General features: G+C 65.1%; 48 protein-coding genes, 1 tRNA gene, 1 other RNA gene and 2 pseudogenes (1 of these 52 running past the window's edge). 15 read left to right on the forward strand and 37 right to left on the reverse strand.

The genetic code is table 11. The features are described from left to right. Nucleotides 1-273: the 5' end (the start) of an NCS2 family permease gene (locus EWM63_RS04595; protein WP_207221311.1), read on the reverse strand. It extends 1098 nt beyond the left edge of the window; the window shows 273 of its 1371 coding nt (coding positions 1-273); it begins with the start codon at nt 271-273; its stop codon lies beyond the left edge, outside the window. A 684-nt stretch (nt 274-957) separates the two neighbouring features. Here EWM63_RS04595 and soxC point away from each other — a divergent pair. Both soxC and EWM63_RS04605 read left to right on the forward strand, forming a co-directional pair. Continuing rightward, the gene (soxC, locus tag EWM63_RS04600) at nt 958-2250 is read left to right on the forward strand and encodes a sulfite dehydrogenase (protein ID WP_130185485.1); all 1293 of its coding nucleotides are present in this window, start codon (nt 958-960) and stop codon (nt 2248-2250) included. After that, nucleotides 2237-2776 (forward strand): c-type cytochrome, encoded by a 540-nt coding sequence (locus tag EWM63_RS04605; protein ID WP_229487729.1) that lies wholly within the window; start codon nt 2237-2239, stop codon nt 2774-2776. The genes soxC and EWM63_RS04605 overlap by 14 nt, the downstream gene beginning before the upstream one ends. A 32-nt stretch (nt 2777-2808) precedes the next feature. Here EWM63_RS04605 and EWM63_RS04610 read toward each other — a convergent pair. Next, a pseudogene (locus tag EWM63_RS04610) lies at nt 2809-3713 on the reverse strand (NAD(P)/FAD-dependent oxidoreductase). Nucleotides 3714-3813: 100 nt separating this feature from the next. Between EWM63_RS04610 and EWM63_RS04615 the strand changes: the two are divergent. Together EWM63_RS04615 and EWM63_RS04620 are read left to right on the forward strand one after the other, a co-directional pair. Then, on the forward strand, nt 3814-4254 hold the full coding sequence (locus tag EWM63_RS04615; RefSeq protein WP_130185487.1) for an Rrf2 family transcriptional regulator: 441 nt from the start codon (nt 3814-3816) through the stop codon (nt 4252-4254). Nucleotides 4255-4372: 118 nt separating this feature from the next. Continuing rightward, nucleotides 4373-5194, forward strand: a complete 822-nt coding sequence (locus tag EWM63_RS04620) for a hypothetical protein (RefSeq protein WP_130185488.1) — start codon at nt 4373-4375, stop codon at nt 5192-5194. A gap of 36 nt (nt 5195-5230) precedes the next feature. Here EWM63_RS04620 and EWM63_RS04625 read toward each other — a convergent pair whose 3' ends face one another. Next, complete coding sequence (locus EWM63_RS04625) at nt 5231-6004, reverse strand: LytR/AlgR family response regulator transcription factor (protein WP_130185489.1); 774 nt, start codon at nt 6002-6004, stop codon at nt 5231-5233. Next, nucleotides 6001-6291: an ATP-binding protein gene (locus EWM63_RS04630; RefSeq protein WP_130185490.1), complete on the reverse strand. Its 291-nt coding sequence runs from the start codon at nt 6289-6291 to the stop codon at nt 6001-6003. The genes EWM63_RS04625 and EWM63_RS04630 overlap by 4 nt, the downstream gene beginning before the upstream one ends. A gap of 60 nt (nt 6292-6351) precedes the next feature. On the opposite strand from EWM63_RS04630, the gene EWM63_RS04635 reads away from it, so the two are divergent. After that, nucleotides 6352-6609, forward strand: a complete 258-nt coding sequence (locus EWM63_RS04635) for a hypothetical protein (RefSeq protein WP_130185491.1) — start codon at nt 6352-6354, stop codon at nt 6607-6609. A 608-nt stretch (nt 6610-7217) separates the two neighbouring features. Here EWM63_RS04635 and EWM63_RS04640 read toward each other — a convergent pair. From EWM63_RS04640 to EWM63_RS04685, 10 genes are all read right to left on the reverse strand, one after another. Next, nucleotides 7218-7592, reverse strand: coding sequence for a hypothetical protein (locus EWM63_RS04640; RefSeq protein WP_130185492.1), 375 nt, complete (start codon nt 7590-7592; stop codon nt 7218-7220). Between the two features lie 81 nt (nt 7593-7673). Next, a complete protein-coding gene (locus EWM63_RS04645) occupies nt 7674-10769 on the reverse strand; it encodes an efflux RND transporter permease subunit (RefSeq protein ID WP_130185493.1) in 3096 nt (1031 codons plus the stop codon). A 4-nt stretch (nt 10770-10773) separates the two neighbouring features. Continuing rightward, nucleotides 10774-11889, reverse strand: a complete 1116-nt coding sequence (locus EWM63_RS04650; protein WP_130185494.1) for an efflux RND transporter periplasmic adaptor subunit — start codon at nt 11887-11889, stop codon at nt 10774-10776. After that, nucleotides 11886-12443: a hypothetical protein gene (locus tag EWM63_RS04655; RefSeq protein WP_130185495.1), complete on the reverse strand. Its 558-nt coding sequence runs from the start codon at nt 12441-12443 to the stop codon at nt 11886-11888. The genes EWM63_RS04650 and EWM63_RS04655 overlap by 4 nt, the downstream gene beginning before the upstream one ends. Then, a complete protein-coding gene (locus EWM63_RS04660; protein WP_130185496.1) occupies nt 12440-13669 on the reverse strand; it encodes a TolC family protein in 1230 nt (409 codons plus the stop codon). Before EWM63_RS04660 ends, EWM63_RS04655 begins: the two co-directional genes overlap by 4 nt. A 94-nt stretch (nt 13670-13763) precedes the next feature. Further along, nucleotides 13764-14117, reverse strand: coding sequence for a hypothetical protein (locus EWM63_RS04665; protein ID WP_130185497.1), 354 nt, complete (start codon nt 14115-14117; stop codon nt 13764-13766). A gap of 480 nt (nt 14118-14597) precedes the next feature. Continuing rightward, nucleotides 14598-14780, reverse strand: a complete 183-nt coding sequence (locus tag EWM63_RS04670; protein ID WP_130185498.1) for a hypothetical protein — start codon at nt 14778-14780, stop codon at nt 14598-14600. Then, complete coding sequence (locus tag EWM63_RS04675) at nt 14777-15205, reverse strand: hypothetical protein (protein ID WP_130185499.1); 429 nt, start codon at nt 15203-15205, stop codon at nt 14777-14779. Before EWM63_RS04675 ends, EWM63_RS04670 begins: the two co-directional genes overlap by 4 nt. Before the next feature lie 12 nt (nt 15206-15217). Beyond that, nucleotides 15218-15709, reverse strand: a complete 492-nt coding sequence (locus EWM63_RS04680; RefSeq protein WP_130185500.1) for an Hcp family type VI secretion system effector — start codon at nt 15707-15709, stop codon at nt 15218-15220. Between the two features lie 989 nt (nt 15710-16698). Beyond that, nucleotides 16699-17817 carry a hypothetical protein gene (locus EWM63_RS04685; RefSeq protein ID WP_130185501.1) on the reverse strand — a complete coding sequence of 373 codons (1119 nt, stop codon included), beginning with the start codon at nt 17815-17817 and terminating at the stop codon, nt 16699-16701. 409 nt (nt 17818-18226) lie between these two features. Here EWM63_RS04685 and EWM63_RS04690 point away from each other — a divergent pair, with 409 nt between their 5' ends. After that, nucleotides 18227-18427 carry a hypothetical protein gene (locus tag EWM63_RS04690; protein ID WP_130185502.1) on the forward strand — a complete coding sequence of 67 codons (201 nt, stop codon included), beginning with the start codon at nt 18227-18229 and terminating at the stop codon, nt 18425-18427. A 616-nt stretch (nt 18428-19043) separates the two neighbouring features. On the opposite strand, the gene EWM63_RS04695 is transcribed toward EWM63_RS04690, so the two are convergent. From EWM63_RS04695 to EWM63_RS04715, 5 genes and pseudogenes are all read right to left on the reverse strand, one after another. Then, nucleotides 19044-19133 (reverse strand) — tRNA-Ser (locus EWM63_RS04695). Between the two features lie 56 nt (nt 19134-19189). Beyond that, nucleotides 19190-21255 (reverse strand): annotated as a pseudogene (locus EWM63_RS04700) (putative bifunctional diguanylate cyclase/phosphodiesterase). Continuing rightward, nucleotides 21255-22451: an HDOD domain-containing protein gene (locus tag EWM63_RS04705; RefSeq protein ID WP_229487730.1), complete on the reverse strand. Its 1197-nt coding sequence runs from the start codon at nt 22449-22451 to the stop codon at nt 21255-21257. The pseudogene EWM63_RS04700 and the gene EWM63_RS04705 overlap by 1 nt, the downstream one beginning before the upstream one ends. 196 nt (nt 22452-22647) lie before the next feature. Continuing rightward, a complete protein-coding gene (locus tag EWM63_RS04710; protein ID WP_229487731.1) occupies nt 22648-23262 on the reverse strand; it encodes a response regulator in 615 nt (204 codons plus the stop codon). A 1-nt stretch (nt 23263) separates the two neighbouring features. Next, the gene (locus tag EWM63_RS04715; protein WP_130185504.1) at nt 23264-24622 is read right to left on the reverse strand and encodes a cache domain-containing protein; all 1359 of its coding nucleotides are present in this window, start codon (nt 24620-24622) and stop codon (nt 23264-23266) included. A gap of 172 nt (nt 24623-24794) precedes the next feature. Here EWM63_RS04715 and EWM63_RS04720 point away from each other — a divergent pair, with 172 nt between their 5' ends. Continuing rightward, complete coding sequence (locus EWM63_RS04720; protein WP_130185505.1) at nt 24795-26852, forward strand: carbon starvation CstA family protein; 2058 nt, start codon at nt 24795-24797, stop codon at nt 26850-26852. A gap of 11 nt (nt 26853-26863) precedes the next feature. Further along, nucleotides 26864-27064, forward strand: coding sequence for a YbdD/YjiX family protein (locus EWM63_RS04725; RefSeq protein ID WP_130185506.1), 201 nt, complete (start codon nt 26864-26866; stop codon nt 27062-27064). Nucleotides 27065-27404: 340 nt separating this feature from the next. On the opposite strand, the gene EWM63_RS04730 is transcribed toward EWM63_RS04725, so the two are convergent. Further along, nucleotides 27405-27695: a DUF3144 domain-containing protein gene (locus EWM63_RS04730; RefSeq protein WP_130185507.1), complete on the reverse strand. Its 291-nt coding sequence runs from the start codon at nt 27693-27695 to the stop codon at nt 27405-27407. A 129-nt stretch (nt 27696-27824) separates the two neighbouring features. Between EWM63_RS04730 and EWM63_RS04735 the strand changes: the two genes are divergently transcribed. Then, nucleotides 27825-30803 carry a hybrid sensor histidine kinase/response regulator gene (locus EWM63_RS04735; protein ID WP_307720822.1) on the forward strand — a complete coding sequence of 993 codons (2979 nt, stop codon included), beginning with the start codon at nt 27825-27827 and terminating at the stop codon, nt 30801-30803. 1 nt (nt 30804) lies between these two features. Then, on the forward strand, nt 30805-32949 hold the full coding sequence (locus tag EWM63_RS04740) for a putative bifunctional diguanylate cyclase/phosphodiesterase (RefSeq protein ID WP_130185508.1): 2145 nt from the start codon (nt 30805-30807) through the stop codon (nt 32947-32949). A 67-nt stretch (nt 32950-33016) separates the two neighbouring features. Here the strand turns inward: EWM63_RS04740 and recR are convergent, their stop codons facing one another. The 6 genes from recR to ubiD all read right to left on the reverse strand — a co-directional run bounded on the left by recR (nt 33017) and on the right by ubiD (nt 38619). Then, nucleotides 33017-33607: a recombination mediator RecR gene (gene recR / locus EWM63_RS04745; RefSeq protein ID WP_130185509.1), complete on the reverse strand. Its 591-nt coding sequence runs from the start codon at nt 33605-33607 to the stop codon at nt 33017-33019. Between the two features lie 28 nt (nt 33608-33635). Next, complete coding sequence (locus tag EWM63_RS04750) at nt 33636-33935, reverse strand: YciI family protein (RefSeq protein ID WP_130185510.1); 300 nt, start codon at nt 33933-33935, stop codon at nt 33636-33638. Nucleotides 33936-33954: 19 nt separating this feature from the next. Continuing rightward, complete coding sequence (locus EWM63_RS04755; RefSeq protein ID WP_130185511.1) at nt 33955-34281, reverse strand: YbaB/EbfC family nucleoid-associated protein; 327 nt, start codon at nt 34279-34281, stop codon at nt 33955-33957. 78 nt (nt 34282-34359) lie between these two features. Beyond that, nucleotides 34360-36690, reverse strand: a complete 2331-nt coding sequence (gene dnaX / locus EWM63_RS04760) for a DNA polymerase III subunit gamma/tau (protein WP_130185512.1) — start codon at nt 36688-36690, stop codon at nt 34360-34362. A gap of 296 nt (nt 36691-36986) precedes the next feature. Then, nucleotides 36987-37085: signal recognition particle sRNA small type (ffs, locus tag EWM63_RS04765), an RNA gene on the reverse strand. A gap of 49 nt (nt 37086-37134) precedes the next feature. Then, on the reverse strand, nt 37135-38619 hold the full coding sequence (gene ubiD / locus EWM63_RS04770) for a 4-hydroxy-3-polyprenylbenzoate decarboxylase (protein WP_130185513.1): 1485 nt from the start codon (nt 38617-38619) through the stop codon (nt 37135-37137). A 490-nt stretch (nt 38620-39109) separates the two neighbouring features. Between ubiD and EWM63_RS04775 the strand changes: the two genes are divergently transcribed. After that, complete coding sequence (locus EWM63_RS04775) at nt 39110-40045, forward strand: transglycosylase SLT domain-containing protein (RefSeq protein WP_130185514.1); 936 nt, start codon at nt 39110-39112, stop codon at nt 40043-40045. Nucleotides 40046-40412: 367 nt separating this feature from the next. On the opposite strand, the gene nusB is transcribed toward EWM63_RS04775, so the two are convergent. From nusB to ribBA, 3 genes are read right to left on the reverse strand one after another with little or no spacing between them, the layout of a single operon-like run. Continuing rightward, on the reverse strand, nt 40413-40883 hold the full coding sequence (nusB, locus tag EWM63_RS04780) for a transcription antitermination factor NusB (protein WP_130185515.1): 471 nt from the start codon (nt 40881-40883) through the stop codon (nt 40413-40415). A 32-nt stretch (nt 40884-40915) separates the two neighbouring features. Further along, nucleotides 40916-41398, reverse strand: coding sequence for a 6,7-dimethyl-8-ribityllumazine synthase (gene ribH, locus EWM63_RS04785; RefSeq protein ID WP_130185516.1), 483 nt, complete (start codon nt 41396-41398; stop codon nt 40916-40918). Nucleotides 41399-41428: 30 nt separating this feature from the next. Next, on the reverse strand, nt 41429-42538 hold the full coding sequence (ribBA, locus tag EWM63_RS04790) for a bifunctional 3,4-dihydroxy-2-butanone-4-phosphate synthase/GTP cyclohydrolase II (RefSeq protein WP_130185517.1): 1110 nt from the start codon (nt 42536-42538) through the stop codon (nt 41429-41431). A 254-nt stretch (nt 42539-42792) separates the two neighbouring features. Here ribBA and EWM63_RS31995 point away from each other — a divergent pair, with 254 nt between their 5' ends. The 3 genes from EWM63_RS31995 to EWM63_RS04815 all read left to right on the forward strand — a co-directional run bounded on the left by EWM63_RS31995 (nt 42793) and on the right by EWM63_RS04815 (nt 48023). Continuing rightward, on the forward strand, nt 42793-46398 hold the full coding sequence (locus tag EWM63_RS31995) for an EAL domain-containing protein (RefSeq protein WP_207221242.1): 3606 nt from the start codon (nt 42793-42795) through the stop codon (nt 46396-46398). Nucleotides 46399-46551: 153 nt separating this feature from the next. Continuing rightward, a complete protein-coding gene (locus EWM63_RS04810; protein ID WP_130185518.1) occupies nt 46552-47433 on the forward strand; it encodes an SMP-30/gluconolactonase/LRE family protein in 882 nt (293 codons plus the stop codon). A 167-nt stretch (nt 47434-47600) separates the two neighbouring features. Further along, entirely contained in the window at nt 47601-48023 is a 423-nt protein-coding gene (locus EWM63_RS04815) for an OsmC family protein (protein WP_130185519.1), read from the forward strand. Nucleotides 48024-48027: 4 nt separating this feature from the next. Here EWM63_RS04815 and EWM63_RS04820 read toward each other — a convergent pair whose 3' ends face one another. Then, complete coding sequence (locus EWM63_RS04820) at nt 48028-49761, reverse strand: cation:proton antiporter domain-containing protein (RefSeq protein ID WP_130185520.1); 1734 nt, start codon at nt 49759-49761, stop codon at nt 48028-48030. A gap of 82 nt (nt 49762-49843) precedes the next feature. Between EWM63_RS04820 and EWM63_RS04825 the strand changes: the two genes are divergently transcribed. Beyond that, nucleotides 49844-51592 carry a DUF885 domain-containing protein gene (locus EWM63_RS04825; protein ID WP_130185521.1) on the forward strand — a complete coding sequence of 583 codons (1749 nt, stop codon included), beginning with the start codon at nt 49844-49846 and terminating at the stop codon, nt 51590-51592. On the opposite strand, the gene EWM63_RS04830 is transcribed toward EWM63_RS04825, so the two are convergent. The 7 genes from EWM63_RS04830 to EWM63_RS04860 all read right to left on the reverse strand — a co-directional run bounded on the left by EWM63_RS04830 (nt 51567) and on the right by EWM63_RS04860 (nt 57669). Then, nucleotides 51567-52547, reverse strand: a complete 981-nt coding sequence (locus tag EWM63_RS04830) for a hypothetical protein (protein WP_130185522.1) — start codon at nt 52545-52547, stop codon at nt 51567-51569. The genes EWM63_RS04825 and EWM63_RS04830 overlap by 26 nt on opposite strands. Before the next feature lie 4 nt (nt 52548-52551). Continuing rightward, nucleotides 52552-53190, reverse strand: coding sequence for a riboflavin synthase (locus tag EWM63_RS04835; protein ID WP_130185523.1), 639 nt, complete (start codon nt 53188-53190; stop codon nt 52552-52554). Nucleotides 53191-53239: 49 nt separating this feature from the next. After that, complete coding sequence (ribD, locus tag EWM63_RS04840) at nt 53240-54304, reverse strand: bifunctional diaminohydroxyphosphoribosylaminopyrimidine deaminase/5-amino-6-(5-phosphoribosylamino)uracil reductase RibD (RefSeq protein ID WP_130190191.1); 1065 nt, start codon at nt 54302-54304, stop codon at nt 53240-53242. Between the two features lie 74 nt (nt 54305-54378). Continuing rightward, a complete protein-coding gene (locus tag EWM63_RS04845; RefSeq protein ID WP_229487732.1) occupies nt 54379-54981 on the reverse strand; it encodes a GspH/FimT family pseudopilin in 603 nt (200 codons plus the stop codon). Between the two features lie 35 nt (nt 54982-55016). Beyond that, nucleotides 55017-55478: a type IV pilin protein gene (locus tag EWM63_RS04850; RefSeq protein ID WP_130185524.1), complete on the reverse strand. Its 462-nt coding sequence runs from the start codon at nt 55476-55478 to the stop codon at nt 55017-55019. Next, on the reverse strand, nt 55475-55900 hold the full coding sequence (locus EWM63_RS04855; RefSeq protein ID WP_130185525.1) for a hypothetical protein: 426 nt from the start codon (nt 55898-55900) through the stop codon (nt 55475-55477). The genes EWM63_RS04850 and EWM63_RS04855 overlap by 4 nt, the downstream gene beginning before the upstream one ends. Further along, on the reverse strand, nt 55897-57669 hold the full coding sequence (locus EWM63_RS04860) for a pilus assembly protein (RefSeq protein WP_130185526.1): 1773 nt from the start codon (nt 57667-57669) through the stop codon (nt 55897-55899). The genes EWM63_RS04855 and EWM63_RS04860 overlap by 4 nt, the downstream gene beginning before the upstream one ends. Nucleotides 57670-57671 lie beyond the last annotated feature (2 nt).

Here is a 57671-nt window from a genome sequence, read left to right on the forward strand (position 1 = left end):
CGCGATCGGCAGCTTGGCCCAGAAGCCCATCAGCAGCGAGCCGAAGGCGGCGGTCAGGCACACGGCGATGAACACGGCGTTGACGTCGAAGCCGGCCTTGCCCAGCATGCCCGGCACCACGAACACGGAATACACCATGGCCATGAAGGTGGTCACACCGGCAACGACTTCACGCCGTGGCGTGCTGCCGCGCGCCGATATCTGGAAATACTGGTCTAATTTGCCGGTAGCGGCAGGCGGGGGCGTGAGACTGTTGTCGCGCTCGACGCGCATTTGAGGCTGGGACATGGCGGCTGCTCCTGTATATACCCGCCGACTCTGCCGCATGGCGTCGTCGGGGTGTCTCGTCGTTATGAAGTAACTGTCAAAGCTTAGGGCCTGGGCTGCCCACCGTATATGTCTTTCATGCATATCAGTTATATCGATTAACGTATTGCATTTGCGGGCAGGCTGCGTTGTTGCCATAAACTAAAGCCTATTGTTAGCGCCTAACTGCAGTGCATGGCCCCGGTGTTTCTAAACCTTTAAGCATGCTTGCAGGAGCAACAAGCACCCGCACGCCCCTGCCCGGCCACGCCAGCCGATTTTTTCAAGCATCGCCGGGTCATGCGTCGCGCATGCCAACCCGAGTCCGCTGCCCTGCCGTTCATGACAACTATGCATCAGCGCAGGTGCGGCATCGTAATGTGACTGCGTGCGCCGTTCAGTGAGGATTCGTGGTACCCGCGCAACAGCACCGGCGAAAAATTGTGATACCTGCCAGGAATGGCTGGACGTCCAGCACTTCGGCCGGTTTGCGAATCCGCGAAATGCCGTCAGGCGGCGAGGAAGCGCTGCGATGCCGCGGCATGCGCGAAGCGCATGAGCTTATCTGAACTTGGTCTAGCCGATCCATTGACCGGGCCTTTCGCGCCAGCGCAGAATTGCCAGCTCTACCATCGTGATGGAAAGGTTCGGATGGACGACGATCGAGCGGAACCCGGTGCGCTGGCACCAGAATCACTGCGCAGGCGCCGCTTCATGGCGCGTGGCGCCGTGGCCTCGCTGGCCGCCGCCGGCGGTGCGGCCGCCTTGCCTGGCGCCGTGCAGGCGGCAACATCGGACAACCTGCCGCCGAACGTACCTCGGTGGATGCGCGAGCCCGGCGCCGGCTTCCTGAATCCCGCTTATGGCGTGCCGTCGCCGTTTGAACAGCACGTGCTGCGCAAGCTGCCCGACACGCCGCCGCCCTTCCCCACCGCCACCCGCACGCCCTTGCAAAGCCTGTTCGGCACCATTACCCCGAATGGCCTGTTCTTCGAACGCCATCACGCCGGCGTGCCGCCGATCGACCCTGCGCAGCACCGGCTGATGGTGCACGGCCTCGTCGAAAGGCCGCTGTTGCTGGACATGAAGGCGCTGCTGCGCTTTCCCGCCGTGTCGCGCAGCCATTTCATCGAATGTTCCGGCAACAGCATGGCGGAATTCAAGGCGCCCGGCAAAGGCAGCGTGCAGGACATCCACGGCCTGATCAGCGGCGCCGAATGGACCGGCGTGCGGCTGGCCGACGTGCTGGCCGAAGCGGGCCTGCTGCCCTCGGCCCGCTGGGTGCTGGCCGAGGGCGCGGACGCCGCGGCAATGACGCGCAGCGTGCCGCTGGCCAAGGCGCTCGACGATGCGCTGCTGGTCTATGGTCAGAATGGCGAGATGCTGCGCCCGGAACAAGGCTATCCCTTGCGCCTGCTGCTGCCGGGCTTCGAAGGCAACATGAGCATCAAGTGGCTGCGCCGCCTGAAGGTGGGCGATGCGCCGTTCCACACGCGCGAGGAAACCGCGAAATACACGGACCTGATGCCGGACGGCACGGCGCGCCTGTTCACCTTCCCCATGGGCGTGAAATCGGTGATCACCGCGCCATCGGCGCGCCAGGTGCTCGAGGGCCACGGATTCCGTGAAATCACCGGCCTGGCGTGGAGCGGGCATGGCCGCATCACCCGGGTGGACGTCTCGGTGGACGGCGGGCGCCACTGGGGGGCAGCGGCGCTGGACGGACCGGTGCAAAGCCGGGCATTGACGCGCTTTCGCTTCCCGTGGGTGTGGACGGGCCAGGAAGCGATCCTGCAAAGCCGCGGCGTGGACGAAGGCGGGAACGTGCAGCCTACACGTTCCGCGCTGCTCGCAAGCGATGGCCAGAACTCGGCCTACCACTACAACGCCATCCAGAGCTGGCAAGTGGCATCGAATGGCGAGGTCGGCAATGTCCACGTCTAAGGTGTTCACATCGCTTGCCATGGTGGCCGCAGCTGCCATGGCGCTGGCGGCCTGCACGCCGGTGGCGCCGGCGCAGCGGCTGGGGCTCGGCACGACACCCACTGCGGAACAGGTGCGCGCCTGGGACATCGACGTGCGCGCCGATGGCACCGGCTTGCCGGCCGGCTCGGGCACGGTGGCCCGGGGCCAGGCGCTCTACGAATCGCGCTGTCTGGCCTGCCATGGCGCGAAGGGCGAAAAAGGCATCGCACCACGGCTGGCCGGAGGCCAGGGCACGCTGGCAACGAAGGCACCGGTACTGACCGTGGGCAGTTACTGGCCCTATGCGCCCACGCTGTTCGACTACATCCGGCGCGCCATGCCGCCGGACAGCCCGCAATCGCTGACCGCCGACGAGGTGTATGCGGTGACCGCCTATACGCTGCACCTGAACGGGATCGTTGGCGCCGATGCGGTACTCGATGCGACATCGCTGGCCGCGATAAAAATGCCGAACCGGGACGGGTTCCGGGCAGTGGTCAAATAAGCCGGGCCGGCGCCCCCTGCGCCGGCTGCGATCTACCCGAACACCAGCGACTGGTGCGCGTGCACGCCGGCCAGCACGCCGGCGGCCGATGCCAATGTCGCGCTGTGCATCGGCGTTGCCGCGTCGCCGGCCGCGAACACGCCCCGCACCGTCGTTTCCTTGCGCTCGTCGACGCGCACATACGGCCCGAACGGGCCTTCGTCGAACGCGCAGCCCAGTTGTCCGGCGAGCGGGCTGACCGGTGTCGTGCGCGGCGAAACGAACAGCGCGCCCAGTGCGATCACCCGGCCATCGGCCAAGCAAACGCCGTCGAGGGCCGGCGCATTGCCCAGCAGTGCAACGACCGGCGTGCGTTCGATCGCCACGCCCCTTGCCGCCAGCAGTGCGGCCTGCTCCGCTTCCGGTTCCACGCCCTGCGTGAACAGGATCGCCGGCCCCAGTCGGGAATCATGGCCGCCTTGTGCGCGGCCATCGCGTCACCGCCCAGGATACCCAGCGTTTGCCCGGCCACCTCGTAGCCGTGGCAATACGGGCAGTGGATGACGGTGTGGCCCCAGCGTTCCTGCAAACCGGGCACTGCCGGCAACTCGTCGCGCACGCCGGTTGCCAGCACGAGCCGCCTGCCGCTTTCCTGGCGCGTGCCGGCTGCACCGTCGCTGCCGATTTCGATGACGAAGCCGCCGTTCGACTGGATGGCCGCCGTGGCCGATCCGTCCGCAAACGTGACCGTGGGATAGCGCTTCAACTGCTCCCGGGCTTCCGCGCGGATCTGCCGTGGCGGCTTGCCGTCATGCCCCAGGAAGCCGTGCGCCGTGGCGGCGAACCGGTTGCGCGGCTGGTCCGCATCCACCAGCAACACGCTGCGGCGCGCCCGCGCCAGTTGCAGGGCGGCGGACAGGCCGGCAAAGCCGCCGCCAACGATGATCGCATCGAACATGGATTCCTCCTTACGTACTTTATGGAGTTACATGATAACGCAAAATCGACATCATGCAACTGCAATAGTTACGTGTGCAGTGATTTGCTATGATCCGGGCATGAGACACGACAGCCGCCTTTCCCGCATGCTCCACGTGCTGATCCACATGGACAGCCTGGACGCTCCCGCCACATCGGAAACGATCGCCGCGATGCTGAACACGAATCCCGTCGTGGTCCGCCGCACGATGGCCGGCCTGCGCGAACACGGTTACGTCCAGTCGGGCAAGGGGCACGGCGGCGGCTGGGCGCTAGCGCGGCCGCTGGGCGAGATCACGCTGCTCGACATCCACCACGCGCTGGGCGATCCGCCCGTGTTCGCGCTCGGGACCACGGATGAACATGCCGATTGCCTTGTCGAGCGGGCGGTCAATGCGGAGCTGGGCGATGCGATGCGGGAGGCGGAGCGGATGCTGCTGGAGCGGTTCGGGCGGGTGACGCTGGCTGATCTGGCGAAGACGGTCAAGGCGCAAGCGGTAAAGGCGCGGCGCAAGGGCTAGCACGGCCCTGTCACGCGAATATCGCCTGCGGTCGGGTCAAATGCCGACTGCTCAATGCATTATTGACAATGCAATGCGAATACAATGACGGCTGTCGAGATCATCTTTGAAGGGATCTATGAAATCCGTATTTGCCACCGCCCTTGCCGCGTGCATGCTGCTCGCCTGCAGCCCGAAAGCCGACGAAGAGCCTGCCGAGGCGCCACCCGACTCAACGCCGACGCCAGCCTTGCAGCGCCTGGTTGGCACGCTGTCGATCACCGAGGATTATGCGATCGCCGGCAAGTCGGGCGCGCCCTTCCTGACCCGCAAGATGGTCTTGCAGGGGAAGATCGACCAGGTCGTGCAGGTGGAAGAAAGCGGCGATAGTCTCGACGTCACGCCGGAAGGCGGTGCGCCCATGCGGATGAGCGGGACGATCTCGGAAACTGGCCAGCTGTCGATGGACAACCCGGACAGCAATTCCATCGTCAAGACACGCGGCGACAGCACGTGGACCGGCAAACTTGGCGACTACGAGCTGCGGATTGCCCGCTCCAAGCTGGGCGTCGGCGATGAAATCCATTTGCGGTTCAATATGCCGATGGACGGGAACATGGTCGTGAAGTCCACCCATACCAGCGGCGCCGTTACCGAAATGGGCACCGAAGGCAACCTGATGGGGCTCAGCCTGCTCGAGGCGAATCCGTCCGACGGGAAGTTCATGTTCAAGCGGGATTACGATTTGTTCCCGAAGCTGGGGCAGGAGCCCACCGAAGCGTTCGAGAAGCAGCTTTATGACGGCATGAAGAAGTTCCCCGCGGTCGTACACCTGGGGGCGGTGACCAACCCCGGGCGCAATGCCTGGACGTATGCGGGGACCAAGGTGTACAGCAAGCCGGGAAGCGAGACGCAGTGGACGGAGAAGGTCGAGCTGAGTTTCAAGCTCGTGCCGCGCTGACTCCCCTCCTCCGGCCGGCCGGGAACGCCCCATCCATCACATCTGCCGGAACAGGTGCACGAATGTCCGGCTGACCGGCAATGACTCGGCGCGATGCCGCAGGTGGATGGTGGCGGTCTCGCCGCCGCGCGTGACGTGACTGACGGCGCGCAGGTTGACGGCAACCGCACGGTGCACCTGCACGAAATGATCGGCGTCGAGCTGCGCCAGCAGCTCCTTCAGCGGCGTGCGCACGAGCGCCTCGGCCGGCTGGCCGTTGTCGCACCACGCCACCGCCGTGTACTTGGTGTCCGAGCGCAGGTAGTCGATCTGGTCGGCCGGGATCAGGCGCAGGGTCTGGCCCACCTGGGCATGGATCCAGTGCAGCGACCGTGGCGGCGCATCGCGCCGTAATTGCGCGGCCAGTTGCCGCAGCAGCGCTTCCGTTTGCGCGGCGGGTTGCGCGGCCGCCCGGCGTTCCTGCAGGCGCGCCACCGTGTCGGCCAGGCGCGCCATCTCGACCGGCTTGACCAGGTAATCGAGCGCACCCTGCGCGAATGCCTGCACCGCATACTGGTCATACGCCGTCACGAAGACGAGGTGCGCGCGGCGGCCGATCCGGCTGGCCGCTTCGACACCCGAGATGCCCGGCATGTGCACGTCGAGGAAGCAGATATCCGGCGCCAGTGCTTCGAACTGTTCCATCGCCTCGCGGCCGTTGCGCGCCTGCGCCACCACGCGCAGTTCGGGCCAGGCCTGGGCCAGCTGCCGCACCAGTGCATCGCGCAGCAGCGGCTCGTCATCGGCGATGAGGGCGGTCGGATGGTTCATGGCTTGCTTTCCAGTGCGGGAAATTCCACTTCGGCGCACACGCCATGGGGCCGGCGCGGCATCAGGCGCAGTTCCGCGTCGCCGGCGAAGGTCAGCGCGAGGCGTTCCCGCAAGGTGGCCAGCCCGGTCCCGGGGGCGCTCGATGGATGGAAGCCGACGCCGGTATCGGTGACGCGGGCCAAACAGCGCGTGCCGCGCCGCTCGATCGTGATATCGATGCTGCCGCCCTCCTCGCCGGGGTCGATGCCATGGCGCACGGCGTTTTCAACGAGCGTGAGCAAGGCCATCGCGGGGCATCTGGCATGCGATGAAGCACGCTGGGCCGGGATGAAGCACGCTGGGCCGGGATGAAGCACGGCGAGGCGGGATGGAGTGGGCTATCGGTCGCGAGGCACCGCAACATCCTGCAGCAGTCCGATCTGGCGGACGAGGGAACGCTCCCCTGCGCCAGCGTCGGCTTTTTCACTATCCCGCAAGCGCAATGCTTTCGCATCGCCGCAGAAATTATTGTCAGGGCTAAGCTGATTGCCGATGCTTTGGCTCCAGTGCAGCAAGGATGCGCCGCCGCCAATCGGAAATGCCAGATAAAAACAAATATTTCTTGACTATAATATTGCACCGCCATACCCTTGCTGGTCATTGTTGCAATAGCGAACTTAAAATGATTTCCATCAGGTCAATTCTTCATGCTCTTGTGTCAGGAGCGCCCCGGGCAACCAGGCGTGCGACGCCAGTCGCTCATCAGTGGGTGATGTCGACTTTGGAGTGGGACAAGCGCCGCACATGCATTAGCTGCGGTCGCGTTGAGCAATTGGATGTCGGCGGCGGCCATGACAGCTCGAGCTGGTATCGGGTCAGCAAAGGCTCCAGCACAGCGCATTGCGAACGCTAGGCGCCTTCAGCAAACAGTTTCAACAAATCTCCGCTACACGGGCAAAGTACCTGCGCGCTGGAACTTGCGATCTGCCGCCATACGGGCCAGCGCAATCGCCACATTCAGTACACTGCGAAGATAGTCCACCGTGCGTGCCACGCCTTCCCGAAGACGCTTCAATTCGTCGCCACGAACGCCATGCTTTCCAGTCCGCCGTGCACGCTCCTGGATGAGCGGCTGGGAACACCCGGCAAACCTCCGGGCAAGGCGCGCCGTCGAAGGCCGTACGCCTGTGCGGCGAAACGGTGCAGCGCGCCATGAAGGTTGTGTCAAGCGTCCTTACTTGATCGCGAAACGAACGCTGACGGCAGGCTTGTTCGGCAGTGTCACCCGGGTCATGACCTTGTTGCCGGCTTCGAGCTTCACGTCATCCTTTGCCACCAGCGTGTTGCCGGCGCCGGCGACCAGCGTCGTCTCTGACTTCTGCGTGCCCTTCAGCACTGTCAGCGTGCCGGTGGCGCCCGCCGTCGTCACGGGCTGGCCATGGTCGTCCACATGGATCGTGATCTTGCCTTCCTTGTTGACCAGCTCAAACGACAGATCGCCCGCGCTCTTGACGATGCCGCCGTGCTTGGCCGGACTCTCGTGGGCGATTGCCGGTGCGCCGGCGGCCATTGCCAGGCCCAGTACCATCATTGCTGCGATTTTTTTCATTGCATGCTCCATTGCGTTAAGTGATCATCAAGTGATGTAATGCGGCGGCCTTCACAGTGGGCGCCACCGCCGGACCCTGTTTCAATAACTTTCCGCGCCGCTGCGTGCCAGCACGGCTTCCAGCGGCTTCCTGCCGACCAGCCAGAAGATCAGTGGCGTCAGCAGCGAATCGAGCAGCGTCGAGCTGACCAGGCCGCCGAAGATCACCACCGCCACCGGGTGCAGGATTTCCTTGCCCGGCGCATCGGCCGCCAGCAGCAATGGCACCAGCGCGAACGCCGCGACGAGTGCCGTCATCAGCACAGGCGTCAGCCGTTCCAGCGACCCGCGCACGATCATCGGCCAGCCGAAGGACATGCCTTCGAACTTGCACAGGTTGATGTAGTGGCTGATCTTCAAAATGCCGTTGCGCGTGGCGATCCCGGCCAGCGTGATAAAGCCCACCATCGATGCGACCGACAGCGACACCCCGGCCAGCCACATCGCCACCACGCTGCCCACCAGTGCAAAGGGGATGTTGGCCATGATGACGGCCGCCAGAATGGTGGAACGATAGCGCGTGTACAGCACCAGGAACACCAGTGACAGCGAGGCAAGCGACAGGCCGACGATCAGCCGCTGTGCCGCTTCCTGCGCCTGGAACTGGCCTTCGATGCTGATGAAATAGCCGCCTGGCAGTGGCGTGGCCGCAACCGCGTTGCGCACGTCGCCGATGATGCGCGACATGCTGGCGCCATCCGTGTTCGCGTACACCACGATACGGCGCCGGCCATTCTCCCGGCCGATCTGGTTCGGGCCATCGCCTTCTTCGACCGTGGCGATCGACGACAGCGGCAGCCGGCCAGCCGGCGTGTCCAGCATCAGGCGTTCCAGGTCTTGCGGCGTGCGCTGCGCGTCGGCCAGCCGCACGACCAGATCATGGCGACGGGCGCCATCGATCACCTGCGTCGCCTTCGTGCCCTCGGACAGGGCCTCGATCGCAGCGAGCACCTGCCCCGCCGAAAGGCCCACCTGTGCTGCCTTGCGATAGTCGACGCGGATCTTGATCTGCGGGATCAGCACCTGGCGCTCCACGGACAGGTCGACCAGCCCGGGCACACCGGCCAGCCGCGTGCGCAGCGTTTCGGCCAGGCCGCGCAGCGTGTCGATGTCGTCGCCGTAGATCTTCAGCGCGACCTGCGCGCGCACGCCCGACAGCAGGTGATCGAGGCGGTGCGAGATCGGCTGCCCGATGGCCACCGATGCCGGGATGACCGACAGTTGCGAGCGGATCGCCGCCATCACCTGTTCGCGCGAGCGCTCCGAGGGTTTCAGGTCCACGTCGATCTCCGACGAGTGCACGCCTTCGGCATGTTCGTCGAGTTCCGCACGGCCGGTGCGGCGGCCCACCTTGACGACTTCCGGCACCTGCCCGATCAGGGTTTCGGCCAGTGCGCCCATCCGGTTTGCTTCCGCCAGCGACGTGCCGGGCGCGAACGTCATGCCCATCACCAGCGATCCCTCGTTGAACGCAGGCAGGAAGGTGCGCGGGAAAAATGGCACTGACGCCGCAGCGGCGACCACGGCGATGACGGCGATGGCCAGCACGCCGCGCGCGCGCGGCAGCGACCAGTGCAGCAGCCGTTCATCGTGCCGCTTGAGCCAGCGCACCAGCGGGCTGTCGCCATGCCGCAAGCGCTTCATGCGCGGCAGCAGGACCATCGACAGCACTGGCGTGACCGTCATCGATACGAGCATCGACGCCAGGATCGACGTGATATAGGCAATGCCCAGGGGCGCGAACAACCGGCCTTCGATGCCGGGCAGGGCGAACAGCGGCACGAACACCAGTACCACGATCACCGTCGCGTAGACGATGCCGGATCGCACCTCGACCGAGGCGTGCCAGATCGTCTCCAGCACGGACGTGCCTTCCGGCCGCTGCCGCAAGCGGCGCAGGATGTTCTCGACATCGACCACGGCATCATCGACCAGCTCGCCGATCGCGATCGCCAGGCCGCCCAGCGTCATCACATTGATCGATTGCCCCAGCAGGTGAAAGGCCAGCGCCGTGACGGCCAGCGACAGCGGGATCGCGACCAGCGAGATGACAGTGCTGCGGGCGCTCAGCAGGAAAGCGAACAGGATGACCGCGACAAGGATGGCGCCATCGCGCAATGCCTCGACCACGTTGCCGATCGACGATTCGATGAAGCTCGCCTGCCGGAACAGGATCTCGGGCGCCGAGAGCCCGGCGGGCAGGCCCTGGCGCAGCTCGGCTAGCGCGGCTTCGATCTGGCGCGTGAGCTGCACCGTGTCGCCGGCGGGCTGCTTCTGCACGCTGACGATGACGGCCGGGCGCCCGTTCATACCCGCGTCGCCGCGCTTGAAGGCGGGCGCGTAGCGCACCTGCGCCACCTGCTCGAGCAGCACCGGCATGCCATTGCGATAGGCCACCGGCAAGCCGCGCACATCTTCCAGGCGCGTGGTGCGGCCCAGGTTGCGGATCAGGTATTCGCGGCTGTTCAGGTCGATGAAGCCGCCGCTCGTGTTCGATGCGAAGCCCTGCAGCGCACCGGTCAGCTGGCCCAGCGTGATGCCGTATTGGGCCATGCGGGCCGTGTCCGGCTCGATGCGGAGCTGGCGCACGTCGCCGCCGATCGGGATCACCTGGGAGACGCCGGGAATCGACAGCAGGCGTGGCCGCAGCACGAAGTCGGCATACTCGCGCGCCTTCATCGGATCGGTCCTGGCCAGGTCGATCGGCAGCGCGATCAGCATGATCTCGCCCATGATGGAGGACACGGGCCCCATGACCGGATTCACGCCGGCGGGCAATTGCTCGCGCACCAGCGACAGCCGTTCGGCCACCAGCTGGCGGTTGCGGTACACATCGGTATCCCAGTCGAATTCCGCGTAGACGATCGACAGGCCGACGCCGGACACGGAGCGCACGCGCGTCACGCCGGGCATGCCGTTCAGGCTTGTCTCCAGCGGGAACGACACGAGCTGCTCCACTTCCTCGGGCGCCATGCCGCCGGCCTCGGCCAGCACGGTGACGACCGGCTTGTTCAGGTCCGGGAACACGTCGATCGGCGTGCGCTGGGCCGTGAACGCGCCATACACCATGAGCAGCACGGCGGCGGCCAGCACCAGCAGCCGGTTGTGCAGGCTGAAACGGACGATTGCATTGAACATGGCGTTACCGGATCTGGTTGATCAGCGCGGCGCCGGAGACGACCACGCGATTTTCCGCGGAGAGGCCGCGGGTCACGACGATCGTGCCGGCATCGAGCGGGCGCGCTTCCACGGGCTGTGCGATGAAGCGCATCGCCCCCGACTTGATCCACACCACCGTTTCGTTCGCTGGATTGCGCACCAGGGCTGCGGCTGGCAAGACGATGCCCTTGACGGTCGTGTGCAGCTTCGCCAGCACCGATACCGGCTGGCCCACCGCCAGCGGCAAGGCCTTGCCGGTGGCACGGAAGCTGATCGGCAAGGCACCGTCGCGCAGGCTGCGTCCACCACCGACCAGGACCAGCCTGGCGTCGGGCGCCGCCGGCAGCGTCGCCGTGGCGATGCGCGATGCGAGCGTAACGTCAGGTGTGCTCGCCTCGACCAGTGCGCGCGCGGGATCGATGACCTCGAACAGCACGTCGCGGGCGTCAACGATCTGCCCGGCCAGCACCTGGGCGCTGGCGATGATGCCGTCCGCTGGCGACACGATGGCTTCGCTGCCGCGCACCGTGCCCGCTACCGCTTTTTCCCGGCCAAGAATACTGGCGAGCTCGGCGCGCGCCGCGTCGATTTCCTTCGCCGGCACGGTGCCTTCCAGGGACTCGAGCCGGATGACCCGGCGCTCGGCCAGCCCGCGCATCGCCCGCAAGTCGGCCAGAGTGGCTTCCTGGTTGCCGCGTTCGACCGCGCTGGACACCGGTACCAGCCGAGCCAGCACCTGGCCCTTGCGAACGGCCTGGCCAGCGGTCGGCAAGCCTCGTGGTCCCGGTGCGATGCGGCCGGCGAACGGCGCCTGCACGCGACCACCGGCATTCGGGTCGATGGTCACGCGGCCGTTCAGTTCGACCGTCTGCGGATGATCGCCTTCGACCGCCATGATGGTACGGATCACCATGCGGCGCTGGGCCAGTTTGGGCACATTCACGCTGCCATCGGGCAGGCGGGCCAGCCCGATGGCGGACGTCGTCGCCTGCCCGTCCAGGTGTTCCCCGTTCGGGCCGTGGGCGCCGGGCGACGCGTGGACGGATTGCATGCCGAGCAGTCCAAAGGCGATCGCAGTGAACAGTTGACGGACGTTCATGCTTGCACCTCCTTCGTGCCACGGCGCCGTGCGCGCACCATCAGCGCGGCCGGGATGGCGATCACGGGCAAGGCGCCGAGCCACCACCAGCGGCGGTCCTGTTCGTGACCATGTTCATGGGCCGCGGCGACCGGCACGTCCAGCGTGCCTTCCAGCAGATCGCTTTCGCCACCAACCGTGAAGGTGAACAGCAGTGCATGCTTGCCGGGAACGGACAGCGCTTTCAAGAATTTCTCGTCGTCGATGGCATAGTCGCCCACGTCGGCATGGAACCTGGCGCGCGCCTTGAGGTTCTTGTATTCCACCTCGAGCGTACCGCCGAGGACAGGTTCATTGGTCTCGTAGCGGTCGATCATCACGGACAGCTCGCCGCCCGAGAGCTGGCCGACCAGCTCGAACAGCTCGGTGAACGTTTCGACGCGCGGCACGCTGCCCGACGCTGTCGCCGCGGCAGGTCCATCGAGGTGTTCGCCATTGGGGCCATGGGCACCCGGTGCAGCGTGCGCCGGCATGGCGACGGCCAATGCGAGCAGCAGGGAAATAAACAGTTTCATGGGAGGATTCCAGAGGCTTGGTTCATTTGGGCGTGGGCGAGCGCCAGAGCGACGCGCTGCTGGCGGACGGCCACTTCGGCTTCGTGGGTGAGCGCGCGGGATCGCAGCAGGTCGGCCAGCGGCTTTTCGCCCTGGCGGAACGCGTGCGCGAACAACGCGGTATGCTCGCGCAGCGCGGCGGCTCGGTCGGTGGCGGCCTCCAGTGCGGCACGCGCGTTGGCCAGCTGGTCCTGCGCGAGCGCCAGGTCGGTGTCCACGATGGCCTGGGTTTGCGCCAGCTCGGCGGAGGCGGTTGCCAGTTGCGTGCCTGCCAGTGCTTCGGCCGGACGGTTGCGCAGCTTGCCGGACAGCGGGATTTGCAGCGCGATGCCGATGCTGCGGTCGACGCCGAGCACGTTGCCATCGCGCTCGCGGCGCATCGACAGCGCGACAGTCGGTGGTGCCTGCCGGCTGGCCGATGCCAGCGCGACGGCCGCCCGCGCGCGCGTCTCCGCAGCCTGTGCCGCCCGCAGCCGTGCATGGTCCGTTGCGTTGCTGTCGACCGGCAGCGGTTCGGGTGCCATGTCAGGGAGCGTGGCCGCGCCTGTGACAAGGCGAAAACGGGCCAGCGCCTCGCCGGCACGGCCACGCGCCAGGGCGAGATCCGTGGTGGCCGCCAGCACTTCCTGCCTTGCCAGCAAACCATCACTGCGGGCCAGGTCGCCCGCCTTGACACGGCGGTCGACATCGGCCGCCAGTTCTTCCAGATGGTGCAGATGGTCGTTCTTTTCGGCCAGCACTTCGCGGGCAGCCGCCGCTTCCCACAGCCGGTTGCGCACTTCTTCGGCAATAGCGAGCCGGGCCTGCAGCAGCTGGGCGTCGAGCTCGTCGCCAGCCCGTTCGGCCAGCTGGCGGCGCGCGCAGTGCTGTCCAGGCAGCACGATGGGGGCCGACAGGGACAGTTCCGTCTCGCGGGCGTTGCGCTGGTCGGTCCACCGGTCGGAACGGTCCAATACACCGAGCGTCGGGGCGGCGGCCAGCCACGACGCGGCGACCTCGCGTGCAGCGGCGGTTTCCTGCTGGCGGGCGGCCAGGGTACGGGCCAGCGGCGAGCGCTGCCAGGCGGCTTCGACCAGCGCGTGCAACGTTGGCGTGGCGGATGCGGCGAGCGTGTCCTGCGCGCTCGACAGGGGCGGCAGCATGCAGGCAGCGGCCGCCAGATAAAGGGGCAAGCGTGATATACGCATCAAGATTCCTTGGGTGAGTTAACTCATCGCCAAAGGAAGCGCACTGGGCGCGGCTATGCCGCGCTGGATGACTGTGCGATATTCCCCCGGCGGCTCAGCCGAGGGATGCGGAAGGTGGACGTTGTGGACAGTCCAGCAAGGGATCCGGCATCGGGGCCGGACCGTCCGGACGGACGATGGAAATCAGTTGTGTCGGCAGCACGGCCTCCGACGCCAGCGGGATGGCGGCTGGCTGCGGTGAACAGGTGTGGTCCTGCACGTGCTTGGCCGACTCGTCGGAATTGTCGTAATGGACATCGCCGTCGTCATCGTGGTGATGCGGGACGTGTTCGTCGTGCTCGATTTCGTGTGCCAGCGTCGTTTCGCCGGCAAGCACGTGCTCCCACTGCAGCGCGAAGCTTTGCAGAGGCAGGCACAGCATTAGCAGGATACAGAGCAGGTGGCGCACGATCGGGTCCTTGGGAGCTGCCGATTATAGCAGCAGGCGGAGGTGCGATATGTGTCGGTGATGCTTGGACACATGCTTGGGCTCGAAGCTCGGCAGACGATCGCGCGGGATAGCCAAGTTGAGCTTACTAGCGGGCGCCGGGACCTCGTCGGGCTTCAGTCGTTACGGTGATTCTTGCTGCCTTCGCCTTCATTTGCCAGATGATGGCTCAGTTCGGCCGACAGCATGTGGCCGGCCAGCACCTCTTGAGTTCGCCTGGCAAGACGTGTTTGCGAAGGTCCGACTCGGCGCCGTTGTTTTCAACCTGGGCTAGCAACTGGTCGATCAACTCAGGAGCGGGTACGCTGCTTTCTGTTTCCTAAGTATAGCCAAGGTTATTACGTCGGTCATGGAACAGTCCTATCAGGACTATTTCATGACCCCGTTCCAGACAGAAAATCTGACAGACTCCTGCCCTTGCGCTGGTTCGATCAATCGCAACTAGCGACGCCGGCGTCGTAGCCTCAACACCAGTGCTGCAAGAACCGCCGATCCGATGAATGAAAGGACAATGATATTAAACGCCTTTTCAACATTCATTCCAGGATCAAAAAAAAGTATGGAAATATAAACAATCACAACCACCAAGAAAGCAACGCCAAATGAAATGAGTGTTCTTTTCATGCGAATGGTTCCGCAACAGGGCAATTCAGGTAAACGCCGGCCTTATTGCCACCGGCCTGCACAACTTCCTCTACAAAGGATGCGCAGTTATTAGCGATGATGCCCCATAACCATGGCTTCTCTATCAGTTCATGCAATTTATCGTGGGCTCCCTGGGGATTAGGGAGCTTGACAGGCCAGCGGCGAATTTCGCGTTTTCCGTTCTCTTTCAAATAACGCTTGTAGCCGTCTCCGTTCATGAATTTGGGCACCTTGTAAAAACCAGCGATATGGACATACCAACTCCAGTGGCCACCGATGTGCAGCAGCGTATGCCCACATGCGTTGATGCCATCGCCTGACACGACGACAGCGCAAGTGTGCTGGAAGTCTGCCGTTTCGACTGGGCAGACCAACATTTGAGCACCATTATATGGTTGCGTCATGCAGTCCTCCGATTAGCAAACTCGATTGGCTGAGCAATCCCAGCCACCGGACGTGTTACCTTGTGCTCCGCCACTGATGGACTGGCGTATGTAGTTCCACTTTATTTTTGCATATGCTAGCTGAACCCGTTCGCTAATGATTCCGCTCTCTCCACTGTCAGGCGTGATACTCGCAATCATAAGGTTTTCCAGCTCGATCCGAAAATAAGGGATGGGATTGCCATTGCCATCTGCCCTCATGAACTCTAGAATCGCCCTTGGTAGAGTTTTACCGGTTGCGCAAGTCTGTAGTAGAACAGGAGAGGCTAGGTCGGCGAGCTTTTGAAAGGAAATAGGGTAAAGCTCAGCTCTACCACTTGTATGCCCTCCACCAGTCGATTCCACAGTGACTCTCGGCTGATGGATCGCGTAAAGTACGTTACATACCTCTATCCATTCCTTGTGCTTCTGATCCGCAGATTCTCCCTTGATTCCGTCAATCTGCAAGTATGCGTCGTTTGCCATGATGCCTTCCGTTGTATGTTCAACAAGGATTATTTTCCGGCTGAACAGGAGGCGGCTTGGCTTCAGGCAGAATGGTCCACGAGGAAAATCAATGAATAGGACTTATTGAGTGCAAGAGCTTGCGGAATATCGAAGCGACTGCTCGGCCAAGCGATGAATCACGTGAGCTGAGGGCCTTACTGTCTTGAGTTAGCACCTGCTTGAATCCGGCTAGTTGATCGTGTTCAGCGAAGCGATCCGCGGCTCCGCCGCGTCGCTTTCCAGCGGACCGCCGCCGGCTAGCCGGCGTCAACCGGCGCATTGAAACGGAGTGAACGAGCGCGCCCTTGGCGCGCGAGGCCGTTGAGGCGGAATTTCCGCAAAGCGGAAATCCCGTCTCAACGACAAATGGGCGATTCGGACAGGGCTACGCTTGCAAGCGTACGCCCTTCGAATCTCACACGGAGGGCACGCAGGTGCCCTCCTCGCTTCTGCCAGAATTCAAACGAAAAAACCGCCTCGCGGCGGTCTTTTGTTTTTCATTCTGGCGGAAGCGGCGGCAGCTTAACAAACTCTCGAAACCCGCATGAACGCTTGATAACACCCACAACACAACCAACGCACGCCACAAACATGTCCTAAAAAAATCCTTTATCCTGCTTAATCCACCTTAAACGTCCCGCGTCGAGCTTCTTGCAATGCCGCCCTTGTACACCAAGGATCACTTCGTAGTCGCGCGACCGAGATCTCCGTTTCGTCAAGCGGTATCTCAAGAATTGCTAACACGATCCTTTCAACTAGGATACTGAGATGATAGGTAGCGATCACAAGGCTATCCCCATTTACTGCAGTTCCGCCCGAGTGAGACAACTTATCTCGGATGTTCTTGAGTCCAGGCTCAGTGTCGCTACCATGGATTGGCCAAAGATCGTATGTAACAACCTCCCATTTCTTCAATACCTCATCAAGCTGTATTCTCAAGTCAACTTGCGGTCCAGCCTCAACACTTTTTATAAAACCTTGGATGCGCTCTGCAGCAGACCCGTCAGTATTTTTTTTGCTTCCTTCAACGCTGCTAGGACTTCATTTTTTGCCTGAATCACTTCATCAGACGGCTTCTTACCCGCGTATTTTCTGCAACTCTCCAGCCCATAAAACATCGCTCGAAACCGCTCTTCGTAATTGAGGTTTATATAGGGGACCAGACCCATTGAAATCTTCTCTATAGTACCTTTAAGAGATTCGCTCAGCCCAGAAAAATTCAGACATGCTTGCTCCGCAACTTTCATGAGCCGAGGTTTGTCGACAATATGTTTATTCGGCTCAATCGCATACGATTTAGGCGTGATTGGCATGAGGGGCTGCCGGATTACTTCAACCGTGCTGCTTCCCTGCTCCTCCCAACCGTTGACCGCGATTCTCTGGCGTATGAAGATCGATGGCACAACAAGAGCCCGTCTCAGCACCGCTGCCGCTGCCGCTGCGGCTAAGTCTGGCACTTTGGAAGCATCTGCAAGCTCCAAGATGAAACTGCAGCCTCCCTTTGACGTCACGTTATCAGCGTTTCTCCAGAACCGCCATTGCCTTAGAAAATTCGCACTTCCTACTTCAGGCAATGTAAGCGAGAAAAGGTCCTCAACCTGCGTTTCAGGTTTAAAGTCAACAGATGCAGCCTTAGCCATTCTAAGGTAAATTGCATCACTTATGGAAAAATTTACTTTCCTTTCACCTTGCGTCACTCGGACGCCATGAATTACCTCAATTTCACCAATAAGCTGAATGTTCATTTCAGCCAGCCCGGTATGCCGATTTAATTCAAAGTTTATTTCGTGATAGTGTATGTCTGTGATACTTATCTTTCTCCCATATCGGTCTTTACCACTTAATGAAAATGGCGTTTCCAAGTCTACTATTCGACCCGACTGAGAGAGGCTTATCGATATATTAACTGGTTGCCATGTTGCATCGGGCAATACAACTTTACAGGTGGCAGGGGTATGTTGTCCCGTAGCGGTAACTAAGGAACCGTCAAAATCAATAATTTGTTGCAGTGAAGAAATCATGATAGATGTGGTCGTTGCCGTACTGATACTATACTTCACCGCTTCGAAGGGCGTTTCTTGCTGCAAGAGTATGTGCTTAGCTGACGAGTTCCTGCCCTCCTGCTCTATTTAGCATGCCTTCCAAAAACACAAGAGCACTAGGGCAGGCCACTCTGCTCGCATTACCTCGTATAGTTGCAAAAACCTTTGCGTCAATGGCATGACGTCGGCGCATTGCACTTGACCACTATTCCATGATGAGAACGGACCTGATTGCTGCTCAGGAGCGCGAGGCGAAGCTGACGACGCTTAGCAACGCTCTCCAAATACTTGAGTAGCATGTCGAATTGCCAACGATGGCTGCAGCCGTCGTTGAAGCAGTACCAAGGTCCAGTCACGAGCGCGGCGGACGGTCGCGATTCCCAACCGAAGTCATGGTACAGACTCTGCGGATTGAGCCGCTATTAATCTCTCCGGCATGTGGAGGTAATTCCAGTTGCTCGATCGCTTGAGCTTCCAACGCTTTGCAGGCTGTGTGATCGAGCTAAATTCCGAACTTCACCACAATCTGGAATTTAAGGAGCGCCGGATTAAAATCGGCGCGAGCCGGCGCGTCTTTGATGCCGTCAATCGGCAGTATGCACGGCATCGCTATTTCTCCCGTGGCGGCCAAATGGTCAATACTTACATCGTCTAGGTGTCCAAACAGTCCCTGAGCAAGGAATGCGACGGTAGCAGGCGACAACGCCATGCCCGCCGAGTAGTCGTCACCAAAGCAGTGGCAGAATGATCAAGACGCACGCTGGACGAAGAAGCATGGCAAGTCCATTTCGGCTACAAGCTGTCGATAAGCGCAGATTAGTGGCGTAATGCACATCCAGCGCAAAGGCAGCCCGCTTTCAAGAATCAAATGCAACACCCTCATGCATTAAGGTGTTGCCATGCAGAGAAACTATAATCACCTGCTCCCACAAGACCATGATTTGCGGCTGCATGCCTATCTCAGGTCGTAAAGAGAAGCGCTCAGCGGCTCCGCTGCGTCGCTTTTGCGGCAGACCGCCGCCGACTAGCCGGCGTCAACCGGCGCATTGAAACGGAGGGAACGAGCGCGCCCCTGGCGCGCGAGGCCGTTGAGGCGGAATTTCCGCAAAGCGGAAATCCCGTCTCAACGACAAATGGGCGATTCGGACAGGGCTACGCTTGCAAGCGTACGCCCTTCGAATCTCACACGGAGGGCACGCAGGTGCCCTCCTCGCTTCTGCCAGAATTCCAAACGAAAAAACCGCCTCGCGGCGGTCTTTTTTTTTTCATTCTGGCGGAAGCGGTGAGATTCGAACTCACGAACGGCTCACACCGTCGGCAGTTTTCAAGACTGCTGCCTTCAACCACTCGGCCACGCTTCCTTCTGACTTCGGGGTTTCATCAAGCAAACCCCGAAGTGCCCCGCATTATACAGAAATCATTCCCCACCGCCAGAGCACACGGCAGAATCCGCCGCCCACCCCTTCTCCCGCAGCGCCCGCTCGAACTCCACGGGCGGCAGCGGCCGCGAGTACAGATAGCCCTGCACCTCGTCACACCCGGAGCGCTGCAGGAACCCTAACTGATCCGAAGTCTCCACCCCCTCGGCGATCACGCGCAGGGAAAGCTGCCGCGAAATGCTGATGATCGTGCTGGCGATGGCGCAGTCGCTGGCGTCGTGCGGGATGCCGGTGGTGAACGAGCGGTCGATCTTGAGCGTGTGGATCGGGAAGCGCTTCAGGTACGAGAGGCTCGAGTAGCCGGTGCCGAAATCGTCCAGCGACAGCGTGACGCCCAGCGCGGCGATGCGGTCCATGATGGCGATCACGCGGTCGATGTTGTGCATCAGCGTGCTCTCGGTGATTTCCAGTTCCAGCCACGCCGGTTCCAGGCCGTAGCGGCGCAGCGTGTCCTGCACGCGGTGCGGCAATGTCGGGGTGAATTCGCGGGCGGAGACGTTGACGGCGAGGCGGATCGGGCGCATGCCGGCGCGCTTCCAGGCCTGGGCCTGGGCGCACACAGCCTCCAATACCCACTCGCCTACCTGCACGACGAGGCCCGTGGCCTCGGCCAGCGGGATGAATTCGCCGGGGGCACCATGCCGCGCTCGGGGTGCTGCCAGCGCACGAGCGCTTCGGCGCCGATGATGCTGCCGTCCGTGATCGAGAACTTGGGCTGGTAGTGCAGCAGCAGCTCGCTGTTGCCGAGCGCCTGGCGCAGGCCCGATTCGATGCGCATGCGTTCGTGCATGCCCTGGTTCATGTCTTCGCTGTAGAACGCCACGCCATCCACTTCGGCGCCCTGCTTGGCGCGGTACATGGCGATGTCGGCCTGGCGCAGCAGCGTTTCGGCATCCAGGCCGTCTTCCGGGTAGACGCTGATGCCGATCGCGGCCCCCACGCGCAGGTCATGGCCATCGATCGAGAACGGTTGCGCCAGCGCCGCCATCAGCTTCTGGGCCACCGTGGTGGCCTCGTATTCCTGCGAGATCTCGAACAGGGCCACGGCGAATTCATCGCCGTTCAGGCGCGCCACCACGTCCTGGTCGCGCAGCGCCATGCGGAAGCGTTGCGCCACTTCGCGCAGCAACTGGTCGCCGGCCCCGCGGCCCAGCGTGTCGTTGATCAGTTTGAAACGGTTCAGGTCGATGAACAGCACGCAGCCGTGCGACTTGGTGCGCTGCGCAACCGAGAGTGCCTGGTCCACCAGCTTGGTGAGCAGCGTGCGGTTCGGCAGGCCGGTCAGCGCATCGTAGTAAGCCAGGTGGTGGATGCGTTCCTCAGCCTGCTTGCGCTCGGTGATGTCGGTCAGGTAGGCGATCAGGCCGGCGGAGCGCTCGTTCGCGTCGAACAGCGGCGAGAGCGACAGGCTGGCCCAGAACACCTCGCCGGACTTCTTCTTGCGCCGCACTTCCATCAGCCGGCCACCCTGCGCCAGGAACGGGTCGTGGAACGTGGGGTCTTCGTCGTCGTACAGGAACAGGATGTTGCGGCCGATCGCTTCCACGGCCGTGTAGCCGAACAGCCGCTCGGCGCCGCCGTTCCAGCTCGTGATGAAGCCATGCTGGTCCATCGTCACCACCGATTCGTGGATCTGGTCGAGGATCTGCGCCTGGTGCTGCAGCATCGCTTCCACCTGCGCATAGGCGTGGGTGGAGCGCTGGGCCAGCGAATGCACGTGCAGCACGCCGGCGGCCAGGCTGGCCAGGTATTCCAGGTTGCGGCGCTCGCAGGCGCCGTAGGTGCCGCTGGCCACTTCGAAGCGGCCGAAGGCGTGGCCGTCGTGCGCCACTTCCTGCACCAGCGCTTGCGGCGGCGTGGGCGCGGCGGGCGTGGCATCGGCGGGAACGTAGCGGGCCCACGGGCTGCCCGTCACTTCGCCGGCGATGCGGCCAAGTTCCGCGGCCAGCGCCGGGCCGCGCAGGCGCAGCACGGCGTCGCACAGCGCGGCGCTGCTGCCGAGGTAATCCGAGGTGTGGAGGGCTGTAGGCGGATGCAAAGACATCAAATGGTCCTGCTCACCTGGATCGCCCAGCGCCAGCCTTGCAACTGGCTCTGCCAGAACTGTTCGGGCGTCAGGCCGAGGGCCGCGATGGCGGCGGGGTCGGGTACCGGCTGTTCCACCAGCGCCAGCATGGCGCCGAACGGGCCGGCGCGGTCCAGCAGCGCGCCCACCACGTCCAGGTCCAGCGGCAGGGCCGCGACGATGTCCGCCATCGGCATCGCCAGCAGTTCGTCGAGCAGGGCGAATACACCCACCACGAAGGCCAGGTCCTGCCGGTCGCGGTCATGGCCCAGCAGGCTGCACAGCGCTTCCATCTGCGCCGCGCGCCGCGCCGCTTCGGGCAGCAGCAGGTTCGGCGAGCCATCCTGCTGGGGGCGCGCATACAGCAGCAACTGCAGCCAGCGCTGCAACTGGCGCCGGCCCAGCACATTGATCGCCTGGCTGAAATTATGGATCGGTTTCGTGAAGCCGAAGGCTGCCGAGTTGACAAGCTTGAGCAGGTGATACGACAGGGCCGGATCCTGCTTCAGCACGGATTCCAGTTCACGCGAATCGGCATCCTGCGCCAGCAGGCCGAGCAGCGATAACAGGCGCTTGCGGGTTGTGCCATCCCCGGCGCCATCCTTCGGATCGGTCGCCCGGCGGCGCGCATAAGGGCCGCTGAACCAGCCCATGCCCGCATCGCGGCAGGCGGCGAAACGGGCGGTATCGGCCACGCCGTGGGCCCAGTGCGGGCCGGGCAGGCTCAACAGGGAAAGCGCGGAAGGCAAGCCCGAGCCGCCGTGCGCAACGCCCTTGATGCCGGCCTGCGGCGCATGCACGCCCGCTTCACCTTCCACCAGCAGCCGGAAGCCCTGCTCCGCGAGCCCTGCGCAATGCTGGCGCACGGCGGCATCCTGCAGCGCGGCGGCCGGCACCTGGAGCACGATGCGGTCGGCAGGCAGCGATGTCACGAGCGCGGCGTCGATGGCCAGCGGTTCGGCAAGCGGCACGATGCAGTCGAGCGGCGCGAAGGCAGCCTGCGTTTCCGGCTGGCCCAGCAGGGCCAGCACGGCAGCGGTCGCGGTTTTCGGGCTGGATTGCACGGACAAGGCTGTCCACTGATGCCGGGTATCGGCTACGGCTTCCAGTCCCAGCACGGGGAACAGGTCGGGATCGAACATCATTTTCTCGGAGCGGTTGGGCGCAATGGTCATGCAGGGATTAACGGCTGGAAACCCGATTTGCGCAGGGCAACATGCCGATCATTGCCCACTGAATATTTCACGAAAGCAAAAGATGCACTTGGGAATATATCAGAAAACCACCGAAACACGCTCGTGCACCCTACAGAGTGCCCATATGCACCGCCAGATGTTCATTACCAACAACAGAAAAACGCTTATCTGTTGCTTACAAGTTACGGGCGTGTTGTACCGCAAATTTTATCAATTCGGCCTGCCCTTCGATGCCGAGCTTGCGCTTGATGTTCAGGCGGTGCGTTTCTACGGTGCGTACCGACAGGTCGAGTTCACGGGCGATCTGCTTGTTCGATTCGCCATTGGCGATGTGGCGCAGCACTTCCTGTTCACGCGTGGTCAGCTCTTCCTGGGATGGCGCGTGCACCAGCTGGCGGGCCAGCGCCGCGCTGTAATAGATGCCGCCGGAGGTGACGGTGTCGATCGCCACCACGATATCCTTGCCCGGCGCATCCTTCAGCACATAGCCACTGGCGCCTGCGGCCATCGCCTGCGACACATATTCCTGCTTGTCGTGCATCGACAGGATCAGCACCGCGATATCGGGGAACCGCTGCTGGAATGCCGCCGTGGCTTCGATGCCGTTCGTGCCGCGCATGTTGATGTCCATGAGCACCAGGCCCGGCGCATGTACGCGCGCCGCTTCCAGCGCCTCGGCGGCACTGCCGGCCTCCGCCACCACTTCGAAGTGCGGCACTGCTTCGAGCCGGGCGCGCAGGCCATCGCGCACCAGCGGGTGGTCGTCCACCAGCAAGATCCTGATCGTCATGTCATTGTCCATAGTCGATATGCGCCCGCACCGTGGTGCCGGCCGGGGAAGATTCCAGCTCCAGGCGCCCACCGATGGTTTCCATCCGCTCCATCATGTTGCGCAGGCCGATGCCGCGCTGGGGGTGCTGGGCGATGCCGGCCGCGTCGAAGCCCACGCCGTCGTCGCCGATCGACAGCGTCACGCCGCGCGGCGTGCCAGTCAGCGCGATGGCGATCCGGCTTGCCTGCGCGTGGCGCTCGATGTTCGTCAGCGCTTCCTGGGCGATGCGGAACAGCACCGTGTTTGCCGTTTCCGGCAGCCGCGCGGTGCTGCCGTTGGCGGCGAAGCGCACGGGCATGCCGCTGTCGTGCTGGAATTCCTCGGCCAGGTGGGCCAGCGCGGGCGCCAGGCCGATATCGTCCAGCACCGCCGGACGCAGGTTGTGCGAGATGCGGCGCACCTCGCCCAGCACCTTGTTCAGTTGTCCCGCCGTGTGCTCGAACACCGTCAACGCCTTCGCCGTTTGCGCAGGCTGGCCGGACAGGCGCTCGATGCCGGCCTCGATCTGCAGCTTGATCGACACGAGCCACTGGCTGATGCCGTCGTGCAGGTCGCGCGACAGGCGCGCCCTCTCCTCTTCCTGCGATTCGACCACGCGCTGGGCCAGGGCCTTCAGTTTTGCGTCGGCCACGCGCGATTCGGAAACGTTCAGGGCCAGGCCGGAGAACCCCACGGCCAGCGCCGACAGGATGGCGATCGCCGCGATCCACAGCATGGTCTTCTGGATATTGCCGCGCTGCTGCGTATCGATCCTGGCCAGTGCGCGCTCCACATCGTCCAGGTAGATGCCGGTGCCCAGCATCCAGCCCCAGCGCTCCATCGGGATCACGTAGCCCAGCTTCGCCACTTCCTGCCGCGTCGACGGCTTGACCCACTGGTAGCGTTCCAGCCCCCCGCCCGCCCGGGCCCGCGCCAGCAGCCGCACGAGTGTGGGGTTGCCGGCGCTGTCGCGCATCGCGTAGAGGTTGCGGCCCACGAGGTCGGGCTGGCGCGGGTGCATCAGGCTGTTGCCCTGCATATCGTAGACGAAGAAGTAGCCGTCGTCGCCGAAGGACAGCGAGGCGAGGATGCGCTTTGCTTCTGCCATCGTGGCGGCATCCGACCGGCCCGACTCGTACAGGTGCTCGACCGAATGCAAGGCCAGCGCCACGTAGTGCTTCAGCTCCGCTTCCTTGCTGGCGAGGTAGGCTTGCTCGATCGCTGCCTTCTGCTGCGTGGCCAGCAGCGCCGACTGGTGCCACACGGCCAGCGCGATCGCGCACAGGGCCAGGATCAGCGGCGTGATCGCGAGGAAGATGACTTTCTGGCGCAGTTTCATGCCGCGATTGTACGTTGCGCGCGGGGCTGGAATTCTACGTAATACTACGCAGCGCGTCTGCGTAGAAGTGCGCTTGTGGGAGATATACAGGTCGTGAATACTTAATATATAAGCTGCAATAGGGCTGCGCGTGAATCACTCACGGGCAAAGCGGCAAACCACTGGAGGAAACATGAACCCCGTAATGAAGAAATTCGGCTGGGCAGCGCTATCGCTGGCCGGCGCAAGCGCGTTGGGCGTGATCGCCCTGAAGCGCGGCGAGCCGATCAGCGCGATCTGGATCGTCATCGCCGCCGTCTGCGTGTACCTGATCGCCTACCGCTTCTACAGCCTGTTCATCGCGCGCGACGTGATGCAGCTCGACGCAAAGCGCATGACCCCGGCGTACAAGCACAACGACGGCCTCGATTACGTCCCCACCAACAAGAACGTGCTGTTCGGGCACCACTTCGCCGCCATCGCCGGCGCCGGCCCGCTGGTCGGCCCCGTGCTGGCCGCGCAGATGGGCTACCTGCCCGGCATGCTGTGGATCCTGGCCGGCGTGGTGTTCGCTGGCGCCGTGCAGGATTTCATGGTGCTGTTCCTGTCGATGCGCCGCGACGGCCGCTCGCTGGGTGACCTGATCAAGTCCGAGCTGGGGCCGATCCCCGGCAATATCGCGCTGCTGGGCACCTTCATGATCATGGTGATCATCCTGGCCGTGCTGGCGCTGATCGTGGTGAAGGCCCTCACCGGCTCGCCGTGGGGTTCGTTCACCGTGATGGCCACGATCCCGATCGCCATCTTCATGGGCATCTACTCGCGCTACATCCGCGTGGGCCGCATCGGCGAAGTCTCCATCATCGGCTTCGTGCTGCTGATGCTGGCCATCGTCGGCGGCCAGTACGTGCAGGAACACGAGGCGCTGGCGCCGATGTTCATGTTTACCGGCACCGAGCTGACCTGGATGCTGATCGGCTATGGGTTCATCGCCTCCGTGCTGCCCGTGTGGCTGCTGCTGGCGCCGCGCGATTATCTGTCCACGTTCCTGAAGATCGGCACCATCGTCGCGCTGGCACTGGGCATCATCATCGTGGCGCCCACGCTGCAGATGCCGTCGATCACGAAGTTCATCGACGGCACGGGCCCGGTCTGGTCCGGCAACCTGTTCCCGTTCCTGTTCATCACCATTGCCTGCGGCGCCGTCTCCGGCTTCCACGCGCTGATCTCTTCCGGCACCACGCCGAAGATGATCGAGAACGAAACGCATGCCCGCTTCATCGGCTATGGCGCGATGCTGATGGAATCGTTCGTCGCCATCATGGCCTTGATCGCCGCTTCCACCATCGAGCCGGGCATCTACTTCGCGATGAACAGCCCGGCCGCGCTGATCGGCACCACCCCCGAATCGGCTGCCGCGGCGATCTCGCAGTGGGGCTTCTACGTGACGCCGGAAATGCTCACGCAGATGGCCAAGGACGTGGGCGAGCACACCATCATCTCGCGCGCCGGCGGCGCACCGACGCTGGCGGTGGGCATGGCGCATATCCTGTCCAACGTGATCGGCGGCCAGGCCATGATGGCGTTCTGGTACCACTTCGCGATCCTGTTCGAGGCGCTGTTCATCCTGACCGCCGTGGACGCGGGCACGCGCGCCGGCCGCTTCATGCTGCAGGATCTGCTGGGCGCCTTTGCCCCGGCCATGAAAGAGACCGATAACCTGTTCGCCAGCCTCGTGGCGACCGCGCTGTGCGTGGCGGCGTGGGGCTACTTCCTGTACCAGGGCGTGGTCGATCCGCTGGGCGGCATCAACACGCTGTGGCCGCTGTTCGGCATCGCCAACCAGATGCTGGCCGGTATCGCGCTGATCCTCGCCACCGTGGTGCTGTTCAAGATGAAGCGCGCCCGCTATGCGTGGGTGACGATCGTGCCGACGATCTGGCTGCTGATCTGCACGCTGTATGCGGGCTGGCTGAAGGTGTTCGACGCGAATCCGAAGATCGGCTTCCTGTCCCACGCCGACAAGTACTCGGACGCGCTGGACAAGGGTGAGGTACTGGCCCCGGCCAAGTCGCTCGAGCAAATGGGCCAGGTGATCTTCAACGACTACATCAACGCCGGCCTGGCCGCCTTCTTCATGGTGGTCGTATTGTCGGTGCTGGTGTTCGGCGTGCGCATGGCGCTGCGTGCCCATGCCGCGGCCCATCCGAGCCACAAGGAAACGCCGCCGCAGATGATGCCGGCGCAATAAGCGGGAACGCCATGTTCGATGAAATCGTCAAGGCCGGGCGCTATCTCGGCCAGAGCATGCGGCTGATGGTGGGCTTGCCGGAGTACGACACCTACGTGTCGCACTGCCAGGCCACCCATCCGGACCAGCCGGTGATGAGCTACGAGGAGTTCTTCAAGGAGCGCCAGGAGGCCCGCTACGGCGGTGCCGGCAAGCGGGGCGGCTGCTGCTGACGCGGCACGCCGGCCCGTGACAATGAACGGCCCGGACGCGCAAGCGGCCGGGCCGTTTTTATTGTGGCCGGTTCAACCTGTTCCGGGAAACCGCTGCCTGTCAGTAATGCCGTTCAGTTAGTAAGATTCGATGTAGTTCACGGCGCTAACGTATTGGTGTCGGACACCGGCTTCTCGGTGTCCGACACCGGTTTTCGCATGATGTTGCCGATTTGCTGAGCGGAAAACCGGTGTCCGACACATTTTCCGGATAAAGCGCCCGGAAAAAATGTCCGAGACCAGGCACGCTAGTGCCAACTCAAATGGTCATGTCACCTTAACTGAACGGCATTACTGCCTGTCACCGTTTTTCGAGATAGGTCGCGAAGTTGGCGACGTAATCGTCCAGGTTCTGGCTCAGCATCTTCCGGTATTCCTCGGTGAAATAGCGGAGTGCGTCTTCCTTGTCCTTCTGCATCGAGTCAGCGCTGCTGGCCCCGTTGGCCACGATGAAGGCGTTAAAACGCGCAGCGGCGTACAGCAGCGATGCGCTGACGTTGCTGTTGGGCGCCTTCGTGCCCTGCTCGTTGGCCAGCCGGATGATGGCATCCGCCCGTTCCCAGAATGCCGCGTCAATACCGTTTTCGCTCATGGCTTGCTTTTTCCACATGAAAAACCGAGTGTAACTCGACAATTATCAACTTAACAATGGGAAATTTGCGACAGAAAACGTAGATGGGTATCAAGGTGTGATTTTTCTGAACAGTTAGAGTCTTTCCTGATGGAATCTTTCACCGGGGCCGACATGCTGAACTTCGAAAAATCAGGCCTGAGCAGGAAACTGACCCTCATCACCGTTCTCTCGACCGGCAGCGCCTTGCTGCTGGTATTTGCCGCGTTCGCGCTGGCCAGCGTGTTCAGCCACACGAAGAACCAGACTCGCCGGCTGACCTCGCTGGCGGACGTCATCGGCGTCCACAGCGTGGCACCGATGCTCGATGCGAACCGCGCCCGGGCCGAACAGGCACTGGCGGCACTCGTGGTGGATGACGAGATCACGCAGGCCGTGCTGTACGACCGCCACGGCAAGCCGTTCGCCACTTTTCCGGCTGGCGGCGCCGCGCTGGCGCTGGCGCCCGACGTGCTGGCGGCACTCGATATGGCGCAGCCGGGTGGACAGCAGGGTGGACAGGCGGGTGGGCAGCCAGATGCGCAGCCGCTGATGGCGCCGTTTTTCCAGTCGCTGATGCAGTCCTTCATGCAGTCCCTCGGGCACCCCGTCGGCCAGGGCTTTTCCCGCCAGGCGCGGGTCGTTCGCCCGGTCGGGGCCGCCGGCAACCTGGCGGGCGCGGTGATGATCGAAGCCAGTGGCGGCCGCATGTGGTTCGGCATGCTGGAAAGCCTGGGCATCACCGCGCTGGCCACCGGCATCTCGTTCGTGATGGCGCTGGTGCTGGCCAGGCGGTTCAAGGCCGGCATTGCGCAGCCGATCGGCGAATTGATCGCCGCCGCGCAGCGCGTGTCCACCAGCCAGTCCTATGCCCCGGTGCAGCACGAGCGCAGCGACGAGCTGGGCACGCTGATCGACAGCTTCAATGAAATGCTGGCGCAGATCGAATCGCGCGATGCCAGGCTGGCCCAGTATCGCGACCAGCTGGAACGCCAGGTCAGCGTGCGCACCGAACAGCTGGAGAAGGCCAAGAATGCCGCGGAAGCGGCCAGCCAGGCCAAGAGCGCCTTCCTTGCCACCATGAGCCATGAAATCCGTACGCCGATGAACGGCGTGCTGGGGATGACGGAGCTGCTGATGGGCACCGGCCTCACGGAGCGGCAGCGGCACTACACCAGCATGGTCAAGCGCTCCGGCGACCACCTGCTGGTGCTCATCAACGACATCCTCGATTTCTCGAAAGTCGAGGCGGGCAAGCTGACGGTGGAATACATCCACTTCAATTTCCGCGAACTGCTCGACGACATCGATTACGTGTTTTCGCCGCAGGCGCAGGCAAAGGGGCTGGCGCTGGAATTCGCGATCGCGCACGATATCCCCGTGGCCGTGATCGGCGATCCGAACCGGCTGCGCCAGGTGATCGTCAACCTGCTGGGCAATGCGATCAAGTTCACCGACGCGGGCCGCATCACGGTGCGCATCGCCGTCACCGGCGAGGATGCCCAGTCGGTCGGCCTGCGCGTGGAAGTGCACGATACCGGCGTGGGCGTGTCGTGCGATGCCCGCACGCGCATCTTCGATTCGTTCTCGCAGGCCGATGGCTCCACGACCCGCAAGCATGGCGGCACGGGCCTCGGGCTGGCGATCTCCAAGCAGCTGGTGGAACTGATGGGTGGCGCGATCGGCGTCGACAACGCGCTGGTCCGTGGCTCGATCTTCTGGTTCACCGTGCGCTTCGACAAGCGCCTCGTCGATGTGGACGACGCGTCGTTCAACCAGAAAACCACGAAGGGCCTGCGCGCGCTCGTCGTCGATCCCGGCACCGATGCGCGCGCCGCGCTGGAAAGCCAGCTGGCGCGCTGGCACCTGAAACCGGACAGCGCCGGCACTGCCGACGAAGCGTTGCGCATGCTGCGCGCCGGCGTCGACTGCGGCCAGCCCTACGACGTAGCGCTGCTGGACATGGAATTGCCGCAGATCGGCGGCCTGGCGCTGGCGGCGGAGATCAAGGGCGATGCGGCGCTGGCGCCCGTCCGCCTGCTGCTGCTGTCGACCGAGCACAATGCCGCCGACACGGTGCAGCGGCGCGAAGCCGGCGTGGCCTTCCAGCTGATCAAGCCGGCGCGCCCGAGCGACCTGTACGACTGCATCGTGACGCCGTTGCGTGCCAGCGAAGGCATGCGTACCGCTTCGCCGCCACAGCCGGACCTGCTGCCGCAGCTGCTGTCGCAATCGCTGGTGCCGGGGGAGCCGCGGCCGGCCACGCGGCAACGGCACAAGGTGCTGGTGGCCGAGGACAATCCGGTCAACGTGGAAGTGGCCTGCGCCATGCTGGAAGCGATGGGCCTCGACGTGTGCGCCGTCGGCAACGGCGAGGAAGCGCTGGCGGCCGCGAAGGCGGACGACTTCGACCTGGTGCTGATGGATTGCCAGATGCCGGTGATGGATGGCATGGCCGCCACCGCCGAGATCCGCCGCCACGAACAGCAGCAGGGCCGCGTGCTCCAATTGCCCGTCATCGCGATCACCGCCAACGCGCTGCAGGGCGACCGCGAAACGTGCCTTGCCGCGGGCATGGACGACTACCTGTCGAAACCGTTCACCCAGGCAGCGCTGTCCGGCACGCTGGCACGCTGGATCGCATTGCCGCGCGCCACGCTGGTGCATCATGGCGACGCGCCGGGAGCGGCGGACGGCACCGAAGCGCCACCGGGCACGGCGCCGAAACCGGCGGGCTGTTCGATCAACCGCCGAGCCCTCGAAGCCATCCGCGGCCTCAGTGCGGACAAGGGCGAGGTGCTGGTGCAGCGCGTGCTGCACGCGTTCATCGACGATACGCCCATTCGCCTGGCATCGCTGCATGAGGCGATCGCAACCAGCAATGCGGGCGCCCTGCGCAAGGCCGCCCATAGCCTGAAATCGTCGAGCGCCAATGTCGGCGCCGACATGCTGGCCCAGCTGAGCCGGGAGATGGAACAGCTGGGCCGCACCGACACCACCAGTGGCGCCGCCGCCCTGCTCTCGACGATGGAGCGGGAATTCACGGCCGTGCGCGACACGCTTACTTCGATATTCGTCAAGGAGACCTAGAATGGCAGCGCCCTTCCCTCAACGCGGCACCGTGCTGGTGGCGGACGACGACCCCGTCATGCGCCTCCTCATGCAGGAGATGCTGGCCCAGGTCGGACTGGACACGATCGAAGCCGAAGATGGCGAGCAGGCCCTGGCCTGCTTCGACCGGCTTGCGCCCGACCTCGTGCTGCTCGACGTGGAAATGCCGCGGCTGGATGGCTTTGGCGTCTGCCGGGAGATCCGCAGCCGCGAGCAGGCCCGCGGCCAGGCCGCCGCGGTGCCGATCGTGATGGTGACCGGCGACGACGACCTGCAAGCCGTCACGCTGGCCTACGAGGCGGGCGCCACGGATTTCGTGTCGAAGCCGATCAACTGGCCGATCCTGGGCCACCGCGTGCTGTATGTGCTGCGCGCCAGCGACGCCATCGCCCGCCTGCGCATCGCCGATGCGCACAACCGTGCCGTGCTGGCGGCGATCCCGGACACGTTCTTTCGCATGAACCCCGAAGGCTACTACCTCGATTACGAGCAGGGCCATGATGCCGGCGCCGCGTTCACCAAGCAGCAGTGTGTGGGCCGGCACGTGCGCGACGTGCTGCCGCGCGGGATCGCCGACCGCCTGCTCGACCAGCTCAGATCCGTGCTCGATACCCATTCGATCCGCTCGGTCGACTATGCGCTGGAGCGCGACGACACGGTGCACCATTTCGAGGCCCGCCTCGTCAGCACGGGCGCCGGTGAAGTGCTCGGGCTGGTGCGCGACATCAGCGAACGCAAGCGCACCGAGGAACAGATCCGGCGCCTGGCGTATTGCGACAGCCTGACCGGCATCCCGAACCGGCAGGCGTTCCTGGAAATGCTGGAGCGCGAACTGGTGCGCTCGCGCGAGCACGATCGCAAGTTTGCGATCCTGTTCATGGACCTCGATGCATTCAAGCGCATCAACGACACGCTGGGACACAACGTGGGCGACCTGCTGCTGAAGGCGGTGTCGGAGCGGCTGCATGAAACGATCCGCCCCGGCGACGTGGTCGTGCACCAGGCGGCGGGCGAGCCGCCGCGCGGCGGACCGGAACGGCGCGGCAACAACCTTGCCCGGCTCGGCGGCGACGAGTTCACGATCCTGATTCCCGACCTGGAGCGCGTGGAAGACGCGCTGAACGTGGCCCACCGCGTCAAGGAAGCGATGCGGCGGCCGTTCCACCTGGACGGGCACGAGATCTGCGTCACCGCCAGCATCGGCATCTCGCTGTACCCGCATGACGGCGACGATGCCACCTCGCTGCTGAAGTACGCGGACACGGCGATGTACCATGCCAAGAACTGCGGCAAGAACAACGCCAAGCTGTACTGCTCCGCGCTGACGACGCGGATCATGAGCCACGTGAAGCTGGAGACCGGCCTGCGCCGCGCGCTGCAGAACAACGAGCTGTACCTGCACTACCAGCCGCAGATCGACGTGCGCAGCGCGCAGCTGGTGGGCGTCGAGGCGCTGTTGCGGTGGCGCCATCCGGAACTGGGGCTGGTTGCGCCGGATGACTTCATCCCGCTGGCGGAGGAAACGGGGCTGATCGTGCCGATCGGCGCCTGGGTGCTGCGCACCGCATGCATGCAGGTGCGCGCCTGGCAGGAGCAGAGCGGCCGCGCCGTGCGCGTTGCCGTGAACCTGTCGGCACGCCAGTTCAAGGATGAGAACCTGGCGCAGACGGTGCTGTCGGTACTGGACGAAACAGGCCTCGACCCACGCCTGCTGGAACTGGAACTGACCGAGGGCACGCTGATGGACGATGCGCAGGCCACGCTGTCCACGCTCGAACAGTTGCGCGCGATCGGTGTCTACCTGTCGATCGACGATTTCGGCACCGGCTATTCGTCGATGAATTACCTGAAGCGCTTCGACGTGCGCGCGTTGAAGATTGACCGCAGCTTCATCAGCGGCCTGCCGGAAGATTCCGAGAACGCCGCGATCACGCGCGCCATCATCGCGATGGCGCACGGCCTGAAGCTGGCCGTGGTGGCCGAGGGCGTGGAAACCGCCGAGCAGTTGCAGCTGCTGCAGCAGTATGGTTGCGACCTGGCGCAGGGCTACCTGCTCGGGCACCCGTCACCCGAGGAAGCGATCGGCGAGCTGTTGATGGGCGCCTGCGAGACCGTGGTCCGCTAGCAGCTGGTGTCCGACACTATTTCCGCTTCGCGGAAATAGTGTCGGACACCGGTTTTCTTCACTGGAGCTACGTACTGCGCCGGTCCAGCATCGCCCGCGCGATCGTGCCGGCGTCCACGTATTCAAGTTCGCCGCCCACGGGCACGCCGCGTGCCAGCCGGCTCACGGCCAGGCCGCGCGCCTTCAGCATCTCGCTGATGTAGTGCGCGGTGGCCTCGCCTTCGTTCGTGAAGTTCGTGGCCAGCACCACTTCGCCGACGACACCGTCGGCGGCACGGGCCAGCAGCTTTTCCAGGTGGATGTCCTTCGGGCCGATGCCGTCGAGCGGCGACAGGCGGCCCATCAGCACGAAGTACAGGCCCTTGTACGTCAGCGTCTGCTCGATCATCACCTGGTCGGCCGGTGTTTCGACGACGCACAGCAGGCGGCGGTCGCGTGCCTCGTCGGCGCACATGTCGCAGACCTCGGCTTCGGTAAACGTATTGCACAGCGCGCAGTGATTGACCGATTCGACAGCCTGGTACAACGCGCGTGACAGCATTGCCGCGCCTTCGCGGTCATGCTGCAGCAGGTGGAATGCCATCCGCTGCGCCGACTTCGGCCCCACGCCGGGCAGCCGGCGCAGCGCCTCGGTAAGGTATTCCAGCGATTTCGCCATGGATCAGGTCAATTTTCCGGTTCGCGTGTCAAGCCTGGGGCGCGGGCAGGTAGGTTTCCAGCCCGTCCGCCGCCATCGTCGGCACGAATTCGGTGATCGTGTAGCTGGCCGCGCCGGCCTGCTTGAACGGGTCCAGCTCGATCACCGCTTCCACGTCCGCGCGGCTGTCGGCATCGGCGATGATGATGCCGCCGGTGCGCGGCACCATCCGGCCCGACAGCACGAACATGCCGTTCGCATACTGCTCACGCAGGAAAGCGCGGTGCGCGGCGAGGAGACCGTCGATCTCCTCGTTGGGCTTCAGGTAGGTCAGCGTGACGATGAACATGGCGCGCCCCGTGCAGCCGTCAGAACGGCATCTTGAAGCCGGCCGGCAGGTTCATGCCGGAGGTCAGGCCGCTCATTTTCTCGGCGGCGGTGGCTTCGGCCTTGCGCACGGCATCGTTGAAGGCGGCGGCGACCAGGTCTTCCAGCATGTCCTTGTCGTCGGCCAGCAGCGACGGGTCGATCGACACGCGCTTGACGTCGTTCTTGCAGGTCATGACGACCTTCACCAGGCCGGCGCCGGACTGGCCTTCCACCTCGATGGAAGCCAGCGATTCCTGCGCCTTCTTCATATTGTCCTGCATTGCTTGTGCCTGTTTCATCAGGCCGGCGAGCTGGTTCTTCATCATGATGTATTTCTCCGTATCGGTTGATAGATTGGTAGGTCGGCTCGATGCGCCGGTGGGGTTAATCGCTCAGTGCCCGGATCAGTGCGCAGGTGTAACGGGCGCGATGATCGAGCCGGGCACGACGAAGGCGCCGAATTCGCGCACCATCGCCTGCACGAACGGATCGTTGTTCACCGTGTCCTCGGCCTGGCGCTGGCACGCTTCGCGGTGTACCTGCTGCTCGGCGGCGGTGGTATACCACACCGGGCCGAGTTCCGTCTCCACGCGCGCGGGGCGCGCGAAGCGCTCGGCCAGCGCGGCGGTCAGTTTTTCCACGTTCGGCGCCGTGCGCCATGTATCGATCGGGCAGCGCAGGTGGAACACGACGGCATTGCCGTCGATCCTGCATGCGATCAGCTCGGCCTGCGTGGCCAGCTGCTGGGCCACGCCGCGCAGCGGCAGGTGCGCGGCCAGCAGCGGCCAGTTGCCATCCCATGCCAGTTCGGGAACGGGCGTGACCACATAGGCATACGGGGCCTGTGCCGGCGCCTGCTGGCGAGCCGGTGCGGGCGCGGGTGCCGGCGCAGGCGCCTCGGCGCGTGCATTCGTGGACGCCGCCGGATGCGCCGCATACGCCGGTGCCGACGGCGCTTCGGCGCGCAGGCCGGCATGATGCGATGCGGCCGGCGGCGCGCGATGGCCCGGTGCCGCGACGGCGCTGTCATCGGAGAATTCAGTGACCCAGGGCGGCAGGTCATCGTCCGGCGGGGCCGGACGCGCCTGTGGCTGCGCGGGCTGCACCGCGGGCGGCGCTTCCAGCACGGCGGCTTCGCCTTGCGGCTGGGCCTCTTCCCACGGCAGCGGCCTGCCCGGCGCGGACGTTGGCGCCGGTGCCTGTGGCATGGCCGTTTGCGGCGGGGCGGCTTCCGGCTCCGCGGTGCGCATCGGCGGCCGCCCGCCGGTGCGTGCCAGCGTGGCGGCCCGGGCTGCTTCGAGCGCCGCATTGATCGCGGCACGCGCCGGGCTCACGGGGCCGGATGGACGCGCCGCGGCCACGGGTGCCGGTGGCACGGGTGCGGCAGCGGGTGCAGAGACGGGCGCAGTTGCGGGAGCGGATACCGGAACCGATGCTCGAGGCGCGGCGGCTGCCGGCGGCGGCGTGACAGCCGCGTGGCTGCCCGCTGGAGCGCCAGCGGCACGTGGCGCGGCCGACGGTGCCGAGGGTGCCGCGGCGGCGGCGGCCGCGCGGGCCGGTGAGCCACCCGCGGCCGGGCGTGACATTACCGGCGTGTTGGCCGGGGCACCGCCGGGTGCCGCCTCGGCGCCACCGACGCCGGGGCGAAAGGCCAGCATCCGCAGCAGCGTCATCGAGAAGCCGGCATATTCGTCCGGCGCCAGCCCCAGCTCGTTGCGGCCATGGACGGCGATCTGGTAATACAGCTGCACTTCTTCCGCGTCGAACACAGCGGCGAGGCGGATGATGTCCGCGTGTTCGGGCAAGTCTTCCGGCACGGCCGCCGGCACCGTCTGTGCCAGCGCGATGCGGTGCAGCAGCGTGCCCAGGTCCTGCAGCGCGCCGTTGTACGACAGGCTGCGGCTGGCCATTTCATCGGCCACCGCCATCAGGTCGGCGCCATCGCGGTTCGCCAGCGCATCGAGCAGTCGCACGAGATACGACTGGTCGAGCGCGCCCAGCATGCCCTGCACCGCGTCCAGCGTGACGGCGCCGGCCGCGTAGGCGATCGCCTGGTCCGTCAGCGACAGCGCATCGCGCATCGAGCCATGGGCGCCCTGCGCCAGCAGGCGCAAGGCCGGCTGCTCGAAGGTCACCCCTTCCTGGCCGAGGATGTTTTCCAGGTGGCCCACGATATGCCCTGGCGGCATCTGCTTCAGGTTGAATTGCAGGCAGCGCGACAGCACGGTGACGGGGATCTTTTGCGGATCGGTCGTCGCCAGGATGAATTTCACGTGCTCGGGCGGCTCTTCCAGCGTTTTCAGCATGGCGTTGAACGCGTGGTTCGTCAGCATGTGCACCTCGTCGATCATATAGACCTTGAAGCGCGCATTGCTCGGTGCGTAGACGGCCTGTTCGAGCAGCTGCGCCATCTCGTCCACACCGCGGTTCGACGCCGCATCCATCTCTATATAGTCGACGAAGCGGCCGCCATCGATCGCGCGGCAGGCCTCGCACACGCCGCAGGGGGTGGCGGTGATGCCGCCATTGCCGTCCGGCCCCGTGCAGTTCAGCGATTTCGCCAGGATGCGCGACAGCGTGGTCTTGCCCACCCCGCGCGTGCCGGTGAACAGGTAGGCGTGATGCAGGCGCCCCGTGCCCAACGCGTGCGTCAGTGCACGCACGACGTGCTCCTGGCCGACGAGCGTTTCAAAGTTGCGGGGACGGTACTTGCGAGCGAGGACTTGATAGGACATGCCGGGATTTTACCGCAGACCAGGCGCGATGAGGCCAACAATAGCCGGCCCGACCAAGCGGCCGGGCTCGTGTCCACCCTGGGGTCAGGCTTGAAATCGGACACGGGCTCATCCCATGCCGACGGGCCGCGGTCGCCATCAGCGCCGAGCCCGTGTCCACTTTTGGGGTTGACCCCAGGGTGGACACGGGCTGGACTATATAAGAGCAAAAAGATGGGCGTAAAAAAAGCTGCCGGGGCAGTTTTGCCGGGCAGCTTGCTTCTAAAGCTTCGTTTTGAAGCTTCGTTCTGAAATCGGGAGGCGAGCCTGATCTGCGGCACTTGCGGTGAACGGCTTTGGCTGCTTCGTTCCCGACCTGACCAGGTAAACCATGCCGCAATGCGCAGGGGCCCGCCAGACATCATTATAACCGGTCCCGCGCTGAACGGGAACATCCCGGGAAAATTACAGGCCCAGCTGCTGCCAGATATCGTCGACCTTGCGTTTCACCTCGGGCGTCATCTGGATCGTCGTGCCCCATTCCCGGGTCGTTTCGCCCGGCCATTTATTCGTGGCATCGATGCCCATCTTGCTGCCGAGGCCACTGATTGGCGACGCGAAATCGAGGTAGTCGATCGGCGTATTGTCGACCAGCGTCGTGTCGCGCGTGGGGTCGACGCGGGTGGTGATGGCCCAGATGACTTCCTTCCAGTCGCGGATGTCGACATCCTCGTCGACGACGACGATGAACTTCGTATACATGAACTGCCGCAGGAAGCTCCACACGCCGAACATCACCCGCTTCGCATGCCCCGCGTATTGCTTGCGGATCTGCACCACCGCCATGCGGTAGCTGCACCCTTCCGGCGGCAGGTAGAAGTCGGTGATTTCCGTGAACTGCTTTTGCAGCAGCGGCACGAATACCTCGTTCAGCGCCAGGCCCAGCACGGCCGGCTCGTCCGGCGGCTTGCCTGTATACGTGGAGTGGTAGATCGGGTCGCGGCGCATGGTGATGCGGTCGATCGTGAACACGGGGAACGAGTCCTGCTCATTGTAATAACCGGTGTGGTCGCCATACGGCCCTTCCAGTGCGTGCTCATAACCCGATGGATGGTTTTCATCCGGATAGATATGCCCTTCCAGCACGATCTCGGCCGATGCCGGCACGCGCAGCTCGCTGCCGATCGCCTTCACCAGCTCGGTGCGGCTGCCGCGCAGCAGGCCGGCGAACTGGTATTCGGACAGCGTGTCGGGTACCGGCGTGACGGCGCCCAGGATAGTGGCCGGATCGGCGCCCAGCGCCACGGCCACCGGATAGGGCTGGCCGGGATTGCGGATGCAGTGCTCGCGGAAGTCCAGCGCCCCGCCCCGGTGCGCGAGCCAGCGCATGATCACCTTGTTCCGGCCCAGCACCTGCTGGCGGTAGATGCCCAGGTTCTGGCGTTTCTTATTGGGCCCCTTGGTGATGACGAGACCCCAGGTGATCAGCGGCGCCACGTCGCCCGGCCAGCAATGCTGGATCGGCAAGCGGCCGAGGTCGACATCGTTGCCTTCCCAGACGATGTCATGGCACGGTGCGCCGCGCAGCTCCTTCGGCGCCATGTCCCACACGGCTTTCACCAGCGAGCCCATGTCCATGATGTCCTTGAAACCCTTGGGCGGCTCGGGTTCCTTCAGGCGCGCCAGCACGTGGCCGATGCGGCGCAGTTCCTGCATGTTTTCGGCGCCCATGCCCAGCGCCACGCGGCGCGTGGTACCGAACAGGTTGCCCAGCACGGGGATGGTGAAATTTGTAGGATTCTGAAACAGCAGAGCAGGCCCGCCGGCCCGCAACGTGCGATCACAGACTTCCGTCATCTCCAAATGTGGCGAAACTGGCAACGAAACATGCTTAAGTTCGCCAATTTTTTGCAATTGGGCAATAAAATCCCGCAGATCTGAATATTTCATACAAATTTTACGTTTTTTTCTCGGTCGAAGGCCGGCGTCAAGTCGTCCGGACAAGTGCTTGATTCTATTGGTTTTAGCTCAACTACGCTCGACAATGTCATACCTAAAAGTTATAAAGAACGTCCGCGTTAGTATTGACGTGATATAAAACGGCTTCTACAATTCGACCTACTTGAAGAGGACATGGCAAAAATGCCAACTACGTGTCGCTCATTCATTCACGGAGTCGGGGCTCCACAAAACATTTTAGGAGTGTTGTTTCCCAAGGCGTCTGCCTTAAGGCGTTTTTAGCCTTACCCCCGAAAAAAGTTGTATTGCGACTGATTTACCGAACGAATCAGCTCAGGCAAGCAATGAAGACGTTCCGGCTCGCGCGCCTCCCCGGCGGCGACGGACGATAACACATCTGATGCACGGCAATTGCACAGCTAAGGAGTCGCGCGCCTGCGCGCGGCGAAGCCATGCTTTTACGGACATTGCAGGGAGTTCTATGATCAATCGTTTCAATGGGCTGGCAACTGCCGGCCGCTCGCTGGTCTCAGGACCAGCCGCGCGCCTCGGCGCGCAGCGCATCACCCTGCGCAGCGTCTTTACGACTGCGCAACACACGCTCACGATCTTCGGCGTGAGCGCCCTCGTCATCGTGGCCGTGCTGTGGGCACGCCCCGACCTGGCGCATGCATTGACGGCATCGCTGGTGCCGGCACAGCAACAGCAGGCGCCAGCCATGGCCGCCCCGGCCGTCACCGTCACGGCGCCGCCGCTCCATGAACTGATGGAAGCGCCCGCCATCACCGCCGCCGCCACGGATGCCGGCAGGCAGCTGACGCCGGCCGAGGAAAAAGCCCTGGTCGGCACCCGCAAGCAGCAACAATGGGTGACGGACTGGCTGTCCAAGCGCTACCGCGTGGCGAACGATGCTGCCAACATGCTGGTATCGACCGCCTACGTGACGGCACGTGAGATCAAGCTCGATCCGTTGCTGATCCTGGCCGTGATGGCCATCGAGTCGGGGCTGAATCCGTTTGCCGAAAGCCCGATGGGCGCACAGGGCTTGATGCAGGTGATGTCCAAGGTCCACCACGACAAGTTCCAGGATATGGGCGGCGTCCAGGCCGCACTGAACCCGGTAGCGAACATCCGCGTCGGCTCGCTGATCCTGAAGGATTACGTGAAGCGTGGCGGTTCCGTCGAAGCCGGCCTCAAATATTACGTGGGCGCCGCCGCGTTCGAGACCGATGATGGCTACGGCTCGAAAGTATTGGCCGAATACAAGCGCCTGAAGCAAGTCTCCGCCGGCAAGAAAGTGCCGACCTTCACCCGCCCTTCCACCCCGACGCCAACCACGGTAACGGCAAGCGCCGAACCCAAACCCGCCCAGGCCGAAGCACCCAAGACCGAAGCGGAACAACTGGCCGGCCTGTGAACCGCCCCAGTCATCGAAACCAAGCCACCGGACGGTGGCTTTTTTATTGCCTGAAAAATGGGGTACGTCCGTACTGCCGTTCAGTTAACGGAATTCGATGCAGTCCGCGATGCTAGCGTATTGGTGTCGGACACCGGCTTCTCGGTGTCGGACACCGGTTTTTGCATGATGTTGCCGATTTCCTGAGCGGAAAACCGGTGTCCGACACATTTTCCGGATAAAGCGCCCGGAAAAAATGTCCGACACCAGTCACGCTAATAGTAATCAATGGTCACGTCGGCTTAACTAAACAGCATCAGGGTCCGTCCCCATTTTCCAGGCAATAAAAAAGCCACCCGAAGGTGGCTGGATCGTGCGGCGCGGTGGATCAGCGCTTCTTGTCGGCCGCGACTTCGTCGGCGCGCAGTTTCGGCGCCAGCTTGTCGAGCACGCCATTGACGTACTTGTGGCCATCGATGCCGCCGAACGACTTGGTCAGCTCGACCGCTTCGTTGATGACGACGCGGTACGGGATTTCCGGATGGTTCTTCAGCTCGTAGGCGCCCAGCAGCAGCACCGCATGCTCGATCGGCGACAGTTCGCCGATGCCACGGTCGACGAGCGGCGCGAAATCCTCGCGCAGCGCGACCGACTGCTCGATCGTGCCATACAGCAGCGCCGCGAAGAAATCGCCATCGGCCTTGTCGAAGCCGTGGGCGGCGCGGATGTTGTTGACCACCGTTTTCGCCGGCTCGTTGTTCAGCAGCCATTGATACAGGCCCTGCAGCGCGAACTCGCGCGCGCGGTGCCGCGGCGTGCGGTTCTTGCTCGGGTTGGCGTGTACAGCTTTATCGTTCATGATGTTCTTTCAGTATTACTCTTCTTGGCGGCTTATTCTTCGTCGCCCTGCTGCAGCTCTTCCAGCGCGATCGCCAGGTTTGCCATCTCCACGGCCACGCGGGCCGCGTCGGCGCCCTTGCCGGCCATGCGCACTTCGGCCTGCTCGTCATTCTCGGTCGTCAGCACGGCATTGGCGATGGGAATGCCGAAGTCCAGGCCGATGCGGGTGATGCCGGCACCGGATTCGTTCGAGACCAGCTCGAAGTGGTAGGTTTCGCCACGGATCACGGCGCCCAGCGCCACCAGTGCATCGAACTGGCCGGATTCGGCCATCTTCTGCAGGACCAGCGGGATTTCCAGCGCGCCCGGCACGGTCACGTGCAGCACGTCTTCATCCGCCACGCCCAGGTGCTTCAGCTCGGCCAGGCATGCCGACAGCAGGCCGTGGCATACGTCTTCGTTGAAACGCGCCTGGACGATGCCGATGCGCAGGCCTTCGCCGTTCAGATTGGTTTCGTAGGTTCCTACCGTCATGAGAGGCCTCTTATATAGTGGGTGGGTGGATTACGCTTCGGGTTTGGCCAGGTAGCCGGTCACTTCGAGATCGAAGCCCGTCATCGACGGCATCTTGCGCGGGCTGGCCAGCAGTTTCATGCGGCGCACGCCGATGGCGCGCAGGATCTGGGCGCCGATGCCATACGTGCGCAGGTCCATGCTGGCGGCACGGCCTTGCGGTTTCGCTTCCTTGTTCAACGCGGCCAGCTGGCCGAACAGCTGCTCGGCCGTCTCGCCGCAGTTCAGCAGCACCATCACACCGGACCTGGCGCCCTTGATGGCCTTCAGCGATGCCGACACGTTCCAAGAGTGCGTGGTGGCGTCCGTTTCCAGCAGGTCCAGGATCGAGACCGGCTGGTGCACGCGCACCAGGGCTTCCTCGTCGGCGTCCACGTCGCCATGCACCAGCGCCAGGTGGGCGCTGCCGCTTGGCGTGTCGCGGAACGCGATCATGCGGAAATCGCCATGCGCCGTGCGCAGTTCGCGCTCGGCCACGCGTTCGACCATGCATTCCTTGGCGCTGCGGTAGTGGATCAGATCGGCGATCGTGCCGATCTTGATGCCGTGTTCCTTGCCGAATTCGAGCAGGTCAGGCAGGCGCGCCATCGTGCCATCGTCCTTGACGATCTCGCAGATCACGGATGCCGGCGTGAGGCCCGCCATCGCGGTCAGGTCGCAACCCGCCTCGGTGTGGCCGGCGCGCATCAGCACGCCGCCCTTGACGGCACGCAGCGGGAAGATGTGGCCCGGCTGCACGAGATCGGACGGCTGGGCACCCTTGGCCACGGCCACCTGGATCGTGCGCGCACGGTCGGCGGCCGAGATGCCGGTGGTCACGCCTTCGGCGGCCTCGATCGATACCGTGAAGTTAGTGCCGAACGAGGTGCCGTTGCGGGTGGCCATCAGCGGCAGCTCGAGCCGGTCGACGATTTCCTCGGCCAGCGTCAGGCAAACGAGTCCGCGTGCATAACGGATCATGAAGTTGATGGCTTCCGGCGTGACGAAATCGGCCGCCAGCACCAGGTCGCCCTCGTTCTCGCGGTCTTCTTCATCGACCAGGATCACCATGCGGCCGGCGCGCAGCTCGGCGACGATTTCTTCGGTGCTGGAGATAGTCATGTAATAAATCCTTGGCGTGTTTCGCAACCCGCTATTTTAATGGATTTGGCGCGCTTTCACCCGACAATCCACCGCGCCGGCCATTGCGATGGATTTCCATTGGAACAATCTGTCGTGCTTATCTGAAAACCAACATAACCATAGGCAACCTCGACCGTACTGGCTATGATCGGCGAACAGGACAACAGCCGTGCGCCCGCTGCCAGGTCGGCGGGGTAGCATGGAATACAGGACCGACTGGTCGAAAAGGCATTATGTCCACCATTCTGATCGTTGACGACCGCCCCACGAACCGCGACTATCTGCTGACACTGCTCGGTTTCACGTCGCACACGGTGCTCGAAGCCGTGGATGGCGCACAGGCACTGGAGCTGTGCCACCGTCATCGTCCCGACCTGGTAATCACCGACATCCTGATGCCCACGATGGACGGCTACGAGTTCGCGCAACACCTGCGCGCCACGCCGGACCTGGCCGACACGCCCATCATCTTCTTTTCCGCAACGTATTCGCTGCCCGAACTGCGGGCGATGGGCACGGCATGCGGCGTGCGCACCGTATTGCCCAAGCCGGCCGAACCACAGGCGATCCTCGATGCGATCCACCTGGAATTGGGCCTGGATGAAGCGTACCCGAAGTTGTCGGGCGAAGTCGCCCGGGCGGTCACGCCGCCGGCCGCGGCGTATTTCACCTCTCCGCCGGCCGCGGCGTACTTCTCCTCTCCGCCGGCCGCGGCGTATTTCACCTCTCCGCCAGCAGATGCTCATTCTAACGCTCCCACCGCCATGCCACCGCCCGGGCCGGAGCGCACGGTGGAGCGGATGGCTGCCCTGCACGAGCTGTCGCTGCGCCTGAACGGCGAACGCGATGCCGCCGCGATGGCACGCCGTTTTTGCGCCAGCGCCAGCGCGATCCTGCATGCCGACATCGTTGTATTGTGCCTGCTGGACGCGCACGAGAGCGCCGTGCAGCACGTGGAAGCACTGGGCATCGACGCGGCCCTGGTGCAATCGGTGCTCGTCGACCGGGGCGCGTTCCCGGGCGCGATGATGGACCGGCACGACGTGCTGCGCCGCTGCCGTGCCGACGGCGACATGCCGGCCCTGCCCGGCGGCCACCCGGAAGTGGCCAACCTGCTCGGTCTCGCCGTGCGCGACCAGTTCCACCTGTACGGCTGGCTGTATGCGGCCAACCGCCGCGGCGCGCCGTGCTTCGACGATGCCGATGAACAGTTCATCCGCATGCTGGCCGCCCAGCTGGCTGTGGCCTACGAAAACATGAACCTGTACGAGGTGATCCAGCGCCACGCGGCCCAGCTGCAGATGGAAGCCTCGGCACGGCGCAGCGCCGATGCGGCGCTGCGCACCAGCGAAGCGCGCTACCGGGCGATGACGCAATCGGCGCCCGATGCGATCATCGGCACGGACCAGGATGAGCATGTGCTGCATTTCAACCGCGCCGCCGAAGCCATGTTCGGCTACAAGGAACAGGAAATGCTCGGGCAGCCGATCACGCTGCTGATCGCCGAACGTTCGCTGCCCGAGCACCGCGAGCGCGTGCAGCGCTACCGCAAGAGCCGCGAGCGCTCCTACAGCACGCGCCTCGTCGAACTCACGCTCAAGCGCAAGGACGGCGAGGAGTTCACCGGCGAGCTGGCACTGTCGGCCGTCAGCGTGAATGGCGAAGCAATCTTCACCAGCATCCTGCGCGACATCACCGCGCGCCGCGCGCTCGAGGAACGCCTGCGCCTGTCGGCCCAGGTTTTCGACAGCACGCAGGACAGCATCACCATGACCGACGCCCAGGGCCGCATCATCGGCGTCAATCCCGCCTTCGAACAGACCACGGGTTATCTCGAGCGCGAAGTCATGGGCCAGAATCCGCGCCTGCTGCGTTCGGGCCGGCACGACAGCGCCTTCTACCGGGGCATCTGGCATAGCCTGGAGACGCAGGGCCAGTGGGCCGGCGAGATCTGGAACCGCCGCAAGAACGGCCAGGTCTATCCGGAGCGCCTGCGCATCAACGCGGTGCGCGACCAGCGCGAGCAGGTCGTGGCCTATGTTTCCGTATCGAGCGACATCAGCGCGCTGAAGGAAGCGCACACGCAGCTCGATTTCCTCAGCAACCACGATCCATTGACCCTGCTGCCGAACCGCAACCTGCTGAACGACCGGCTGCAGCTGGCGCTCGCGGCGGCGCAGCATGGCGGCAACGAGGTAGCGCTGCTGCTGTTCGACATCGACCGGCTGCAGCGCGTCAACGACGCGCTCGGCCACCCTGTCGGCGACGCGCTGCTGCAGGAGATCGCCCGGCGCGTGGCCGCCATCGTGCCGCCGGGCGACACGCTGGCGCACCTGGGCGCGGACGAATTCGCGCTGGTGCTGACCCGCTGCCAAAATGTGGACGACATCATCGTCACCGTGCGCAAGCTGCGCGAACAGGTGGCCGAGCCGGTGCACCTCGCTGGCAAGGACCTGTACGTGACGGCGTCGGTCGGCATCAGCATCTACCCGCGCGACGGCGCCACGCCGGGTGCGCTGCTGACGGGCGCCGACGTGGCGCTGTCGCACGTGAAGGACAACGGCCGCAACAACTTCCACTTCTACACCGGCGAGATGAATGCGCATGCGCTGCGCTGGATGTCGCTGGAAGTGCACCTGCGCCACGCGATCGAGCGCAACGAACTGCGCCTGCATTACCAGCCGCAGGTGTCGCTGCCGGACGGCCGCGTGTCCGGCGCGGAGGCCCTGCTGCGCTGGCACAGCGCCGAGCTGGGCAACGTGCCGCCGGGCGACTTCATTCCGCTGGCCGAGGACAGTGGCCTGATCCTGGAGATCGGCACATGGGTCATCGAGGAAGCCTGCCGGCAAAGCAAGGCATGGCAGGCGGCCGGGCTGCCGCCGCTGACGGTGGCCGTCAACGTGTCGGCGCGCCAGTTCGCGGCCGGCACGCTGCCCGCCGTGGTGCGCAGCGCCTTGCAGTCCAACGGCCTGGCGCCCCGCTGGCTGGAGGTGGAACTGACCGAAACGGTGATGATGAACGACAGCGACTACACGCAGATGCAGTTGAACGAACTGGCCGCGCTCGGCGTATCGATCTCGCTGGACGACTTCGGTACCGGCTATTCGTCGCTCGGCTACCTGTCGCGCTTTCGCCTCGACAAGCTCAAGATCGACCAGACCTTCGTGAAGAACATCACGACCGAGCCGCGCAGCGCCGCCATCGCGCGCGCCACGACGGCGCTGGCGCACGGCCTGAACCTGGTGGTGGTGGCCGAGGGCGTGGAAACGGAGGGCCAGCTCGCCTTCCTGCGCGACATGGGCTGCGACAAGATCCAGGGCTACCTGTTCAGCCGCCCGCTGCCGGCCGACGACCTGGCGGCGCTGCTGCGCGAGCAGCGCACGCTGGCGCCGGCGGTCACCGCGCCACCGGCCGCGCGCACGCTGCTGCTGGTGGACGACGAGCCGAGCGTGCTGCGGGCGCTGGAACGCGTGTTCCGGCGCGAGGGCTGGCGCATCCTGCTGGCGGACGGCGCGCCGCAGGCACTCGAGCTGCTGGCGGTGAACGACGTGCAGGTCGTCGTGTCCGACCAGCGCATGCCGCAGATGAGCGGCGCCGAACTGCTGGCGCGCATCCGCGAGCTGTACCCGCATACCGTGCGGATGATCCTGTCCGGCTATGCGGACCACGCGTCGATCATGGATGCTGTCAACCGCGGCGCGATCTACAAGTACCTCAGCAAGCCGTGGGACGACGACGAGCTGCGGCAGGCGGTGCGCGAAGCGTTCGACGCGGCGCAGCCACGGCGCCGGGCGGCGCAGGCCGATGCCGGCGGCGCCAGCGACCGCGCCGTCGATTGATCAGATGGGTGCCCGGACCGCTCAGTCGATCGCTCAGTCAATCGATAACCTCCGCGAGCGCTGCGATCACAATTTCGGCAACCCCTCCCCGCGGCGCCCACGTGCCAACTTTTTTCGGGTAAGTTAACGCTTCCCTCCAACTTGCCAGAGCATATGACCCCGCAAAACCTGTGGCCGCTGGGCGCCGAACTGGGCGAAGGCCCCGTGTGGATCCCCGAACAGAACCGCCTGTATTTCGTCAACCTCGTCGGCAACACGCTGCATGCGCTCGATGCCGACGGCACGCGCCATGCATGGCCGCTGCCGGACTACGTGTGCTGGCTGATCCCCCGCAAGGACGGCGACGGCTACATGGCCGGCCTGCGCGACGGCATCGTGCGCCTGTGGCTGCCGTCGGCATCCGCCTCGGCGCCACGTTTCGAGTACCTGCACAAGCTGCCCAGTGCCGACACGGGCATTCGCCTGAACGATGCCAAGGCCGATGCGGCCGGACGCATCTGGGCGGGGTCGATGAACGCGCGCGACGTGAGCCGCCCGGACGGCAAGCTGTTCCGCCTCGATCCCGACGGCAGCCTGCACGTGGCGCTGCCCGAATACCATATCTGCAACGGCCCCACGTTCAGCCTGGACGGGCGCACCATGTACCACAACGACAGCTTCCTGAACCGTACCTACGCGTATGAAGTGAAGGCCGACGGCAGCCTCGGCGCACCGCAACTGTGGCGCCAGTTCCGCGAAGGCGAAGGGTCGCCGGATGGCATGACCGTCGACAGCGAGGATTGCGTGTGGATCGCCCAGTGGGGCGGCGCCCGCGTGTGCCGCTACAGCCCGGGCGGCGAGCTGCTGGCGACGATTCCCATGCCGGTGACGCAGCCTTCGTCGGTGGCGTTCGGTGGCGCGGACCTGAAAACGCTGTACATCACGAGCGCCTGGCAAGGCTTCGACGCGGCGCAGCGGGCCGCCGATCCGCATGCCGGCGCGCTGTTCTCCGTGCGCACCGACGTGGCGGGCGTGCCGGTGGCGCGCTTCGGCTGAAGTCAAGCTGCGACCTGGCTGAATTTTGGCTGAATTTTGGCTGAAGTTCGGCTGAATGCCGGCTGAGCTTCGGTCACATGCCCTCTGCCGCAAGGAAGACGTCAGCATCGCCGTTCCCGGCTTAAGATAGCCGGGCTTCACCGATAAACCCCTGTTGAGGAGTTGATATGAAGACTAACGGTTCGGCTGTCTGGTCCGGCGGCATCAAGGATGGCAAGGGCGCCATCAGCAGCCAGAGTGGCGCATTGAAGGACTATCCGTACGGCTTCGCCAGCCGCTTCGAAGGCAAGCCGGGCACCAACCCGGAAGAACTGATCGGCGCGGCGCATGCCGGCTGCTTCACGATGGCGCTGTCGCTGATCCTGGGCGAAGCGGGCCTGACCGCCGAGAAGATGGAAACGAAAGCCGATGTCACGCTGGAAAAGCAGGATGACGGCTTTGCGATCACGGCCGTGCACCTGACGCTGCAAGCGAAGATCCCCGGTGCCGACGATGCGACCTTCCAGGCACTGGCCGCCAAGGCCAAGGCGGGCTGCCCCGTGTCGAAACTGCTGAAGGCGGACATCACGCTGGACGCCACGCTGCTGTAACGTTTCAGCGGTCTGCCGGCGGCATCGGGTCGCCGGCCGCGCGCGCCAGCCGTTCGGCGCGTTCGACACCGATATGCAAGCCGGCAGCCCCTTCCGGCATGCCGGCCGCGCCAAGCGCGAAATGGGCCAGTTGCAGGCCCGACTCCACCGTCTCCGAGATCACGCCATCGGCGCCTGCATCCTTCAGCAGCCGCGCATGCATTTCGTCGCGCGCCCGCGCGAAGATCGGCAGCGAGGGATAGTGTCGCCGCAGCGCATGCGTTGCCTGCAGCGCTGCCTTCGGATCGTCCATGGTCAGCACCACGCCGGCCGCGCTGCCCGCGCCGAGCCGCGCCATCATGTCCGGCATGGACGCATCGCCCGAATACACGTTCGATGCGCTCGCCCTGCCGGCGGCCGCGAGCTGGTGGTCGCGCTCGACCGCCACGCAGGCGATGCCCTGGCGCGCCAGCACGTCCGCCACCAGCCGCCCCACCCGGCCATAGCCACCGATAATGATGTGCCCGCCCCGCCAGGCGGGTTCCGCCGACGCCGCGGCCGTGTCGCCCGGCCCGCCACGCTGTGCGATGCGCTCGCCCAGCGCCGCGGCACCGGGCGTGGCCAGCATGCTGGCCGTGACCAGCACCAGCATGAACTGGCCGGTCTCGCCATCGAGCAGGCTCGATCCCACCGCATAGCCGAGGATGATGAACGCGAACTCGCCGCCCTGCCCCATCAGCAGCCCGGCGTGCACGGCCCGGCGCCAGCCCAGCCGCCGCAGGACCAGCGCGATCACGCCGCCCTTCACGCACAGCAGGCCGATCACGGACAGCGGCAGCAGCAACGGGTACCGCGCCACGATGCGCAGGTCGAGCTCCATGCCGACCGCCATGAAGAACATGCCCATCAGCAGGCCGCGGAACGGCTCGACGATGATCTCGACCTCGTACTGGAACTCCGTGTCGGCCAGCAGCAGGCCGGCCAGCAGCGCACCCAGCGCCATCGACAGCCCGGCCGCCGCGGTGGCTGCCCCCACGCCCAGCGTGAGCAGCAGGATCAGCGCCACGAAGACCTCGGGCTGGCGCTGCACGGCAAAGGCGGCGAACAGCGGGCGGGCCAGCCGCCGGCCTGCCACGTAGACCAGCGCGATCGTCGCCGCCGCCTTTGCCAGCGCGAGCAGCAGGGTCCACCCCAGCGCCGCACCGGCGCTGCCGGCCAGGCCCTTGACGAGGATCAGCACCGGCACCACGGCCAGGTCCTGCAGCATCAGGATGCCGAAACAGGCCTGGCCAAGCGGCGTGGCCAGTGCGCCGGCGCGGACCAGCAACTGCATGACGACAGCGGTGGACGACATCGCCAGGGTGAGGCCGATCGTCAGCGCCGGCGCGGCGGGGTTGCCAAAGGCGAAGGCGATGGCGCCGATCGCGGCCGCCGTCAACACCAGCTGCAGCACGCCGCTGCCGAATACGTCGCGCCGCAGCGCCCAGATCTTTGCCGGCGACAGCTCCAGGCCGATCATGAACATCAGGAACAGGATGCCCAGTTCGCCGAACATCTTGGCGCCTTCGACATCGTGGAACGTGATATCGGCCAGCCAGGGCGCGGCGCCGGCCCACGTGCCCAGGCCGTGGGGGCCGAAGCACAGGCCCACCAGCAGGAAGCCCGGCATCTGGTTGATGCGCAGCCGCTGCAGCAAGGGCACGGCAAGCCCGGCCAGCAGCAGGAACAGCAGCGTTTCGCGAAGATCGGCAACGGTCATGGCTGCAAGTTTATGACAACGGCCCGGAGCACGGCATACAATCGCGCATTGCCCATCGGGTACCGAACAGAAAGGAAGCACCATGCCACGCGCCGGCCGCCTCGCCACCCTTACCGCCCTGCTCCTGTGCAGCGCGATCGCCACCGCCGCCCCCGCCTGGGTCGCGAAAAGCGACGCCTACGCGCAACCCGTGCTGCAGGACTCGGGCAGGTACCAGCCCGAGAACGCGTCGTCGCTGGGCAGCGAGGAATTCGACACGGCGGTGGCCGACTTCAAGCCGCGCGACTACGAACGCGAGCTGGCGGACACGGAAAAACGCCTGGCATCGCTGCGCCAGCAGCGCACCGCGGAGAAGGATGCAAAGGTGCGCCAGGACCTCGACATCCTGATCGACTCGCGCGAAAAGAAGATCGCCACCATGAAGCTGGAACGCCAGTACCTGCTGAACTACGTGAACGTGGCGGAGCTGGCGTACGGCGGCCTGCAGGCGCTGCTCGACCCGCGCAACAAGCCCGAGCGCCAGAAGACCGCCCTCGTTCGCCTGAAGCGCTACGCCGGCAACGAGAAGGGCTACACGCCGCTGGCCACGCTGGTCCGCCAGCGCGGCGAGGAACGGCTGGCGCGCAAGGGCCTGATCGGCCCCTACATGGGCGAAGTCGAGGATGGCCTGAACAACAACCCGACCTACCTGGCCGGTATCGCCGACCTGTTCAAGGCGGCGAAGCTGACGGGCTGGGAAGCGGATTTCGAGGCCCTGACGACCCAGGTGAAGGCTTATGACGAGTGGACCCGCGCCAGCGTCCTGCCGCGCGCCCGCAAGGAAGTGCGCCTGCCGCCGGCGCTGTACGTGAACCGCCTTGCCAACGTGGGCGTGGACATCACGCCCGAGCAGATGATCGAACGCGCCAGCTTCGATTTCCAGGAAGTACGCGACCAGATGCGCGTGATCGCCGGCACGATCGCCGTGCAGCGCAAGCTGCCCTCCAGCGACTACCGCGACGTGATCCGCGAGCTGAAGAAGACGTCGATCCCGGCCGACCGGCTGCTGCCCTATTACCGCGAGCGCGTGAAGGATATCGAGGAAGTCATCCGCAAGCATGACATCGTCGCCCTGCCCGCGCGCGCGCCGAACATCCGCACCGCCACCGATGCCGAGGCGGCCGCCACGCCGGCGCCATTCATGAGCCCTCCCCGCCTGATCGGCAATACGGGCGAGTACGGCGAATTCGTGATTCCGCTGTCGAATCCGAAATCCAAGGGCAAGATGGACGATTTCGACTACGAGGCCATGGCGTGGACGCTGTCCGCGCACGAAGCGCGCCCGGGCCACGAGCTGCAGTTCGCCTCGATGGTGGAACAGGGCATGTCGATCGCGCGCGCCAATTTTGCCTTCAACAGCACCAACGTGGAAGGCTGGGGCCTGTATTCGGAAGCCATGATGCTGCCCTACATGCCACCGGAGGGCCAGCTGGTGTCGCTGCAGATGCGCATGCTGCGGATGGCACGCGCGATGCTGGACCCGTCGATCAACCTGGGCCGCATGACGCCCGAACAGGCGAAGGCGTTCCTGATGCAGGAAGTGGCGCTGTCCGAGCCGTTTGCCCAATCGGAGGTGGACCGCTACTCGTACCGCTCGCCGGGCCAGGCCACGTCGTACTATTACGGCTACGTGAAGCTGCGCGCGTTGCGCACGCTGGCCGAGATCGAGCTGGGCGAGCGCTTCAAGGCGAGGGAATTCAACGATTTCGTCATCGCCCAGGGCATCCTGCCGCCCGACCTGCTGAAGGCGGCCGTGCAGCAGGACTTCATCGCGCCCCGGAAGGCGCAGTGACGGACTGAGACTGCGCGGCCTTGGCCTGCACGGCCTTGGCTTGAGGCGGGCGGCCGCCGTGCCGGATGCCGGCCGCATCGAGTTCGGCCAGCAGCGCCGGCGCATAGGCCGCGTTCAGCGCCGCCGCCGGAAACTGGTACAGGCCGCCGTGCTCCGGCGCCAGCGGCGCGGCTTTCGCCAGCACGGCTTCGGCGGCCGTCCACAGCCGCTGCACGTGCGCCATCATCTTCTTGCGCGCGACCAGGCGCCGCCACGCGTCCGGGTCGCTGGCGCGCAGCGCCTTCAGGTAGGCCACCGTATAGAGCATGAAGTCGGCCATGCCGCCGATATTGCCGTTGACGGAATTGGCCCGCGCCGCCATCGCACGGTACACCGGCGTGTCGGCGACCGCGACTTCGAATTCGGCGCCGGCCACGTGGGCATTCAGTTCGTCGATGAGCGGGAAGAAATCGCCACGGTTGATCCTGGGGTTGCCGAAGTACGCGTTGTAGCGGCCGTTCGGTTCGGCCTTGATGTCGTCGGGGATCTCGCTGGCCGCCAGCAGGAACTTGGGCGCCTGACCGCGCTCGTAGTCGGTGACGTGGATCTCGCCGCGGAAGTGGAACACGGCGCGCCTGCCGTGGCAATCGGACAGCGCGAAGTCGAGCATGTGGTTCGCCTCGTGGAACGCCGTCAGCAATGATTGCAGGTCCATCGACGCAGCCTTGCGGATCCACCACATCACCTGCGGCTGCGCCGCGTTGAACAGCGGCCGCACGGAAGCGTATTCCGGCGCGGACAACAAGGCCGTCATCGCGGCCGTGTCGCTGCCGGAGGCGGTCGCGAAATCGCTGCTGCACACTTCGCGGCCCGGCATCTTCTGCGGCCCGGCCGGCTTGAAGGCAACGGGAATATTGCTGGCCGCCGCCGCAACGGCGCACCAGGCGCAGAGCAGCAAGGCAGCCAGCGTCTTCATGGGGTCAGTCCTTCGCCGCCTGCGCGACGCGCTGGCCAGCCGTCAGCATGCGCTCGACATAGCGGGCGATCAGGTCGATTTCCAGGTTGACCTTTGAATCCACCTTCAGATGCTTCAGCGTGGTCACCTGGATGGTGTGGGGGATCAGGTTGATCGAGAAGCGGCAGCCCCCTTGCACGTCTTCCACGCGATTGACCGTCAGCGACACGCCGTTGACGACGATCGATCCCTTGAACGCCAGGTACTTGCCCAGCGTGGCCGGTGCTTCGATGACCAACTCCCACGATTCGCCCACCGGCTCGAACTTGCGCACGATGCCGAGGCCATCGACGTGGCCCGAGACGAGGTGGCCGCCGAGGCGTTCGTGCAGCGTCAGTGCCTTTTCCAGGTTCACTTCGCCCACGCTGTCCAGTCCCGCCGTGCAGTTCAGGCTTTCGCGCGACACATCGACAGCGAAGCTGTCCGCCGTTTTTTCGACGACGGTCATGCAGGCGCCGTTGATGGCGATCGAGTCGCCCAGCGCCACGTCGGCCAGCGGCAGGCCGCCCGCACCGATCACGAGACGCACGCCCGCGTCATGGCCGCCGGGCAGCGGGATCACGGTTTCAATATTGCCGACAGCGGCGACGATTCCGGTAAACATGGTCGTTCTTCTCTTTCAATAAATGTTCTTGTCGCTGACGTTGAACTTATTAATAAAAACGGGCCAGGATGCGCAGGTCGTCGCCCACCATCCTCGCCTCGTGGAATTTCAGCGGGTACTTGCCCGCCAGGTTTTCCAGTGCCGGCAGCGCGAACATGCCCTGCGCATCCCCCAGCAGCGTGGGCGCCAGGTACAGCAGCAGCTCGTCGACGCAGCCTTCGCGCACCAGCGAGCCATTGAGTTTCGTGCCCGCCTCGACATGCAGCTCGTTGACCTGGCGCCGCGCCAGTTCGCGCATCAGTTCCGGCAGGTCGACCTTGCCCTGGGCATTCGGCAGCGTGATGATCTCGGCGCCCGTGTCGCGCAGCCGCGCCTCGCGTTCGTGGTCGGTGACGGCCGACACGATCCACGTGCCGCCGCCCTCGAGAACCCGCGCCGCCGGGTCGATGTCCAGCCGGCTGTCGACGACGATGCGGCGCGGCTGGCGCGGCGTGGCGACGGCCCGCACGTTCAGCTGCGGATCGTCCGCCTTGACGGTGCCGATGCCGGTCAGGATCGCGCAGGCGCGGGCGCGCCAGGCATGGCCATCGTTGCGCGCCGCCTCGCCTGTGATCCACTGGCTCGCGCCATTGTGCAGCGCCGTCATGCCATCGAGGCTGGCGGCCGTTTTCATGCGCACCCACGGCAACTGCCGCGTCATGCGCGAGAAGAAGCCGATGTTCAGTTCATGGGCCTCGTCGGCCAGCAGGCCGGACGACACGGCGATACCGGCCTGGGCGAGGCGCGCCAGCCCCTGGCCGGCCACCAGCGGGTTCGGGTCTTCCATCGCCGCCACCACGCGGCCCAGGCCCGATCGCACCAGCGCATCGCAGCATGGCGGCGTGCGGCCATAATGGCTGCACGGTTCGAGCGTCACGTAGGCGGTGGCGCCGCGCACGTCGAAGCCGCGGCGCTGCGCATCCTTCAGTGCCTGGATTTCCGCGTGGTCCTGCCCGGCCGGCTGCGTAACGCCGGCGCCGATGACGACACCATCCTTGACGATGACGCAGCCGATATGCGGATTTGGCGACGTGGTGTACAGGCCCCGCTCCGCCCACTGGAGCGCGAGGCGCATGGCCGACAGGTCGTCGGCGATGTGAAGATTGGCCAGGTCTGGATCGTCGCTGTGCGCGTTGGTTTCCATGGTTCCTATTCGCCGGCAGAATCACAGCCGGTTTCCTTCTGCGGATCGCACAGCCGTGCGCGGCCCAGCATGTTGATCTTGATGTTGCGCCGCGTACTGCCGAGCTGCAGCGACAGCGTGCCCCAGTTGGTGGCCAGGTTGTTGCCGGCGCGGCAAGAACGGCCCGCTCCATTATAGGCGACATAGAAAGGCGGCGTGGTGTCCGATAACCGCGACCGGATGTCCAGCCGGTCCGCCGCCGGGCCATGGCGGAACAGCACCGTTTCGCCCGGGCCGGGCCGGGCATCGCCATCGGTGTCGGCAAACACCGCCCAGCCGTCGCGCCAGGCCGTGCCAGCCGCGTCGACGGGCGCGACGACGATGTTCTCGCCGCGGCCGATCGCCTGCGAGCGGGCCAGGTGCAGCGCCGCCAGCAGGTCGGCGGACGCTGCGCGCACGGCGTGGCGTTCCAGCATTGCGTGGTAGGCCGGTGCCGCTGCCCCGAGCAGGATGGCCGCCACGGCCAGGGTGACCATCGCTTCGACGAGTGTGAACGCGGCCACTGGCGGTGGCATCTTCGCCAGCCCGGGCGATGTCGGCACCCTGTTCGACGGCATTATTGGCAGCACTTTCGGTCCTGTTTTTGGCCCCGCTTTTAACCCCATCATTGCCAGCAGCGGATAGCCGGGCCGCTGGCCAGGTGCAGGCCCGTGCTCGTCAGGATCAGCCGGTCGCAGGACGGGTCGCGGTGGCGGCCATCGACGCGCGCCGTGCCGGGCGTGGCGATGAGCTGCACGCAATCGGCGATCGCTTCGCCGTCGCAGGCCCGGCCTTCGATCTCGTAGGCGCTGGTGGCGGCGCTGGCACCGGACCACCAGCGGAACAGCCGTGCTTCGTCGCTGTTGCTCGCGGCATCGAACGCGATGTAGCGGTTGTTCTGCGTGAAGTAGCGCTCCTGCTGCTGCATCAGTGCCTGCAGCGCCACCTGCCCCTCGGTGCGCTTGGCGCGGATCACGTGCTGCCGGTAGCCGGGATAGGCCGTTGCCGCCAGTACTCCCGCGACCGCCACCACGACCATCAGCTCGACCAGCGTGAAGCCGCCCGCCTTTCCGGCATGCCCTGTCATGGCGCCGCTCCTTGCGCCGCGCGCCGGTGCAGCTGCCGCCAGTTGGCCACTTCCCGCCAGGACAGGCGGCCCGCCGCCCACGTGGCCGTACTGCTGCCGCCGGGAAGTGGCTGCCCGCTTGCACCGAAGTGCACGATCGCCGTGTCTTGCGTCACGCGGATGCGGCCCGTCGGATCACGCGGCATGCGCGTGCGCGGGCCGGGCAGCAGCAGTGGCGCGCCATGGAGCGGGCCGGGTACCAGCACGCCGGTCACGCCGCGGGACGGTGCCGTGCCCCCGTCGGCCGGCAGGCCGGCCAGCGCGTCGAGCACGTAGCGGCGGCTGGTGCTGTCCGCGCAGGGATCGCCGCCGGGCACGACGGTGCTAAACACCAGCTGGCCGTCGACGAGCGTACCGGGTGCGAGGCTGCGTTCCCCGGTCACGGCCCGTGGGCGAAATCGAGATACCAGCCCTTTGGCCGGCCGGCGGCGCCAAAGGAGGCGAGGCGGCCGGAAACGGTGAAGCCGGCATCCTCTGCCGCGCCTTCCACGTGGCGCTGCAGCAGGTCGGCACGCTCCAGTGGCGTGGCTGGCAACTCCGGGCCAGGGTGGTCGTGGATCGCGTAGAAGGATTGCGGCGTGAAGTTCGCCGCCTCGCGTTCCGTCCTGCCATACAGGCTGCCGGTGCCGAACAGCACCAGGTAGCCGCCGCCTTCCGCATGCACGACCTTCGGCGGCTGCGTGATCGGCTGCGGCCGGCCCGCCGCATCGCGGGCCACGAACACGGGCCGCCACGCCGGGTTGCTGCGCCAAGGCGCGTTGCGGGAAAAATCAAAGCGCCACAGCCTGCCCTGCAGGTCGCCGGCATAGACATGGCGCAGCACCTTGTCGTCATCGTTCACCAGCGCCGCGCCGCCCAGGCCGGACGGCAGCGCCGGATCGCCGGGCGGCGTGTCGAGTCGGTAGTAATTCGTGTCCAGCCGCCAGCGCTCGGCCGGCGGCTTGTCCAGCGCAAGCAGGAACAAGGCGCCCCCGCCCTGCCCGCCCTGCCCGCGATTTGCCGCATGGCCGTTCAGGCCATTCCCGGCGATGGCGAAATGGCGGTATTCGGGCACGCCGGCGCGGTTGCGCACCTTCAGGCGCGCCACCTGTGCCGGCTGCATCACGTTGCCGAGGGCGGCATCGTCGCGCGCCGTGAATTCCCACAACGCGCCCAGGCCGGCGTCGAACGCTGCGGGGTCGGTCACGTCCAGCGCGAACAGCCCTTGCGCGCCAGCACCGGGCGTGCCCACCAGCACGCTGCGCCACGCTCCGCCGATGAGCGCCTCGCCGGACGCCAGCGGCCCGTCGACATACGGGCGGTGCGTGTAGCCGGGTGCCGGCAGTTCGCTCAGCGCCGGCAGCAGCATGGCGGGGAGGTAGGCAAACAGCTCGGTGCCCGTGCCGGCATCGAATGCGTGCAGCATGCCATCGTTGGCGCCCAGGTAGATGGCCGGCGTGCGCTGCAACGTGCGCGCCTGGAAAGCGGCATGGGCAGCATCGCCGTGCAGGTTCAGGCCACCGCCCAGGTACAGCGGCATGCCGTGCACCGCATCACCCAGCAGGCCGGCGCGGCGCCGGAAGAAACTGCCTTCGAGCGTGCGGTCGCCGCGCAGCCAGGCGACGCGATCGGCACCGCGGCCGTCGCCGGCGGTACCGCCGGGCGGCCGGTCCAGCGCCGCCTGCTGCGCCGGCGACAGGCGTGGCCACTCGAACGGCGTGGTCAGGCCAGCATCGTCCATGGTGAACAGGCGGCGCGCGGCCGGCGGCATGGCGGCCAGCACCGCCGCCGCGTCCCACAGCGGGGCGGTTAGCCGGGACGTACCGTCGCCGTTCCGGGCGAGCGAAGCCCGGGTCAGCGTGCCGCTGCCGGCCGCCAGGTCATAGGCCACGCGGAACACGGCAGCATCGGCATCGCTTCCGCCAGGCGGCAGTTGCGCCGCGGGGATGGCAAGCACGGCGCCCTGCACGGTGCCGCCCGCGCCTCCCGCCACGCTGCACGCGAGCGCGGCATTGCCATCGTCGATGGCCACCCATGGCGGCTCCGTGGCCGCCTCCGGCAGGCCCATGGCGCCGCAAAGGCCGAGGGCGAGCGCAAGGAGCGGTGAAATGCAGGCTGCGCTGCTGCCGCGCGGGCGGCACGACGGGTCCTGAACGTTGCCGGAAGTGTCCATCG

This window comes from Pseudoduganella lutea, from assembly GCF_004209755.1.
GTDB lineage: Bacteria > Pseudomonadota > Gammaproteobacteria > Burkholderiales > Burkholderiaceae_D > Rugamonas > Rugamonas lutea.

Coding starts and splice junctions, on each gene's coding strand:
- soxC (WP_130185485.1), top strand. CDS start 958: ATGGACGACGATCGAGCGGAACCCGGTGCGCTGGCACCAGAATCACTG.
- EWM63_RS04605 (WP_229487729.1), top strand. CDS start 2,237: ATGTCCACGTCTAAGGTGTTCACATCGCTTGCCATGGTGGCCGCAGCT.
- EWM63_RS04615 (WP_130185487.1), top strand. CDS start 3,814: ATGAGACACGACAGCCGCCTTTCCCGCATGCTCCACGTGCTGATCCAC.
- EWM63_RS04620 (WP_130185488.1), top strand. CDS start 4,373: ATGAAATCCGTATTTGCCACCGCCCTTGCCGCGTGCATGCTGCTCGCC.
- EWM63_RS04625 (WP_130185489.1), bottom strand. CDS start 6,004: ATGAACCATCCGACCGCCCTCATCGCCGATGACGAGCCGCTGCTGCGC.
- EWM63_RS04630 (WP_130185490.1), bottom strand. CDS start 6,291: ATGGCCTTGCTCACGCTCGTTGAAAACGCCGTGCGCCATGGCATCGAC.
- EWM63_RS04635 (WP_130185491.1), top strand. CDS start 6,352: ATGAAGCACGGCGAGGCGGGATGGAGTGGGCTATCGGTCGCGAGGCAC.
- EWM63_RS04640 (WP_130185492.1), bottom strand. CDS start 7,592: ATGAAAAAAATCGCAGCAATGATGGTACTGGGCCTGGCAATGGCCGCC.
- EWM63_RS04645 (WP_130185493.1), bottom strand. CDS start 10,769: ATGTTCAATGCAATCGTCCGTTTCAGCCTGCACAACCGGCTGCTGGTG.
- EWM63_RS04650 (WP_130185494.1), bottom strand. CDS start 11,889: ATGAACGTCCGTCAACTGTTCACTGCGATCGCCTTTGGACTGCTCGGC.
- EWM63_RS04655 (WP_130185495.1), bottom strand. CDS start 12,443: ATGAAACTGTTTATTTCCCTGCTGCTCGCATTGGCCGTCGCCATGCCG.
- EWM63_RS04660 (WP_130185496.1), bottom strand. CDS start 13,669: ATGCGTATATCACGCTTGCCCCTTTATCTGGCGGCCGCTGCCTGCATG.
- EWM63_RS04670 (WP_130185498.1), bottom strand. CDS start 14,780: ATGAAAAGAACACTCATTTCATTTGGCGTTGCTTTCTTGGTGGTTGTG.
- EWM63_RS04675 (WP_130185499.1), bottom strand. CDS start 15,205: ATGACGCAACCATATAATGGTGCTCAAATGTTGGTCTGCCCAGTCGAA.
- EWM63_RS04680 (WP_130185500.1), bottom strand. CDS start 15,709: ATGGCAAACGACGCATACTTGCAGATTGACGGAATCAAGGGAGAATCT.
- EWM63_RS04705 (WP_229487730.1), bottom strand. CDS start 22,451: ATGACCATTGCGCCCAACCGCTCCGAGAAAATGATGTTCGATCCCGAC.
- EWM63_RS04710 (WP_229487731.1), bottom strand. CDS start 23,262: ATGACGATCAGGATCTTGCTGGTGGACGACCACCCGCTGGTGCGCGAT.
- EWM63_RS04715 (WP_130185504.1), bottom strand. CDS start 24,622: ATGAAACTGCGCCAGAAAGTCATCTTCCTCGCGATCACGCCGCTGATC.
- EWM63_RS04720 (WP_130185505.1), top strand. CDS start 24,795: ATGAACCCCGTAATGAAGAAATTCGGCTGGGCAGCGCTATCGCTGGCC.
- EWM63_RS04725 (WP_130185506.1), top strand. CDS start 26,864: ATGTTCGATGAAATCGTCAAGGCCGGGCGCTATCTCGGCCAGAGCATG.
- EWM63_RS04730 (WP_130185507.1), bottom strand. CDS start 27,695: ATGAGCGAAAACGGTATTGACGCGGCATTCTGGGAACGGGCGGATGCC.
- EWM63_RS04735 (WP_307720822.1), top strand. CDS start 27,825: ATGGAATCTTTCACCGGGGCCGACATGCTGAACTTCGAAAAATCAGGC.
- EWM63_RS04740 (WP_130185508.1), top strand. CDS start 30,805: ATGGCAGCGCCCTTCCCTCAACGCGGCACCGTGCTGGTGGCGGACGAC.
- recR (WP_130185509.1), bottom strand. CDS start 33,607: ATGGCGAAATCGCTGGAATACCTTACCGAGGCGCTGCGCCGGCTGCCC.
- EWM63_RS04750 (WP_130185510.1), bottom strand. CDS start 33,935: ATGTTCATCGTCACGCTGACCTACCTGAAGCCCAACGAGGAGATCGAC.
- EWM63_RS04755 (WP_130185511.1), bottom strand. CDS start 34,281: ATGATGAAGAACCAGCTCGCCGGCCTGATGAAACAGGCACAAGCAATG.
- dnaX (WP_130185512.1), bottom strand. CDS start 36,690: ATGTCCTATCAAGTCCTCGCTCGCAAGTACCGTCCCCGCAACTTTGAA.
- ubiD (WP_130185513.1), bottom strand. CDS start 38,619: ATGAAATATTCAGATCTGCGGGATTTTATTGCCCAATTGCAAAAAATT.
- EWM63_RS04775 (WP_130185514.1), top strand. CDS start 39,110: ATGATCAATCGTTTCAATGGGCTGGCAACTGCCGGCCGCTCGCTGGTC.
- nusB (WP_130185515.1), bottom strand. CDS start 40,883: ATGAACGATAAAGCTGTACACGCCAACCCGAGCAAGAACCGCACGCCG.
- ribH (WP_130185516.1), bottom strand. CDS start 41,398: ATGACGGTAGGAACCTACGAAACCAATCTGAACGGCGAAGGCCTGCGC.
- ribBA (WP_130185517.1), bottom strand. CDS start 42,538: ATGACTATCTCCAGCACCGAAGAAATCGTCGCCGAGCTGCGCGCCGGC.
- EWM63_RS31995 (WP_207221242.1), top strand. CDS start 42,793: ATGTCCACCATTCTGATCGTTGACGACCGCCCCACGAACCGCGACTAT.
- EWM63_RS04810 (WP_130185518.1), top strand. CDS start 46,552: ATGACCCCGCAAAACCTGTGGCCGCTGGGCGCCGAACTGGGCGAAGGC.
- EWM63_RS04815 (WP_130185519.1), top strand. CDS start 47,601: ATGAAGACTAACGGTTCGGCTGTCTGGTCCGGCGGCATCAAGGATGGC.
- EWM63_RS04820 (WP_130185520.1), bottom strand. CDS start 49,761: ATGACCGTTGCCGATCTTCGCGAAACGCTGCTGTTCCTGCTGCTGGCC.
- EWM63_RS04825 (WP_130185521.1), top strand. CDS start 49,844: ATGCCACGCGCCGGCCGCCTCGCCACCCTTACCGCCCTGCTCCTGTGC.
- EWM63_RS04830 (WP_130185522.1), bottom strand. CDS start 52,547: ATGAAGACGCTGGCTGCCTTGCTGCTCTGCGCCTGGTGCGCCGTTGCG.
- EWM63_RS04835 (WP_130185523.1), bottom strand. CDS start 53,190: ATGTTTACCGGAATCGTCGCCGCTGTCGGCAATATTGAAACCGTGATC.
- ribD (WP_130190191.1), bottom strand. CDS start 54,304: ATGCGCCTCGCGCTCCAGTGGGCGGAGCGGGGCCTGTACACCACGTCG.
- EWM63_RS04850 (WP_130185524.1), bottom strand. CDS start 55,478: ATGACAGGGCATGCCGGAAAGGCGGGCGGCTTCACGCTGGTCGAGCTG.
- EWM63_RS04860 (WP_130185526.1), bottom strand. CDS start 57,669: ATGGACACTTCCGGCAACGTTCAGGACCCGTCGTGCCGCCCGCGCGGC.